The sequence below is a fragment of the Streptomyces sp. NPDC050617 genome, from assembly GCF_040654795.1.
GTDB lineage: Bacteria > Actinomycetota > Actinomycetes > Streptomycetales > Streptomycetaceae > Streptomyces.
Genome location: NZ_JBFAIS010000008.1, coordinates 115,343 through 170,594, shown reverse-complemented (window position 1 = coordinate 170,594; position 55,252 = coordinate 115,343). Strand labels below are relative to the sequence as shown.

Here is a 55,252-nt window from a genome sequence, read left to right as displayed (position 1 = left end):
AACCGCTCCGCGTGCAGCCGTTCGGCGGGGAACGCGTCCTCGGCGGCGGCGAGCATGGAGGCGGGGCCGCAGCAGTAGACCAGGGCGTCGGGGCCCAGGCCGGCCGCGAGGGCGGCGAGGTCCGGCCTGCCCTGCTGCTTCGTGGCGACGATCCGCACCCGGTCGCCGTAGCCGGAGAGGAGTTCGTCGGCGAAGGGCATGGTCTCGGCCGTCGCCCCCGCGTACACCAGAGTGGTCTGACGCCCCGCGTCGGTCGCCGCCCGCAGCATGGGCAGGAGGGGGGTGATGCCGATCCCGCCGGCGAGGAACAGGTACTCCGGCGCGGGCGCGAGCGGGAAGTTGTTGCGGGGCGCCGAGACGTCGAGGGTCCGGCCCCGGCGCAGGAACCGGTGGATGTACTCCGAACCGCCCCTGCTGAGCGGGTCGTACCGCACGGCGACGCGGTAGGCGTCCCGGTCGGCCGGGTCGCCGCACAGCGAGTACTGCCGGATCAGCCAGTTCGGCAGGGCCAGATCGATATGGGCGCCGGGCTCCCAGGGCTCCAGCGGGCCGGCGGCGCCGCGCAGGGTGAGGGCGACGACGCCCTCGGCGACCTGGTCTATGTGCTCGATGGTGGTCTGTTGCATCGGAGAATTCCCTTGTGGCCGCGGCCTGGTCAGTAGAGCTTGCGGTAGGCGTCTTCGAGGCCGCGTTCGAGCAGCGACGGGTCCAGGTCGATGTCGGACTGCGCGACGGCCATCTCGGCGAACGTCGGCAGCTCGTCGGCCAGGGCCTGGCTGTCGGGGTCCCACAGGCGGGACCGGAGGATGGCCCGTCCGCAGTGGAAGTACGCCTCCTCCACCTCCACGACGATCGCCAGCTCCGGCTGCTTCGCCTCGGTCCGCATCCGCGCGAGGACATCGGGTTCGTCGGTGACGTAGGCGCTGCCGTTGACGCGCACCGACTCCCGCAGGCCCGGGATCAGGAAGAGCAGCCCGATGCCGTCGTTCTCGGCGATGTTGCGGAAGGAGTCGGCGAGCTTGTTGCCGGGCCGGTCGGGCACCGCGAGCGTGTGGTCGTCGAGGACCTTCGCGAAGCCCGGATAGTCGCCGCGGGGCGAGCAGTCGACGCGCCCCGCCGCGTTCGCCGTGGCCATCGTCATGAAGGGGGAGTGGGCTATGAAGAGACGGAACTGATCGTCGATACGGGTCTGGATCTTGGCCTTGATCATGGCTTCGGGTTCCCCGAGCCGGGCGCGGACCTCGGCCGGGGACACCCGCCGGGGGCGCGTGCTCACATGCGTCATGGGTTCCTCCGGGATGTGCGGGAGACGGCGTCGGACGACGCCCGTGGCGGGTGTGGATCACTGCTCCGCCACAGTATGCGGCACTATTGTGAGCAATTGCTCAGGTCGCGCGCTACTCGCTTTCGAGGGGTCGCTCCGCCCGCCGTACGCCATCTGACCAGTGCGGACTTCAGCCACGTGAGCAGCCTTACGGGCACGGGCCGTGCTCGCCCGGTACCGCGTCCGCATCGCTGCTGCTCACTTTTTCGCCGGGCCCGGTCGGCTGTGCGGAGGAGGCCGGTGAGTGCGCAGGCGTCCGGGGCGGGGTCAGCCGGCCGGGGCGGAGTCCAGGTGGCGGGTGTCGCCGAGCCGGGCGACTTGGCGGTTGTGGAAGAAGTCGTCCTCGTGCAGCGTGGTGGTGCTGCCGGAGGGGGCCCGGAAACTGGCGTAGCCCGCCGACTCGACCGGCATCTTGATCCAGGACGCCACGACGAACGTCAGAGAGCCGCCGTGCGTCACGACGATCTGATGGCGGACCGGGCTCCGCAGGATCTCGTCCATGGCCGCGTAGACGCGCCGCGCCCACGCAGCCTTGGTCTCCGCGCCCCGCACGCCCTCGTCGTGCTCCATCCGCTCCCCGACGGCCGGCGGCCGCACGAACCGCTGGTCCAGCCAGGACTGCGGCTTTCCGCCCGCCTCGCCGTAGGACTTCTCCCGCAGCCTGTCGTCCAGGGACGGCACGACGCCGAAGACCCGGCCCACCTCCTCGGCCGTACGCACCGTGCGCCGCAGATCCGAGGAGTGCAGCTCCACCTCCGCGCCGTCCGGGATCTGGGAGCGCAGGGCCTCGGCGATGGAGACCGCCGCCCGGACGCCGGCGGGCGTCAGCCGCGAGTCGTGCCATCCGCCGACGACGCCCTCGACGTGGTGCGTCGCCTCGGGGTGGGTGACGACGTACAGCGTGCGCATGGGTACGTGCCCTTCCTTCTCTTCACGTCCTGCTCACGTCCGCGCGCTCAGTCGGCGTCCGCGCCGCCCCCGCCGGCCGTGCGCCGTGACTCCTCGACGATCCGTTGCAGGGCCGCCGCGTGCGCCTCCAGCGCCGCCCGTCCGGCGTCGCCGAGGTTCACTCAGGTGCGGGGGCGCTTGCCGACGTACCCCTTGCGCACCTCGACGTACCCGTGCGACTCCAGCGTACTGATCTGCTTGGACAGGGCCGACGGCGAGCAACCCGAAAGCCGCCCGAGTCCAGCCGGTCGCCGCCTGGCCGAGGAAGTCGGGCGGTCCGTGGCGTACGGGCTCTGTGGCGCACGGGTCCTGCTCGCGGTGGGCGCCGTGCCCGGCCGCCCGGCGCGCCTGGCAGGCTACGGACATGACCACGGAAGCTGTCGCGGAGTTCGAAGCGCACCGGCCCCGGCTCTTCGCGCTCGCGTACCGGATGCTCGGTTCGGCGAGCGAGGCCGAGGACATCGTGCAGGACACGTATCTGCGGTGGAGTACGGCCGACCGCTCCGCCGTCCGCACCCCGGCCGCCTGGCTGACCAAGGTCATGACGAACCTCTGCATCAATCAGCTCACCTCCGCCCGCGCCCGGCGGGAGGTGTACGCCGGACCCTGGCTCCCCGAGCCGGTCCTCACGCGCACCGCGACCGATCCGCTCGGCCCGCTCGGGCCGCTGGAGAGCGCCGAGCAGCGCGAATCCGTGTCGCTCGCGCTGCTCACTCTGATGGAACGGCTCACTCCGGCCGAACGCGCCGTGTTCGTCCTGCGCGAGGCGTTCGGGCACAGCCACCGCGAAGTCGCCGAAGCCGTCGGCATCGAGGAGGCCCACTCGCGCCAGCTGCACCGCCGGGCCCGCGAGCGGCTCGGCCATCCGCGACGCCGCTTCGACGTCGACGACGGACAGCGCAGGAAGATCGTCGAGCGCTTCTTCGCCGCCACCGTCGAGGGCGATGTGGCCGGTCTCGAACGGATGCTCGCCGATGACGTGACCGCCTGGGCCGACGGCGGCGGCCAGGTCTCCGCGGCCCGCCGGCCGATCACCGGACGCGAGAAGGTGCTCCGCTATCTGCTGGGCCTGGGGCACCGGCCCGAGGCGGCGCAGGTCAGAGCCGAGTTCGCCGAGGTGAACGGCGCTCCGGCGGCCGTCGTCCTCGCGGGCCGTGAGCTGCTCGCCATCGTGGTGCCGGAGATCAGCGAGGGCCGGGTCAGCGCGGTCCGCACCGTCATCAACCCCGGCAAACTCGCCTTCGCCGCCCGCCAGCTCACGAGCCTCCGCGGGTAGTTCCGCACCGCTTCATCGCACGGGCTGTCACGAATCGGCCCGCCCGCCGGTTCACGGCGCATGACACATCACATCGTGGTCCTGGGAGCCGGGTACGCCGGACTGTCCGCCGCCAAGGGCGTGGCCCGCAGGCTGCGCGGCCGGGGCGGCGTGCGCATCACGCTGGTCAACGCCGTCGGCCATTTCGTCGAGCGGGTACGGCTGCACCAGCTCGCCGCCGGCCGGCCGCTCAGGGACCTGCCGCTCGGCCGGCTCCTCGCCGGTACGGGCATCGAACTGGTCGTCGCCCGCGCGACCTCCGTCGACGCCGTCGCCCGCACGGTCCGGCTCGACTCCGCCCCGTACGCCCTCGGGTACGACACCCTCGTCTACGCGCTGGGCAGCGCGGCCGACACCGCCGCCGTTCCCGGGGCAGCCGCCCACGCGTCGGCGGTCGCCACCTACCGGGACGCGGTCCGCCTGCGCGAGCGCACGGCCTGCGCGCACGGCTCGCTGGCCGTGGTGGGGGCGGGCCTCACCGGCATCGAGGCCGCCGCCGAGCTGGCCGAGACGCACCCGGGGCTCACGGTGCGCCTGGTCACCGCGGGCGAACTCGGCGCCGGACTCTCGGAGCGCGGTCGCGGCTACCTCCGCCGCGCCCTGGACCGGCACGGCGTCGCGCTCCGGGAGCACGCCCGCGTCTGTGAAGTCGCCGCGCACGGCCTGGTCCTCGCCGACGGCGACGAGATCCCGGCCGACACCGTCCTGTGGGCGGCGGGATTCCGGGTGCCCGGCCTGGCGCGCGACGCCGGGTTCGCGGTCGACGACCGCGGTCTGCTCTCGGTCGATTCGACGCTGCGCTCGACCTCCCACCCGGAGGTCTTCGCGGCGGGCGACGCGGCCGCGGCGTACGGGCCCGACGGCGCCGCGTCGCGCATGTCGTGCCAGACGGGGCTGCCGATGGGCGCGTACGTCGCGCGCAGCGTCGCCGCCTCGCTCACCGGCCGCACCCCCGAACCGCTGCGCCTCCGCTACGTCTGGCAGAACATCAGCCTCGGCCGCCGCGACGGCCTCACCCAGTTCACCCGCCGCGACGACACCCCTGTCACCGCCATCCTCACCGGCCGCTCCTCGGCCCGCTTCAAGGAAGCCGTCACGCGGGGCACGGTACTGGCCCTGCGCCGCTGAGCCGGGGCCGAGCGCGGTCGGCCCGTGGACGGTCGGCGTCAGATGACGGCACCGCCCTTGACGACGTGTCGGAGATTGTCCTGCGGGCGCGTGAGGACGCCGATGTCGTCCAGCGGGTTGCCGGCGACGACGAGGAGATCCGCGTCGGCTCCGACGGCCAGGGTGCCGATCCGGGATTCCAGGTCGAGCAGGCGGGCGGCGATGCTGGTCGCCGCCCGTACGATGTCGGCGGCCGGCTGGACCTCCGCGCGCAGGGTGAACTCTTCGAGCTGGGCGGTCTGCATGGGGCCGAGCAGGTCGCTTCCGTAGACGAGGTTGACGCCGGCGGTGTGGGCGCGTTCGAGGGCCGCGAGGCCGCCTTCGTGGACGTCCGCGATCTTCCGGTACGACGCCTCGGCCAGGCCCAGCGCCTTGCCGTGCTTGGCCATCTGGTCGTAGGTGACCAGGGTGGGGACGAGGTAGGCGTCGTTCTCCAGCAGGAGGCTGATGGTCTCGTCGTCGATCAGGTTGCCGTGCTCGACGCAGCGCACGCCGGCCCGCAGGGCGCGGTTGACGCCGCGGGGATGGTAGGCGTGCACGGTCACGTACCGGTTGTGGTTCTCGGCCTCGGCGACGGCCGCGCTCATCTCCTCGTCGGTGTACTGGACTTCGGAGACCTCGTCGTGGGGCGAGGCGACACCGCCGCTGAGGAGCATCTTCAGGTGTGCCGCGCCTTTGCGGAACTCGTCGCGGGCGGCGGCCTTGACGGCGTCGACGCCGTCGGCGATGCGGGCGAAGGCGGGGCGGGCCTGGCAGCAGGGCAGCGTGTCGTCGCCGAGCGGGCGGATGTCCCCATGGCCTCCGGTCTGCGACAGCGCCTTGCCGCCGTAGATCAGACGGGGGCCCGGGGCCAGCCCTTCCTCGATGGCCCGGGCCATTCCGTGATCGGCGCCGCCGACGTCGCGGACGGTGGTGAAGCCGCGGCGCAGCATGCGGCCGGCTTCGGCGAGGGCTCGGACGGTGGCGTATCCGGGCGTCCAGGAGGCGGAATCCTGGCTGTCGAGGGTGTTCAGCAGCAGATGGACGTGCGCGTCGACGAGTCCGGGCATGACGGTGGCGCCCGCGGCGTCGATGTGCCGGACGCCGTCCGCCGGCGCGGGGGCGCGGCCGGCGCCGGTGGCGGCGATCCGGCCGTCCGCGACTTCGAGCCATGAGGCGTCGGTGATCTCGGCGGTCTCCGGGTGCAGCAGATGGGCGTCGGTGATGAGCAGGCGGTTCATGCGGCCCTACTTTCGATGTGTTCCAGGCTGTGTCCGGCCGCGGTCGGTGCCGGCGGGTTGTCCGGTGCCGATGGGGCCCGGAAGAAGGAGGTCAGCCGAGGATCTCGGTGATGCCCTCCGGTGACCAGCCGGATGTCGCGGGTCAAGCCGCGGAACTCGCGGGTGAGTTCTTCGGCGATCTGCCCGTTGGCGCCCAGGACCGTCTGCATGGGGTTCAGCCCTCTCTCGTGTCTGCTCGACGCCCGGAAGTCTCTTGAGGGTCTTCAGACCCGCGGAGACGAGGCGGGCGCAGCGTGCGGGACCTATACCGTCGGGTGCTCCGACCGGGACCACGCGCTCGACACGCCTACGCGATGCGCTGGAAGCCTTATGCCCGGCCCGGCCGCCCCCCTTCAGGGCCCCCCTTGAGGGCCCCCCTTCAGGGCCGACGACCCGCGGGGCGGCGCGGGACGACGTCCACGACGTCTTCCCCGACATCCGTGTCAGTGCGGTACGCCGAGGCCGTCGAGGACGATGCCCACGGCCCGGTCGAGCGCTTCTCCCTCGCTGAGGTCCGTGGCGTAGGCGAGGGCGCGGAGGAGGAGGGAGACGTCGGCGCCGGTGATGTCGGGACGGGCGGCGCCGGCGGCCTGGGCGCGGCGGAGCGCGCCGTCGAGGGCCGCGCGGAAGGCGTCGGCCGCCTCGGTGACCGGCTGGGACAGGCCCTTTCCGTCGTCGTCATGGGGCGGCAGCAGGTCCAGCAGGGTCATCTTCACCGGCCCGGCCGCCGCGAGGGTCTGCATGAGGGAGGCGAAGGCCGCGCCCGCGTCCTGGCTGTCGGCGAGCTGCAACGCCTCGGCGGTCAGCTTCTCCAGATAGCGGACCGCGGTGGCCTCGATCAGGTCCTGCTTGGTGGCGAAGTTCCGGAAGACGGTGGCGATGCTGACCCCGGCCCGCTGGGCGACCTCGTCGGTGGAGGCGGCCGAGCCCTTCTCGGCGAACACGTGCTCGGCGGCCAGCAGGACCTTCTCCCTGTTGGCGGCTCCATCGCGGCGCATACCGGACCCCTTTGAAAACGTAGTGAGCACTACGTATGATGCGTAGTGACGACTTCGCTTAAGGGTATGTCGCCGCGTCCTGGCGCGCCAAACGCGCGGAGCGACCGCGAGCGCGCCGAGCGACTCGCCCTGCGACCAGAGCACTGACCACAGCACTGACCACGGAACTGACCACAGCACTGAGGAGCACCACCCATGTCCGTGAAGGACGAAAACACCACTGTCGTGATCGTGGGCTCGGGCGTCGCCGGCCTCGCTCTCGGCGCCTTCCTCCTGCGCAGCGGGATCGACTGCGTCGTCCTGGAGCGGCGCAGCCGCGAATACGTCGAGCAGCGCCAGCGGGCAGGGGTCGTCGACCCCCGGGCGGCGCGCATGTTCCGCGAGCGGGGCCTGGCGGACCGGGTCCTCGACGGAGCCCCTTTCGAGCCGGTCCTGAACTTCCGGATCGACGGCGGGACACGGCCCTTCCGATACGTGACCGACGACCACGTCGACGGGCGCTTCTGCCCCCAGCAGGTGCTCGTACGCAACCTCATCGACGTGTTCGTCAGCGACGGCGGCGACCTCCGCTTCGAGGCCGAGGACGTGGTGCTGGAAGACGTCACCGGCCCCCGGCCGCGCGTGCGCTACCGCGACAGCACGGGCACGCCCCGCATCATCGCCTGCGACTTCATCGCCGGCTGCGACGGGGACCACGGCGTCAGCCGGGCGAGCATCCCCGCGCAGGAGCTGACCCGCCACGCCCACGAGTACGGGTACGCCTGGCTGACCGTACTGGCCGAGGCCCCCGCCAATCACCAGTCCATGATGGCCGTCCACGACCGTGGGTTCGCCGGCCAGTTCGCCCGCGGCCCGCGGGCGAGCCGCTTCTACCTCCAGTGCCCCCTGGACACCGCCGTCGAGGAGTGGACGGACGACCGTATCTGGGAGGAGGTCGAAGCGCGCTTCGGCGAACCGGTCGCCGTGAGGGGGCCGATCTCCAGCAAGACGCTGGTGCCGCTGCGCAGCGTCGTCCACGACCCGATGAGCTATGGCCGCCTGTACCTGCTCGGCGACGCCGCGCATATCGTGCCGCCCATGAGCGCCAAGGGCATGAACCTGGCCCTGCACGACGCCGATGTGTTCGCCGCGGCCGTCCTGAGGCAGGTCGAGGAGCAGGACGCGAGCCTGCTGGAGACCTACTCCGCCACCTGCCTGAAGCACGTGTGGAACTACCAGGCGTTCGCCGCCTGGTTCACCGACCTCATGCACGACGCGGGAGACGTCTCCTACCACGGTGAGTTTCGGCGCCGCCTGGCGCGCGCCGAGTTCGAGCGCCTCTACGACTCGGAGACCGCCAACCGGCTCTTCGGCGAGTTCCTCACCGGCCTGAACTGACGCCGCCCTGCCCGAAATGCGGCGGGCGCTCGGGGGCCGTGGCTCCGGGCAAGGGTCAGCGCGCGGTCCGAGCGGCCGTGGACGGCGCGTTCCCGGGCGTGGTCCACCCGGCCACCTCCGCCGCGAAGGCGTCCGCGAGTGCGCCTGAAGCTGGGGAGGGAGATCCCGTGGCGACTGCGGCGACTGCGGCGACGTAGCCGTCCGGCCGAATCAGGGCCGCCTCCAGCGTGGACCAGACCCCGGAGCCGGGCCGGGCGGCCCGTACGTCGACGCGGCGGGAGGCGAGGTGCGCGAAGCGGCCGGAGGGCGTGAAGTCGGCCAGCAGGAAAGCGTCCTGGCGCAGGGCGTGCAGCAGGGACGATCCGGCGAGAGCGAGGTCGGGCGCCCTGGTCCCGGCCAAGGGGTGGGCGCCGCCCGGCGCGGAGTAGGACAGGTCCAGCCCGGACAGCCACCCCGTCAACTCGCGTGCCAGGTCGCCGCCTTGCCCGATCAGGTCGCTGAACATCGCTCGCAGGGCCTCGCCTCCGGGCGTGAAGGTGTGCATGAGGGCGCCCTGGGCGAGGGTGTCGGCGGCGAGCCGCGCCGAGATCGGCCGGCGCTCGCTGTCGTAGTCGCACGGACCGCCGGTCAGCCGGTCGGGTGCCCAGCCGTGGTGTTCGGCCGCCAGCTTCCAGGCGAGGTTGGCGGCGTCCTGGAGGCCGACGTTGAGGCCCTGGCCGCCCGCGGGAAGGTGGATGTGCGCGGCGTCGCCGACGATCAATAACCGCCCGGCGCGGTAGCGGTCGGCGTTCCGGGTGCTGTCCGTGGCGTTCGTGATCCAGGACGCGTCGCGCACGCCGCAGTCGGAGCCGGTGATCCGCCGCAGGGTGGCCCGCAGCCACTCCAGAGACTGCGGCTGTGCCCGTCGTGCCCGTACCTCCTCGGCCGTGAGCCCTGTATCGGCGGGTTCGGTCCCGAACATCCGGTACTGGCCGTCGGGCAGCGGCACGATGCTCAGGCTGCCGGTGTCCCGGAACCAGCGGTGCGACGGCCCGGCGGGCGGATCGGCGAGCTCCACATCGGCGGCGAAGCCGACGAGGGAGGGGTCGGTGCCGGGAAACCCGATCCCCGCAAGGCGGCGGACCAGGCTGCGCGCGCCGTCCGCGCCCACCAGATAGCGGGCCTCGTGCACGTCGCCCCCGGTGTGCACCCGCACCCCCGAGGCGTCCTGCTCGGCCCCGGTCACCGGCCGGCGGTAGTGCACGGGGACGCCGCGTTCGCGCAGGCAGTCGGTGAGGGCCCGCTCGGTCCGCGCCTGAGGGAGCATCAGGACGTACGGGAAGGGGGTCTCCAGGGCCGAGTAGTCCAGCATCGCGGGCAGCGCCGCGAAATGCGCGCGGGGGATGGTGCGCCCCTGGTCGACGAGGGCGTCGGACAGCCGCCGCCCGCCGGTCTCCAACGCGGTGAGGACCTCCAGGGTGCGCGGGTGCACCGTGGTGGCCTTCGAGTGAACGCTGGGCCCGGCCTCGCGTTCGAAGACCTGTACGCGCACCCCCGCCGCGTCCAGCAGCGCGGCGGTCAACAGCCCGACCGGGCCGGCCCCGGCGATGACGACGTCCGTGGTCACCGGCCTTCCCCCTTCGGGCGCAGCAGCAGGACGCCGGCGGTCAGCCCGGTGGTGGAAGCGACGTGGATGGCGAGCGCCGCGCGGTTCGGCGCCCAGACGCCGGTGGTCGGGCCGCCGGACCACATGGCGGCCGTGAACCCGGCCGCCGCGGCGGCCATCCCCCGCCACGTCGCGCGCCCGCGGCGCGGTCCGGCCAGCACGCCGATGACGATGGCGCCCACGGCCCCGGCGGTGATCAGCGCCTCGCGCGCCATGTGGTACTGGACGTGGCCCTCGCCGTGCCGCACCTGCGGGGTGCGGTAGGTCTCGTCCGTAATGTGGGTGACGGTCTGCCAGACGGACGGAGCGGCGGCAGCGATGCCCGCCGCCGTGATCAGGGCGCCGGCGTTCTCGCGTGCGGTTCTCATGGTTCCCTCCAATGGGAGAACGTTAAGATAATGAACCTTACGGTAACTCGTCCGACCCCACCGCGAAAGGCCGCCAGTGCCCCAGGAACCCGCAACCGACTACGTCGACGGCATGGTCGACGTCCTCGCGCAGCAGTACGACCACGAAGCGCTGGAGGCCAAGGCCCTCGCGTACCGCCTGCGCCGCATCACCCACCGCCTGGAGACCGATCTCAAACGGGAACTCGCCCCGCACGGAATCGAGTTGTGGGCACTGGAACTGCTGGCCTGCCTCCTCCGCGCGCCCGAACACCGGCTGACGGCCAGTCAACTGGCCGCGGCCATGCAGCTGACCTCCGGAGCCGTCACCAACCGCGTGGCGAAACTGGAGGCCAAGGGGTGGGCCGTACGCGACTTCGCGCCCCACGACCGGCGCTCGGTCATGGTCAGCCTCACCCGGGAGGGCTCCGAACGCGCCCGCGAGGTCTTCGCCACCAAGACCGAAACCGAACTGCGCCTGCTCTCCGTGCTGTCCCCGGAGGACCACCGCCGGCTCAACGACAATCTGCGCACGGTGCTGCTCGCCTTGGGGGACCGCGAGAGGTGAGCGGGGGGCGAGCGCGGCGGGGGCGCCGGCCCGGCCGACCCCGCCGCGCCGTGTCAGTCCGGGGCCGCGTCAGTCCACGGCTGACGCGCTGTCGTTGCCGGCCGGAAGCCCGTCGGTCGGAAGCCCGTCGGCCGAAAGCCCGTCGGCCGAAAGCCCGTCTGCCGGAAGTCCGCCGGGCGGCGGCGCGTACCCGCGGGCGCGTACGAGATCGCGGGTGAGCCGGGTGAACGCGCGGGCGGCGGCGGTGCGGTAGGCGCCCTGCCGGTGCAGCAGGGCGACGGTGCGCGTGGGCAGGGGCGGTTCGAGGGGGACGGGGGAGAGGTGGGCGTGGTCGTGGGTGATGGCGTCGGGCAGGACGGTGGCCAGATCGGTGCGCCGCACGATTTCGGTCAGGGCCTGGATGGAGTTGGCCTCGACCGCGATGCGCGGGGCGGCCCGGTGGCGGGCGAAGTAGGCGTCGATGTGCCCACGCGTGGCGAAGTCGGCGCTGAGCAGCGCCAACTGACGGTCCTTCAAGGCGTGTACGGGCAGAGGGTCCGACGCCGCGCGAGGGCGCTGCGCGGCGGCGGTGACGAGGCTCAGGGTCTCGGTGAACAGCGGAGTGGGGGCGACGCCGGGCAGATGGTCCCCGGCGAAGGCGATGCCGAGATCGAGGTCGTCGGCGAGCAGCGCGGCTTCGACGCGGTCCTGGGTCGTCTCGACGACGGTCAGTCCGATGCCGGGGTGGCGGGCGTGGAGCTCGGCGGTGAGCGGGCCGGTGAGATAGGCGGTGAAGGTGGGGGTGACGCCCAGGCGCAGGTGGCCGCGGGAGAGGTCCTGGACGTCGTGGACGGCGCGCTCGGCGGCGGCCAGATCGCGCAGGGCGCGCCGGGCGTGGTCGGTGTAGACGGTTCCCGCGTCGGTGAGCCGCACCGTCCGCCCCGTACGGTCCAGCAGCCGCACGCCCAGGGTGCGCTCCAATTGCCTGATCTGCTGGGAGAGCGTGGGCTGGGAGATGTGCAGGTCCTCGGCGGCGCGGGTGAAGCTGCCGTGTTCGGCCACGGCGAGCAGATACCGCAGGTGACGCAGTTCCAGAACGGCCATGGCACAACTATAGATGTGACCACTGACTTCTATCGATAACAGCTCTTGGACGCTATAGGTGCAGCTCATGCATGGTGGGTCCCAGGCCGGTCGACAGCAGACCGATCCGGCCGGCCCAAGGCCCCGAGGGGCCGATCACCACCGGAGGGAGTGATCCATGCAGGACCTCGCCGAGGGCGTCGCCCGCTTCCGGCGCGACGTCTTCCCGGCCAAGGCGGAGCTCTTCGCCCGCCTGGCCGCCCACCACGGCCCGCACACCCTGTTCATCGGCTGCTCCGACGCCCGCGTCGTGCCCGAGCTGATCACCGGCGCCGAGCCGGGCGACCTGTTCGTCATCCGTACCGCCGGGAACCTCGTGCCCGCCCACACCCCCGGCGCCGACGGGGTGGCGGCGAGCGTCGAGTACGCCGTCGCCGCGCTGGGCGTGCGGTCCATCGTCGTCTGCGGGCACTCCGCGTGCGGCGCGATGACCGCCCTGGCCGAGGGCCACGACCTCGGCGGCGCCCCGGCCGTCGCCGCCTGGCTGCGGCACGCGGACGCTGCGCGGGCCCGTACCGCCGCCGCGGGCGACGTCGCGGCCCTGGTGCGCGGGAACGTCCGCGCGCAACTGGCGAACCTGGCCACGCACCCGTCGGTCGCACGCGCCCTGGCGGAGCGGAAGGTCACGCTGTACGGCTGGGTGTTCGACATCGCGACCGGCCGCGTCGAGGACGTGCCCGCCGCGGGCCCTGCCGCACTCGCGGCCTGACCCTGCCCGCCCCCACCGAGAACCCGCCCGCCCCACCGAAATCCGCTATGGAGAAGGAAGGAAGTGCCCATCATGGCGCACGCCCAGTTCAACCCCACCGCCCGCGAGGCCCTCGCCGACGCCGCCGTCGAGGCGAAGGTCCGTAAGAACCTGACGTGGCAGGAGATCGCCGACGCCGCCGGACTGTCGCCGGCCTTCACCACCGCCGCGGTACTCGGCCAGCACCCGCTGCCGCCGCAGTCCGCGAAGGCGGTCGCCGAGCTGCTGGACCTGGACGACGACGCGGCGGCGCTGCTCCAGACCATCCCGACCCGCGGCTCGATCCCCGGCGGCGTCCCCACCGACCCGACCATCTACCGCTTCTACGAGATGATCCAGGTCTATGGAACGACCCTGAAGGCGCTGATCCACGAGCAGTTCGGGGACGGCATCATCTCCGCCATCAACTTCAAGCTGGACGTGCGGAAGGTCGCCGACCCCGAGGGCGGCGAGCGCGCCGTCATCACCCTGGACGGCAAGTACCTGCCGACGAAGCCGTTCTGATCCGGTGCCGGGGACCGTTCTCCGCCCGGTCCCCGGCACCGCTTCACGACATGGCCCCGCACCCCATCCCTTTCGTCATCCCTTTCGTCGTCTTCGGAGGACCTCCATGGACTTCGCCCAGCGCACCATCGACATCGCCCGCCGGAACGTGGCCGAGGGCGGCCGCCCGTTCGCGACCGTCATCGTCAAGGACGGCGAGATCCTCGCCGAGAGCCCGAACCTGGTCGCCCAGACCGCCGACCCCACCGCCCACGCGGAGATCCTCGCCATCCGCGAGGCGTGCACGAAGCTGGGCGCCGAGCACCTGACCGGCGCCACCATCTACGTGCTGGCCCACCCGTGCCCCATGTGCCTGGGCTCCCTGTACTACTGCTCCCCGGACGAGGTCGTCTTCCTCACCACCCGTGACGCCTACGAACCGCACTATGTCGACGACCGCAAGTACTTCGAGCTGAACACGTTCTACGACGAGTTCGCCAAGCCCTGGCAGGACCGCCGGCTGCCCATGCGCCACGAGCCGCGCGAGGACGCCGTCGACGTCTACCGCTTCTGGCAGGAGAACAACGGCGGCGAACGCCGCGTCGCCGGCGCCCCCGCCGCCTGAGGCCCGCGGCCGGCGCGACGGCCGGGCGCCCGCCCGCTACGAGACCGCGAGGTGCTCACAGCGCCCCGCGGCCGGGCTGCCCGCGGCCGGGGCCCGGCCGTCCGTCGTGCCCCCGCCGGAAGGCCGTCGGCGGCAGGCGGTAGTACGCGACCGGGCCGAGCTGCCCGGCCAGGGCCGGCCGCAGGACGAGCAGGGCGACGGCCTCCCTGGCGATCTCGCGGGACAGCGCGGCCTCCCGCTGCCACTCGACGACCCGCTTGGCCCGCGCCGCGTCGATCGTGGTGGTCACGGAGACGAGCAGCAGCACGGCGAGCAGCGCCACGAGCCGGTGCAGCCACGTGGCCCGGCGGCGGTCCCGGTCATTCCGCGCGGCCTCGGCGTCCTCGGCGGCCGCACCGGCGTCCAGGAAGGCCCGCTCGCGCACGGTCAGCCACACGCCGCCCGCCCGGTCGAGGCCCTGGGCCGTCGCGAGACGGATGCCCCGGTACAGGGCGCCGTCGTCCTCGCCCAGCTCCTCCCACTCGTGGGCGGCTTCGGCGAGCCGGCCGTGCAGGCGCAGCCCGTCGCGGTCCTCGTCGAGCCAGGCGCGCAGCCGGGGCCAGCAGTGCGGGAGCGCCGTATGGGCGAGGGCCACGCGGTCGTGGTCGAGGGTGAGCAGGCGCGCGGCGGCGGCGCGTTCGAGCACGGCCGCCGTATCCTCGGGGCAGCCGTCGGGGAAGTCCAGTTCGGCGCGCCGAAGGCGGTGTTCCGCGCCCTCGCCGAGAGCGGCGAGGCGCAGGAAGACCTGCCGGGCGGTCGCGCGCCGTACGTCGTCGAAGGAGGCGTACAAGCGCTCCGCGGCCTGCGCGAGCGCCCCCTCGATGCCTCCGGCCGTCTGTAACGCGGCCAGAGTCAGCGCATGGCCCCGTCTTCGGCGCCAGGTCTCCAGCAGCGCGTACGAGAGGAGGGGCAGCGCGCCCGCCTCGCCCCGCGCGTGCGTCATCAGCGTGGCGAGCAGGGCCCCTTCGACGCTGAGCCCGGCGCGCCGGGCCGGCTGCGTGACGGCGCCGAGCAGGTCGTCGGGGCTCATCGGACCGACGACGACCTGGGCGCCGGGCAGCGCGTCGCCCAGCTCGCCGTGGAGGGCGCAGTGCGCGGAGAAGTCCGCCCGTACGCCCAGCACCACGCGGCAGCGGCTGTCCGGCGCCCGGACGGCGGCGAGCAGTCCGGCGATGAAGGCGGCCCGCCGCGCGTGCGACGCGCACCGGGTGAAGACCTCCTCGAACTGGTCGACCACCAGGACGATCTCCGTGCCGCCGCCCTGAGCGGCGGTGACGCGGCGTACGACCCGGTGCAGCCCGTACCGGCCGTCCGCCAGCTCGCTCCGCAGCGGTCCGGGGGCGGTACGGGCGGCCGTGGCGAGCTGCGCCGCGCACTCCTCCCAGGGGCTCGGCCCCGGCGTGAGGACGACGGCGGTGCGCTCCTCCGGCGCGGCCCGTAGGCGCGGCAGCAGGCCGGCGCGCAGGATCGAGGACTTGCCGGAGCCGGAGGGGCCGAAGAGGACGACGAGCCGCTGCCGTTCGAGCCGCGCGACCAGGTCCTCGACGAGGCGCTCCCGTCCGAAGAACCAGTCGGCGTCCTCGGGCTGGAACGCGGACAGCCCGGCGTAGGGCGGCCGGTCCCCGCCCTCCCCGCCCTCCGAGATCCCGCTGTCCCGTTCGTCGCCCCGCGCGCCGGCCTCGGCGTCGGCGGCCGCGATCTGCGCGGCCACCTCGTGCCATCTGCGCTCCCACTCGTTCACGTCGCCCTCGCAGGCGCGGACGTAGGCGAGAGCCACCGTCCGCGAGGGCAGCGACCGGCCCGCGGCGGCGCTCGACAGTGTCGCTATCGAATAGTGGGCGCGCTCCGAGAGCTGACGGTACGTCGGGTTCCCGGCCTTCTGGCGCAGCCGGCGGAGGTCCGCGGCGAACCGGAGGGCCGGGGTGTCTCCCGCGTCCAACGGGCGCTCCCTACGGGGCACTGGCGACACCTCCCTCGTTGCCCCGAATTGTTCATCAGAGGGGCACGCGGGCACCAGTGTTCTCGATGTTTCAGAAATTCATGTACGCGATCGTCAGGCGAGCTTGCCGCCCCACAGGACGGTCTCGACCTTCTGCGTTCCCGGGTCCCAGAACCAATGGGAGAGCTCGCCGTCGGCGGCCTTGGAGAAGATGTGCTGCTGGTCGTAGGGCGTGAAGGCGTAGGAAGCCGGATCGGCGTGGCATTCGCCGCCCCAGTCCGCGTAGGCGACGCCGCCCTGCGGGGTCCACCACCAGTGCGCGAGGGTGTTCTGCGGAGTCCGCGCGAATACGTGCTGCTGGTCGTGCCAGACGAATCCGTGCGGGTTGCCCACGAACTTCTGCGGCCCCCAGCTCACCGTCTCCACCCGCTGCGTGCCCGGGTCCCAGAACCAGTGGAAGAGGGTGTCATCGGCGGCACGCCCGAAAATGTGCTGCTGGTTGTAGGGCGGGAACACATAGCTCACCGGGTCGCTGAAGCACTGGCCGCCCCAGTCCGCGTAGGCGACGCCGCCCTGCGGGGTCCACCACCAGTGCGCGAGGGTGTTCTGCGGGGACCGCGCGAATACGTGCTGCTGATCGACCCAGGCGAACCCCGACGGGTTCCCGGAGAATCCCTGACGCCCCCACTCGACCCGCTCCACCTTCTGCGTCGCCGGGTCCCAGTACCAATGGAACAGCGAATTGTTGGCGCCCTTCGCGAAGATGTGCTGCTGGTCGTACATCCCCCAGACATACGTCGCCGGGTCGCTGTAGCACTCGCCGGCCCAGTCCGCGTACGCCACACCGCCCTGGGGCGTCCACCACCAGTGCGCCAGCGTATTGTCCGGGCTCCGGCCGAACGCGTGCTGCTGGTCGTGCCAGACGAACCCGTTCGGCTTCCCCACCAGCTTCTGCGCGCCCCACGTCACCAAATTGACCCCGGAATCCGGCGTCCAGTACCAGTGCGACAGCGTATTGTCCGGCGCCCGGCCGAACGCGTGCTGCTGATTTCCCCATTCATACGCCGACGCCCCCGGCACCGTCGTCACCGGCGGCTGCGGGTGATTGAGCCGGGCGGCCTCCTCGATCATCGCGCGGGCCTTCGACTCGGACTGGTCGTAACGGCCGGGGAACGCGGACCGCTGTACGCCCTGGGCGACTTGGCCGGCGCTCCAGCCGGGGTTGGCGCGGTCGACGCCTATCGCGCGGGTGAAGAAGGAGTTCGAGGCGTACGCCACGTTCATGCACTGTTCGCGGGTGCCCCAGCCCTGGCTCGGGCGCTGCTGGAAGACGCCGACGGAGTCGCGGTCGCCGCAGCCGAGATTGTTCATGTGCGACTCGACCCAGCCCGCCTCGAACCCGGCGAGCATCACCTTGTCGTTCACCCCGAGATCGCTGCCCACCTTGTAGACGGTCTTGGTGACCTCCACATCGTGGTTGGGCGGCACCGCACAGGCGATCCGCGGGCTGAGCTCCGTAGCCGGCACGTGATCGCCCGGCGGCGGCTTGCGCGTCCCGGCGTGCGCGACCGGCGCCCCGAGCGCCCACGCGCCGACGGCGAGCCCGCCGAGCTGGATGACGTTGCGTCTGGTGACCAAGGGGGGTCCCTGCCTCTCGTGATAACGGCAACGGCGGGCAGCGCCGGCGGCAGTCCTTCGCCTGTGCCCGCGGCGGCGCCTGCCATGGATGCGGCAGTGCCTGTCGCCGACCGGCGCGATGACCGCGACCGCCCGGTCGGCTGCCCCTTGCTTAGCAAAAGCACGTTGTTCGCACTCGGGCCACAGCACCGAACAATCAAGATCCGAACAACACCCCCGGCCGTCCCCCGGATCAAGAGCTCCGCGCCGTGACCCCGCGGTCGGGCCCGGACCCCGGGCGGAGACATCCCCCGCCCCTCGGTCTAGCGTGTGCTGACAGGCGGGGCGGGGCCGGGGGCGGCCGGCGGGAATCGACGGGGCTGGAGGGGCTGTGGCTGTGGGCGGAGACAGTGGGAGAGACGCCGCCGAGGGGCTGCCGCGGCTGCGGCTGGACGAGCTGCTGGAGGAGTTGCAGGTACGGGTCAACGCGGTGCGCGGCACGCGGGACCGGGTGCACAGCCTCCTGGAGGCGGTGCTGTCCGTCGGCAGGGAGCTGGATCTCCCGCAGGTGCTGCGGAGGATCGTGGAGGCGGCGGTCGTCCTGGTGGACGCCGAGTACGGCGCGCTCGGCGTCGTCGGCGCCGAACAGCGGCTCTCGGAGTTCCTGCCGGTGGGCGTCGACGACGAGCAGCGGGCGAAGATAGGGGCGTTACCGAGCGGCCACGGCCTGCTGGGCGAGCTGATCCGCCACCCGGAGCCGCTGCGGCTGGCGGAGCTGTCGGAGCACCCGTCGTCGTACGGGTTCCCGCCGGACCACCCGCCGATGCACTCGTTCCTCGGGGTGCCCATCCGCGTGCGGGGGGAGGCGTTCGGCAATCTCTACCTCACCGAGAAGCGCGGCGCGGGGGAGTTCGACGCCGAGGACGAGGCGGTGCTGACGACGCTGGCGGTCGCGGCGGGGGTGGCCATCGAGAACGCCCGGCTGTACGAGGAGGCGCGCGGCAGGGAGCTGTGGCTGGGGGCCGGCGCGGAGGTGACCAGCAGCCTGCTGTCGGGGGCCCCGCGGCGGCAGGTGCTGGAGCTGATCGTCGAACGGGCCCGGAGCATAGTGGCCGCGGACCTGGGCGTGCTCGCGATCCCGGTTGAGGGAGCGGAGGGGCTGCGTATCGCGCTGGCGACGGGCGAGGGCGCCGAGGCGCTCAGCGGGCTGCCGCTGCCCCGGCGGGACGGGTTCATCGGCAGGGCGTTCACCACCGGTGAGCCGGTCGTCAGCCGCGCCATGGAGGACGATCCGCGGCTGGGGGAGGACGCGTCCCGGTGGGCCGGGCTGGGGCCGGCGGTGGCGGTGCCGATGGGCACCGGGAAGAGCGCGCGGGGTGTGCTTCTGGTGGCCCGGAGCACGGGTCGGCCGCCCTTCACCCCCGCGGAGTCCGCGCCGCTGCTCGGCTTCGCCGGCCAGGCGGCGCTGGCGATGGAACTGGCCGAGCGGCGCCGGGACGCCGAGCAGATCGCGCTGCTGGAGGACCGCGACCGGATCGCCCGTGACCTCCATGACCTGGCCATCCAGCGGCTGTTCGCCACGGGCATGACGCTGCAGAGCGCGCGGCGGTTCGTGCACCACCCGGAGGCGGTCGAACGCCTGGAGCGGTCGGTGGACGACCTGGACGCCACCATAAAGATCATCCGCTCGACGATCTTCGGGCTGCGTACGCACGAGGGGAGCGCGGGCGCAGGGGGACTGCGGAGCCGGGTGGCCGGGGCGGTGGCCGTCGCGGCCGGCACGCTGGGCTTCGCCCCCGCCGTCCGGATGGAGGGCCCCGTCGACACCGTGGTGCCCGCCCCGGTGACCGAGCACGCGATGGCGGTGCTGGGGGAGGCGCTGAGCAATGTCGCCCGGCACGCCGGGGCCACCGCGGTCGAGGTGCGTCTCGTCGCCGGGGAGGGGGCGCTCACGCTGACCGTGACGGACAACGGCACGGGCGTCGCGGACGACGCGTCCCGCGCCTCCCGCGGCGGATTGAAGAACATTGAGGAACGGGCGGCGGCCCTCGGAGGCACATCGACCCTGGACGAGCCCCGCGGGGGAGGCACCCGGCTGCGGTGGCGGGTTCCGCTGCCGGGGGACATGCCGTCCGAGTAGCCGGCGGTCGGCCGCCGCCCGGCTCCATCAGGTCGCGGGCTCCGGCACGTCGGGCAGCGTCGGCGTCAGGTGTCAGGACGGGGGCCACTCCAGCTGGGTGGCGAGGACGGCGGCCTGTACGCGCCGCTGGACGCCCAGTTTGGCGAGCAGCCGGGAGATGTGGTTCTTGACGGTCTTCTCCGACAGGTACAGCCGCAGGCCGATCTGCCGGTTGGTGAGCCCTTCGCCGACGAGGACGAGGATGTCGCGTTCCCGCTGGGAGAGGCCGGCCAGAACGGGCGAGCCGGCCGGGGGATCGGCGGAGTCGGCACGGAGGTTCCGCATCAGCCGCGCGGTGGTGGCGGGGTCCAGCAGGGACTGCCCCGAGGCCACCGTGCGGACCGCCGAGACGAGGTCCGACCCCTTGATCTGCTTGAGTACATAGCCGGCCGCCCCCGCCATGATCGCGTCCAGCAGGGCATCGTCGTCGTCGAACGAGGTGAGCATCAGGCAGGCCATGGCGGGCAGTCGGGACCGCAGGTCGCGGCAGACCATGATGCCGTCGCCGTCGGGCAGCCGGATGTCAAGGACCGCGACGTCCGGGCGCAGCGCCGGCCCCCGGGCGAGGGCCTGGTCCACCGTCCCGGCGTCGCCGACCACGGCGATGTCCGGCTCGGAGCCGAGCAGATCGGTGAGGCCGCGCCGGACCACTTCGTGGTCGTCGAGGAGGAACACCCGGATCGGATCGTCCGGTGAGAACGCCCGCGCTTCGGTCATGACGGCCCTCCGTACCCGCTGCCGGAACTTCCCGCAACGTTCGATGGTCGCTCACCCGCGGGCCGTCCGACAGGGCTGAACGGCCCTTTCACGGGATCAAGTCGAGGACGTGATGATTTGTTCTCCGCACCGTGCGACACCTCGCGACAGGGACGCCTTCCGCTGTCACCCTGCCAGCAGGGAGCGCGAGGGGGGCGGACCGATGCGCAGTGCCCGGTACCCGAAGACGCGGCTTTGGCGGTGGCGGCGCAACGCGCTCCGGCGGCGCGCCGACGCCGCCGAGGCGTGGATCGTGCTGGCCGTGTGGGCGCTCGCCGCTCTCGGCGGGGCCGCCGTCGGCTGGACGTCCGCACAGGCGATGGAGGCGACGCTCGCCCGGCAGCGGGAGCAGACTCACGCGGTGCCGGCGGTCCTCGCCGAGGACGCCCCGGCCGCGCTGCCCGCGACAGCCGGCCAGGGGCGCGACGGCCGGGTACGGGCGCGGGTGACGTGGACGTCCCCGGACGGCTCCGCACGCGCGGGACAGGGGTGGGTGAAGCCCGGCGGCAGGGCCGGAACGAAGGTCACCACCTGGCAGGACCGGCGCGGCAGGATGGTCCCACCGCCCGCCACGGACGTCGCGGCGGCCTTCGAGGCGGCCGGCGCCGGGGGCTTGGCGGCCGGGGCCTGGATCGGCGCGGTGCTGGCGGCCGGCTGGTGCGTACGGGCGCGGCTGGACCGGCGGCGGATGGCGGCGTGGGAACGGGAGTGGGGCGAGGTCGGCCCGCGATGGCGGCGGACGGCGGGCTGACAGGGCCGTCTGTCTCCCCTGCCTCCCCTGCCGCCGCGCCGCCACGCCGTACGGCGCGGGAGCGCCGGTCACCTCGGGAGTCCGCTGCCGTACGGCGCGTACAGGTCCAGCAGCCTGGTGCGCGCGGCGTGCAGCCGGTGCGCGAGGACGCGGGCCACCCACTGTGCGACGGCCGCGCCCAGCTCGGGGTCGGCCGCGCACATGCGCCGGACCTCGACCGCGTCGAACTCGTACGCCCGCACCGGGCTCAGCGACGCCGCCCCGAGCTGCCATACGTACGGGTTGAACATCCAGGACCAGCCGACGAGTTCGCCGGGTCCCAGGGTCCCGATGACGGGGGAACGGCGGCCCGGCACATGCATGTCGAGGGTGACGGCCCCGGTCCGTACGATCCAGAACCGGTCCGCGTGCCCGCCCTCCTCGAAGATCCGTACGCCTTGCGGGAAAGCGGCCTCGCGAGCGACCAGCATCAGCTGCTCGCGGTGCTCGGCGGGCAGACCGCCTGTCGTGCACGTCGTGATGGTCATCGCTGCGTCTCCTCCTGGAACGGGGGCCGATGCGGTGGGATGACCAGCGTCCGGCGGGCGGAGCGGCCCGCTCCAGGGGCCGACCGGGCAGGAGCGGGGGCCGACCGGCCCCGCGCGCGTCGTCCATGTCCGCGCCGCCTGTCCCCGGCCCCGGGGGGCCGACAGAGCCGGGTGACCTCCGAACCCGGCCGCTACTTCCAGGGACAGCGGGGGAGGCCGGGCATGGGGTCCTGAGCGGTCCACAGGTGGTCGGCGGGGATGCTGCCCCAGCCCTTCAGGGCGGGGAACTGGACGATTTCGTCGCCCTGGGTGTAGTACCAGACGTTGTTGCCGCCCGGATGCGGATCGCCCAGCGTCCAGCAGACGAACCAGCTGGTGGAGGTCTTCAGCCGGCCGGTCACCGGAGCCGTGAAGTACGCCCGGCCGTAGAGGTCGCCGGGCTTGTTCTCGCAGTAGAGGTCCTTGGAGAAGGAGTTGCCGAGGGTGTCCGCGTGGTGCATGCCCTCCCGCAGATGACAGGTGCGCGCCGACCCGGCCGGGGAAGCGGCGGACGCCGGGACCGTGGACAGGACGCCGGCGCCGGTGAGCGCGGCGGCGGCCAGGCCCGTACGGAGCCGGGCGGCCCGGCGGGGAACGGAGGGACTCATCGCCCGCCGCCCGCCGCCTGGTTCAGGCCGGGCGAGGTCACGCCCGGTACGCAGGCCGGCAGCCCGGGGAACGGGTCCACCGTCGTCGTCAGCCGGTAGGCCGGAACGTAGCCCCAGCCCTTGCGCTGCGGCCAGTTGAGGATCCTGTCGCCCTGGGTGTAGTACCAGATGCGGTTCTTGCCGGCGTGCAGCTCACCGGTCTCCCAGCACACGAACCAGCTCAGGGTGGTGACGAGCTTGCCGACCACCGTGGCGTAGTTCTCCGCCTTGGCGTAGACGTCGGCGACGACGTTCTCGCAGTACAGGTCCGAGGTGAAGGTCTTGCCGGTGAAGTCGGTGTGGGAGACGTTCTTGCGGAGCTGGCAGATTCCGGCGGCGCGGTGGGCGGCGGACGCCGGGGCGCCGTGGGAGGAGGCCGCCGTCCCGGCTTCGCGCCCGGCGGTCCCGGGCGCGCCGGCCGCGGCCGGCGACTGTGTCACGAGAACCGCCGTGACGGCGACGGCCGACGCCAGCAGACCGCGCGGCACGCCCCTGCGGCCCCGCCCCCCTCGTGCTCCTCCCGGCGCCGCTCCCGAAATCCTCATCGCGCTCATCACCGTCCGCCTCCCGTCGTCGCCGCCTCGTCGCGCAGCGCCCACGGGCACTTGGGCACGCCCGGAGCCGGATGGGACCCCGAATGGACCAGGTTGGCCGGCAGATAGCCCCAGCCCTTCGCGGAGGGACGGGAGACGATCTCGTCGCCCTGGGTGTAGTACCAGAAGCTGTTCCCGGCCGGGGTCGGGTCGCCCGTCTTCCAGCACACGAACCAGCTCCGGGTCGTGAGCATCCTGGCCACGACCGGGCTGTCCGAGAACGACTGGAGCCGTATGTCCCCGCGCGAGTTGTCGCAGACCACGTCGTGGTCGAACCACGCGCCCGTCCAGTCGGTGTGCTGGCTCCCCTCACGCGTCACACACGCGGCGGCGGTCTGTGCCGCCGCGCCCGCCCGCTCCGCCGGGCGGGCCTGGGCCGTCCCCGGCACGAGGGCCGCGGCGCCCAGGGCCAGCACGGAGGCCAGGCACGCCCCGGCCCTCCCCGCCCCGGTTCTGCGCGCGGCCCGTACGGCCGCGGCCGACGGTGGATTCACCATGATGTGACGCTCCTTCCGGATCGGCGCTCCCGCCGGATCGGCGCGGAGACGGTGTGCAGGTACGAGGCCACGTCCCGGTACGAGCGCAGGAAGCCGACCTCGTGGTACCGCAGTCCGCGCCGGGCGCAGTACGCGCGCGTCAGCTGCCGGGCCCGCGGCAGGTTCTTCTGCGGCATGGCGGGGAAGAGATGGTGCTCCACCTGGAAATTCAGACCGCCGTAGAGGAAATTCATCAGCGGCGACGGACGGATGTTGCGCGAGGTGAGGACCTGTCGCTCCAGCCAGTCCAGCGACTCCTCCGCGCCGTCCCGTATGTCCATTCCTTTGTGGTTCGGGGCGAAGAGCAGCCCGAAATACACGCCCTGCACGGCCTGCTGGACGACGATGAACACCACGGCCTGGGCGGGGGTGAGGACCCAGAACGCCAAGGAGAGATAGACGGCGGCCCGGACGGCGATGAGCGCCGCTTCCACGGCGGGCCGTTCGACATCGCCGCGCCGGATGAGCCGTACGGCGTTGCGCTGCATCTTGAAGAGCTCCAGGACGAGCAGGACGAAGAACAGCACGCTCTGATAACGCACGATGAACCGCTGGTGCCCCCGGCGGGACGGATACTGCTTCAGGTCGAAGATCGCCGTGCGGCGGCCGATGTCCGGGTCCAGCTCCAGGTGGTTGGGGTGGGAGTGGTGACGGTTGTGGTGGCTCACCCACCAGCCGTAACTCACCCCGTTGACCAGATTGGCGTGGACCAGCCCGACGGCCGTCGACAGCCGTTTGCCGCGGAACATCGCCTTGTGCCCGGCGTCGTGCCACATGAACGCCGACTGTGCTCCGCAGAAACCCATCCACACCGCGACCGCCGGCTGCCACCACGAGGCGCCCAGGGCGAGGAACGCCGTGAATCCCAGCGCCAGGAGAGCGGTATTGAAGGCCAGTTTTCCCACGTAATACAGCGGCCGGAGTTCCAGCAGCCCTTCGGCCTTCACCTGTCGCAGCAATTCCGCGAATGACGCCGACGGCGCCGGCGGCGCGACACTTCCCTCTGGAGCCGGCATCTGCGATCCCCTCTGTTCCCGCCGGTCGTGTTCCGGCGGGCGTATGCGGCAGGCGTGTTCGGCAGGCGTGTTCCGGCGGGTACGCGCCCTCAGTGTGGCCGCTGCCGCTGACAGCCCGCTGAGGAGCCGCTGACGGCGGGGCCCGCTTCCGCCCGGCGGTCAGCACGCTGTCAGCCGGGTGTCAGACGGGCGTGTCAGGATCCGGCTCGTGGGGCACATTCGTCTTCGGCCGGGGGAGGTCCGTACGCGATGGATTCCGTCGAACAACTCCGCCCGGCACAACAGTCCCGCCCCGCGACCGCCCCGGCCGCCGCGCCGCCGCGCAGCTACGCCTCGTACATCGCGGGCCGGGACGCCGGAAGTGGCGACTGGGTCTACACCGTCAGCTCCCGCTCCCTCCTGGAGGACGTGTTCGCCAGCGTCGCCCTCAAACGCCGACTGGAACGCGACCCTCACTCCGCCGCGGCCGGCCACCCCTACGTCGTCGGCCGGGTCGCGGTCACCTCGCCCGAGGACAACGAACGGGCGCTGCGCGCCGCCCGCGAGGCCGCCCCCGTCTGGGCCGCGGTCCCCCTGGAGGACCGCATGCGGCTCGGCGCCGCCTTCCGGGCCCGTCTGCTGCGCCACGAGGAGGAGTTCCTGGGCCTGCTGACGGCCGAGGCGCACCCGCGCGCCCTCGCCCGCTGGGAGCTGAGCTGTCTGCTGGAGACCTACAGCGACGAGACCCTCGCCTGGTGCCGGCGGCAGATGCACACCGAGATCCGGCACGGCGGACGCCGCCTGATCGTCCGCCGGCAGCCCGACGGCGTGGTCTGCCTGAACCCGCCGCAGAACGCCCCGGCCCCCAGCGCCGCACTCGCCGTGCTCGCCCTGATGGCGGGCAACGCCGTCGTCGTACGGGCCCCGCGCAGCATCGCCCTGAGCACCCTGTACGTCCTGCGCGACCTGGCCGTACCGCTCCTGGAGGACATGGGCGCCCCGCCCGGCACGCTGAGCGTGGTGTGCGGCAACCCCCGCTCCACCATGGACCGCTGGCTGGAGAGCCCGTACGTCGACGACGTCTTCTACATCGGCGGCTGCGAGGAAGGGATGCGCGTCCAGCAGAGGTGCGTGGCAGGCGGCAAGAAACCCGTCCTGGAACTGGCCGGCAACGACACCGTCGTGGTGTGGGCCGACGCCGACCTCGACTGGGCCGCCGAAGCGGCCTGCGAGGCGTTCTACGGCTCCGGGCAGATCTGCATGGTCCCCAACCGCGTCCTGGCCCACCCCGCCGTCGCCGACGAACTGACCGCCCGCATCGCCGAGAAGGCCCGCGCGGTGCGGCCCGGCTACCCGGAGGACACGGGCGTGCTGCTCACGCCCGTACGCCGCAGCGAACGGTTCTTCGCGCTGCTCGACCAGGCCCTCGCCGGCGGCGCCCGGCTCGTGTGCGGCGGCGCGCGCACCGAACTGGACGGCGCCCGCTCGGCCACCGGCGTCTTCCTGGAACCGACCGTGGTCCGGGCCGACGGCCTGGACCGGGCCGCGCGCCTGGACGTGGTCCGCGAGGAGACGTTCTTCCCGCTGCTGCCCGTCGTCGCCCCCGCCCCCGCCGCCGACGACCGCCTCCTCGACGACATGATCCGGTTCGTGAACGGCAACGCCTACGGGCTGCGCAACTCGCTGTGGACCCGCTCGCAGTCCGTCGCCGACGCCTTCGTACGCCGCGTCACCAACGGCGGCCTGCTCAAGGTCAACGACTCGCACATCGGATTCCTGCCCTACCTGCCCGGCCACGGCGGCACCGGACTGACCGGCGGCGTCCACGGCGAGGCCAACTACCCCATGCTCAAGACCTCGCATCTGCAGGGCGTCAGCGTCTCCGCCGGCGTCAGTCCGCTGCGCGCCGTCTTCGGCGACCGGCCCCACTGACCCGGCCGCCCCCCCCCGCGGCACACACCTCGGAGGTGTCCCCGTGCGCTCACTCGACCAGGCTCGCGCCGTCTGCGAGCGTTACCACCCCGGCCTCGGCCAGGCCCTCGAAGCCGTCCCGCCCACCGCCCGGGAGGCCCCCGGCAGCCCCGTCATCGACCTCTTCCGCAAACACGGCGGCGTCTCCCTGCTGGTGCCCCGGCGGTTCGGCGGCCAGGGGGCGGACCCGGTCGACGGGGTCCGCGTCATGCGCGCCATCGGCTCCTACTCGCCCTCCCTGGCCGCCGCCGTCGCCATGCACCACTTCACCGTCGCGATGCTCTACGCGCTCGCCGCGGAGACCGGCCGGCTCACCCCCGCCCAGTCGGCGGTCCTCGGCCGGGTCGTCCCCGAACAACTGCTGCTGGCCTCCGGCTGGGCCGAGGGACGCACACGGCAGAACATCCTGCTGCCGTCGGTGACCGCCCGCCCCGACGGCGACGGCTACCGCCTCAACGGCGGCAAGAAGCCCTGCAGCCTCTCCCGTTCCATGGACCTGCTCACCGCGAGCATCGCCGTCGAAGGCCCCGGCGGCGCCTCCGAACTGGCCCTCGCCCTGATCCCGGCCGGCTCCGAGGGCATCAGCGTCCAGCCGTTCTGGGGCAACGACGTGCTGGCCGGCGCGGAGAGCGACGAAGTCCGGCTGCGGGAGGTGTACGTACCGCGGGACCTGGTCATCCACACCACCGCCGAGGACCCGCACCGCCTCGACGACCTCCAGCAGGCCGGTTTCGTCTGGTTCGAACTGCTGGTCGCCGCCGGCTACGCGGGCGCCGCCTCGGCCCTGGCCGGACGCGTCCTGGACCGCGAACGCGGCAGCGTCCCGGACCGCTCCGCCCTCGCCGTACGCGTCGAGTCCTCCTACGCGCTGCTGGAGGGCACGGCCCGCGCCGTACGCGACGGACTCGCCGGCGATGACGCGGTCGCCGCCGTCCTCGTGGCGCGTTTCGCCGCCCAGGAAATGCTCGGCCACGCCGCCGACCTGGCCCTGGAACTCCTCGGCGGCATCGACTTCATCCGCTCCGGCGACAGCGCCCTGCTCGCCCACTCCGTACGGCCGCTGGCCTTCCACCCGCCCTCGCGAACCAGCACCGCCGACGCGCTGGTGGCCTACTTCTGCGGCGCGCCCCTGATCCTGTCCTGACGCCACCGCCCCGCGCGCCGTCCTCCCGCCCCGCCCCGTACCGGAACCGGAGGCATATCCGTGACACCCACGCCCCTCCCCGCACCCGCCGGGACGGCTGCCCCCGCCACCGGGGCGGAGACCCTGCGCCTGTACCGCGCCCACCTCGGCAAGGGCCGCGCCACCCTCGCCGAACTCTTCGGCAGCCACCTGGAGGTCTCCTCCCGCGGCGCCTGGCTCACGACCGCCGACGGCGAGCGGTTTCTGAACTGCGGCGGCTACGGCGTCTTCCTCACCGGCGCCCGCCACCCCACCGTCATGGACGCGGTGCTGCGTCAGCTCCACACCCACCCCACCGCCACTCGCATCCTCCTGGAACCCACCGTCGCCCGCGCCGCCCAGGCCCTGACCGCCGTCACCCCGGAGGGACTGGACCGGGTGCACTTCGCCCTCTCGGGAGCCGAAGCCGTCGAGACCGGCCTGAAACTGGCACGGGCGAACGGCCGCCGCCGCACCGTGGCGATGCGCGGCGGCTACCACGGCAAGACCCTCGGCGCCCTGTCCGCCACCGCCAAGGACGTCTACCAGGCGCCCTTCCGGCCGCTGCTCCCCGACGTCACGCATGTGCCCTTCGGCGACGCCGCCGCCCTGGAACGCGAACTCGCCGCCCATCCCGGAGAGGTGTGCGTCCTGATCGAACCCGTCCAGGGGGAGGGCGGCGTGATCCTGCCGCCGCCCGGCTATCTGCGCCGGGCCGAGGAGCTCGTACGGCGCCACGACGGCTTCCTCGTCCTGGACGAGGTACAGACCGGCCTGGGCCGGCTCGGCCGGTGGTGGGGCGCCGACCTGGAAGGCGTCACCCCCGACGTCCTCCTGGCCGGCAAGGCGCTCGGCGGCGGCATCGTGCCGGTCTCCGCGGCCGTCGCCACGCGCGAGGCGTTCCGGCCCTTCGACAAGGACCCCTACGTCCACACCGCCACCTTCTCCGGCCAGCCCCTCCTCATGGCCGCCGTCCAGGGCACCCTGCGCGCCATCGAGGAGGAGGACCTGATCACCCGCGCGCGGGAGCTCGGCGAGCGGCTGCTGCCGCAGATCCGCGCGGCGGTCTCCCGGACCCTGGGCGCCCTGGCCGTGGACGTCCGCGGCCAGGGCCTGCTCATCGGCGTCGAACTGGCGGAGCCGGGCCTGGCCGGGGAACTGCTGATCGAGCTCCTCAACCACCGCGTCATCGGCAACCACTCGATGATCGGCAGCTCCGTCGTCCGGTTCACCCCGCCCGCCACCCTCACCGACGAGGAGACCGGGTTCTTCCTCGCCGCCCTGGAACAGGCGTGCCGCGCGCTCATCACGGGCGGCGTGCGCATGCCGGACGACGGAGAGCGCGTATGAGAAGCGTCGAACTGGCGGCGACCGTGCGGAACGAGAAGGCGCCGCGCGTCCTGGACACCGTGATCGGCTGGGAGCACTATCCGCGCCTGGCCCCGCACGTACGGACCACCACCGTGCACGAACGCGGCCCCGCCGACGGCCGCTCCAGCTGGGAACTGCGGTTCCGCAGCGGGCTGCTGAGCTGGACCGAGCGGGAGGAGTACGACCGCGACGCGCTGCGCGTCACCTTCCGGCAGACCGACGGCGACTTCGAGGAATTCACCGGCCACTGGGAATTCGCCCAGGCGGGCGACGACGTCCGCGTCCGCTTCGAGGCCCGTTTCGACTTCGGCATCCCGAGCCTGGAGGGCATCCTCGACCCGATCGCCGAACGGGTCATCGGGGAGACCGTCGCCTGGGCCGTGCACGGCTTCTTCCCCGACGTCGACCTCTCCGTGCCGCTGGAACCGTCCGCCGAAACGCCCCACGAAACGCCCCACGAAACGCCCCACGAGACGGACCGCGAAACGGACCGCGACGTCCGCTGAAACGGCTGCCGGAAAGGCCGTCAGACCTTCCGACGCCCTCCCCGCCACCCCTCCGAGGACACTCCCCAGGACTCAGGACTCAGGACTCAGGACTCAGGACTCAGGACCCGCCATGGACCAGGCCAACCCCTTCGACACCCCCACCACCGCCGCACTGCACCGCAGCGAATACCTCGTCGCCTTCGCGGTCACCACCGGCCTGATCATCGCCCACGCGGGCGAGATCCGCTGGTTCCAGGCCATCGCGCTGTTCCTTTACATCGACCTCGTCGGCTATCTCCCCGGCGCCGTCGCCTACCGCCGCAGCCGCACCAAAGAGATCTCGAAGGTCTACTACGTCCTCTACAACACGATGCACAGCGTCGTCACCCAGGGCGCCGTGGCCGCCCTGTGGTGGTGGCTCATCGGCCCCGAATGGGCCCTGCTGCTGCTCCCGTGGCACCTCTTCGGCGACCGCGGCCTGTTCGGCAACTTCTACAAACCCTTCGGCCTGCACTTCGAACCGGCCCCCGAACCCGGCTACCGCGCCTTCCTCGGCGGACTGCACGGCCCCCTGCTGGAGCGGGCGCCCGCACACCACGGCAAGAAGCAGCCCCGCCCGGTCGGCGCGGGCCGGTGACCGTACGGCCCCGGCCCGGTACGCAACCCGGCCGGCGCCCGCGAAGGAGGAGACCAGCCCGATGACCACCACCCCCCGGCCGGACCCGGCGACACCCGGGCCGGCGGCCCCCGAAACGGACTTCGACACCGCGCCGGGTCTGCTCGAAGGCGCCATGGACCTCACCCTCACCGCCGACCGCTGCGACCTCGCGTACTGGTTCCGCCACGTCGCCCAGGGCACCCTCCGCGACCGGGCCGTCTCCGGACACCGCGACACCACCCCGACGCCCGGCCACATGCGCCGCCCCGGACCGCTGCGCGAGGCCATCGTCCTCGAACTGGGCCAGCGCGCCCTCGCCGAGGAATACGCCACCCGGCTCCTGGCCCACTACGTCGCCCTCGCCCCCGGCGTCCCCGAAATGGAGTTCTACGCCACCCAGCTGGTCGACGAGGCCCGGCACAGCCGCATCTTCCGCCACCACCTGACCGAAGTCGGCCTGCCCGCCCCGACGCTCCTCGCCGACCTCGCGGAACGGAACGCCGACTACTGCCGCCGGGTCCTGGATCCGGTCGCCGACTTCACCTTGGACATCGTCCGCGACCGGGCCGACTTCGCCGGCGGCGTCGCCGTCTTCACCATCGTCATCGAGGGGGTCCTCGCCCCCGCCGCCGAGCTGAGCGAACGCAAATGGAGCCGCCTGGACCCGGCCGCCGCCGAACTCTCCCGCACCGCCGCCATCGACGAGATACGCCACCTGACCGTCGGCAGCTCCATCCTCCGCGACCACCTCGCCCGCCACCCCGGATACCGGTCCCGGATCGTCGAGATCCTCCACGCCGGGCGCGAGCTGTGGGACAAGGTCCCCGACCGGGAATTCGTCCTGGCCCGCGAGGAACTCTTCCAGCAGGGCCTCGGCGAACACGCCGACGTGGTGGGCGACCAGGAACTGTGGCCCGGCCGCCGGCTGGCCGACACCACACCGGGGGAGCGCTACGCCGCCGCCGAACGCTGGACCGACGAGATGGCGGAGGTCCGCATGCGGTACATGGGCCTGGAGGACGCCATCGGCGTCCTCGGGGGTGCGCGATGACAGCCGCCCCGCCGCCCACGGCCGTACGGCCCGTGCTCACCGGCATCGGATCCTGGCTGCCGCCGGACGTCGTGACCAACCACGACCTCGAACGGCGCCTGGGCACCGACGACGCCTGGATCCGCAGCCGTACGGGCATCCGCCGCCGGCACCACGCCGCCCCCGGCACCACCACCGGCGACCTGGCCGTCGAGGCCGGCCGCCGGGCCCTGAAGTCCGCCGAGGAGCCCACCGCGGACGCCGTCGTGCTGGCCACCGCCACCCCCGACCGGCGCTGTCCGGCCACCGCGCCCCACGTCGCCGCCCGCCTGGGCCTGAGCGGCGTCCCCGCCTTCGACATCGCCGCGGTGTGCAGCGGCTTCCTCTACGGCCTGGCCGCCGCCGGCGGCCTGCTGGCCACCGGCGCCGCCCGCCGCGTCCTGCTCATCGCGGCCGAGACCTTCAGCACCCTGATCGACCCGCGGGACCGGAACACCGCCGTCATCTTCGCCGACGGCGCCGGGGCCGTCGTCCTCCGGGCCGGGGCCGACGGCGAACCCGGCGCGTTCGGCCCGGTAGCCCTGGGCAGCGACGGCGACCTGGGCGACCTCATCGAGATCCCGGCCGGCGAACGGTACCTGCGCATGCAGGGCCGGGCCACCTTCCGCCAGGCCGTCGAACGGATGGCCATGGCGTCCCGTACGGCCGTGACCGACGCCGGCTGGCGGCTGGCGGACGTCGACCGGCTCGCCGCCCACCAGGCCAACACCCGCATCCTGAACGCCCTCGCCGACGAACTCGGCCTGCCGTCCGGACATCTTCTCTCCAACGTGGAACACGTCGGCAACACCGCCGCCGCCTCCATCCCGCTGCTCCTGGACCACACGTCGGCCGACGGCCGGCTGCGCCCCGGCCACCGCGTCCTCCTGACCGCCTTCGGCGCCGGCCTCACCTGGGGCGCCACCACCCTGCGCTGGCCCGACCTGCCCGTACGCCGCGACACCGTCTGAAACAGAAACAGAAGGAGCGAACCCATGACCTCCGCGAGCCCCACGGGCCCCACGCCCCCCGTGAACGCCGAGATCTTCGAGCACCTCAGGGACATTCTCGCGGGCAAGCTCCACATCGCCCCGGAACACATCACCGTCGACGCCACCCACGAGGACATCGAACTGGACTCGCTCGCCCTGGTGGAACTCTCCCTGGTCCTGGAGAAGGAACTCGGCGTCCGCGTCAGCGACGACGAACTGGCCCGCACGCCCACCGTCGCCGGCATCGTGCACCTGATCGAGGAGCGGAGCGCCTCCGCGCATGCCGGCAAATAGGAACGCACCGCGCCCCCGCCCGGACGTAGCCGTCACCGGCATGGGACTGGTGACCCCGGCCGGCACCGGCGTCGCCGCCAACTGGTCCGCCCTCCTCGCCGGCCGGGCCACAGCCTCCCTCGACCCGGACCTCCACCCCCTCCCCGCCCCTCTCACCTGCCGCGTCCCCGACTTCGACCCGGCCCGGCTGCTCGGCGGCCGCAAGGCGTACCGCCTCGACCGGTTCGTCCAGTTCGCGCTCGTCGCCGCCCAGGAGGCCGTACGGGACAGCGGGCTGGACCCGCGCACCTGGGACGGCGCCCGCACCGGCGTCGTCCTCGGCTGCGCCGATGGCGGCCCCGGCACCGTAGAGGCCCAGCACCGCGTCCTGCTGACGGACGGCCCCGGCCAGGTCTCCCCGCTCCTGCTGCCGATGCAGCTCCCCAATATGCTCGCCGGGCAACTCGCCCTGGAATTCGGCGCGTCGGGGCCCAACCTGGTCGTCGCCACCGCCTGCGCCTCCGGCGCCACCGCCATCGGCACCGCCCGCGACCTGCTGCTCCTGGACCGCTGCGACGTGGTCCTGGCCGGCGGCAGCGAAGCGATGCTCACCCCCCTGGTGATGGCCGGCTTCGCCCAGATGGGCGCCCTGTCCCGCCGTACGGCCGACCCGGCCACCGCCTCCCGCCCCTTCGACGCCGGACGCGACGGCTTCGTGGCGGGGGAGGGGGCCGGCATCGTGGTCCTGGAACGGGCGGCGGACGCCCGCGCCCGCGGCGCGCACGTACACGGCCTCGTCCTGGGATACGGCGCCTCGGCGGACGCCCACCACATCACCGCGCCCCACCCCCACGGCCGGGGCATCGAGACGGCCGTGCGCGCCGCCCTCGCCGACGCCGGCGCCGCGGCGGCCGACGTGACCCACGTCAACGCGCACGGCACGTCCACCCCGCACAACGACCGCGTCGAAGGGCTGGCCCTCGGCCGGATCTTCGGCGCCGAACCCGTGGTGACCTCCACCAAGGGCACCACCGGCCACCTGCTCGGCGCCGCGGGCGCCGTGGAGGCCGTCTACACCCTCCTGGCCGTACGGCACGCCACCGCACCGCCCACCACCGGACTCGGCGACCTCGACCCCGAACTCGACATCGACGTGGCCACCGCCCCCCGGCCGCTGCGCGCCGGAGTGGCCCTGTCCAACTCCTTCGGCTTCGGCGGGCAGAACGCGGTGCTGGCGATGGGCACGGGATGAAAGCCCCGTCGGGGACCGCGCCCCACCGGCCGACGCCTTCCGGCCCTTTTGCGAACACGAGGTGACAGCCATGCGACCCCACACCCCGGAGACCGGTACGAAGACCCCCGCGAGCGGTACGGCTCCGGGCCCGGCCGACGAGGCCGCCGCCCTCCCCCTCCTCACCGCCGACAGGATCCTCACCGCGATCCGCACCCACACCGACGCGGACAACCCCAGCGCCTTCCTGGCCCTCAACGAGGAAGCCGAGCACTTCACCAGCGCGCGCGCCGACGGCGTGGTCGTCTTCCGCAGATGCGGCGGCTACGCCGTGCAGTTCGGCGGCCCGTTCGCCCCTCGCCGCGACTACCGGACGCTGCTGCACGAGTTCGTCCGGTTCGCGGACCGGTCCGGCCTCGCGCCCGTCGCCGTACAACTCCAGCGCCACGACGCGGAGATCTACGCCGACAGCGGCTTCACCGTCAACCAGATCGGCGCCTCCTACGCGGTCGGGCTGGCCGCCTTCACCCTGCGCGGCACCCGCTTCATGCAGCTGCGCAACAAGATCGCGCGGGCCCGGCGGGCGGGCCTCGCGGTCGCCGAGACCGACGCCGCCGCCTGCCGCGCGGCCCTCCGCGAGATCGACGCGGCCTGGCTGGCGAGCAAGGGCGCGCACGCCCGGCCGCTGGAATTCCTGGTCGGCCGCACCGGCGGCAGGGGACAGCCGTACCGCCGGCTCTTCCTCGGCGCCATCGACGGCCGGCCCATCGGCTACATCTCCTACTCCCCGGTCGCCGGCTCCCGGCCCGGCTGGATGCACGACCTCAGCCGACGCGTGCCCGACGGCCCGCCCGGCGTCATGGAGGCCGTCAACAGCGCCGCCATCGACACGTTCCGCGCGGAAGGGGTCCGCTGGCTGCACTTCGGGTTCACGCCGTTCACCGGGCTCCGCGAAGAGCACGAGGTGCCCGGTCACAGTCAGGGGCTCCGCTGGTTCCTGCGCCATCTGGAAGAGCACGGCGAAGCCGTCTACCCCGCCCGTACCCAGCTCGCGTACAAACGCAAATGGGCGCCGGACGTGCTCCTGCCCGAGTACGCGGCGTTCCGGGGCGGCGCGAGCCTGGCCGCCTTCGCCCACATCTTCCGCGCCGCGAACGCCTTTTGAGGAGAGGGAGCACCAGCCCATGACGGCACGTCAGGAACAGCAGGGGCAGCGGGAAGACCGGGCCCCCCGGCTCACGGCGTACGAGCAGGCGGTCGTCGACGCCTTCCACGCCGTCGTCGGGGTGCCCGACGACATGCCCGCCCGCGCCCGCGCGGACGCGGCACTGCGCGACCTGGACGCCGCTCTGGCGGGACGGGGCACGCCGGAAGCGGAGACGTGAGCCGTCCGGACCGGCTCACGGATGGAGGGCGGCCCAGCTCCTGGGCCCGACGAAGCCGTCGGGGGTGAGGCCGACCGACTGCTGGAAGTCCTTGACCGCAGCGAGCGTGGCCGGGCCGAAGATCTTGTCCACGGTCACGCTGCGGTAGCCGTACACCTTGTTCAGCACGCACTGGAGATGACCGACGGCCTCATTGGCGTGCCCGTTGCCGAGCTCGGGATGGTCGCCCGTGTACGGGCAGTACCGCCATTCGCCGTTGACGCCGTTGTCGATGCCCGCGCCCTCGGTGGAGCGGACCGGCGCCTTCGCCTCGGCGGCCCCGCCGCCCAGGGCCACGGCCGGACCGGCGAGCAGCGCGCATCCCAGCAGCGCGGCGGCCAGTGCACGGCCCCGGACACCTGTGGTTCTCCGTGCGGACATCGGGCGACCTCCGGTACTTGAGAAGACGGAACGGTGCGGCAGGGGGCAGGGGGCGGCGGTTTCCCGTACGGGGCCGGCCCTCAGTACCAGGAGCAGCGGGGGAGCCCCGGGAACGGGTGCTTCTGCGACTCCACCACCCGGGCGGGCACCAGCCCCCAGCCCTTCAGCGTCGGCCGGCTCGCCACCTCGTCGCCCTGGGTGTAGTACCAGATCTTGCTCTCGCCGGGAGGGGCGTCCCCCTGCGTCCAGCACGCGAACCAGCTCGGCGACAGCTTGAGGCGGCCGGTGACGGGCGCGTCGTACGCGGCCCGGCCGTACATGTCGGAGGCCAGGTTGTCGCAGTACAGGTCGAAGGTGAAGACGTTGCCGAGCGTGTCCTTGTGCGGCTGCTGCTGGCGCAGCGCACAGCCGGCCGCCGGCGCGCCCTCGCGCGCGGCGCCCCCGCCGGTCCCGGCCTCCGGGCGACCGGCCGCCGTCACCCCCGCCACCAGCCCGAGCACGGCCGCCGCGAGTGCGATCCGGCGCGGCGCCGGAGCCCGCCGGACCTTCCCGTCCTTCATGTGCGTCCACCTTCCCGGCCGGCGACCGGCCCGACCCCGGCACACACGCGCCGGCTCACGACCACGTGCACTTCTTCAGCCCGGCGACCGGATGCCCGGACACCTGCGTCTCCGCGGCGGGCAGATAGCCCCACCCCTTGGACCCCTTGCTCCCGGAGACCGAGTCGGCCTGCGTGTAGTACCAGATGTCCTGGCCCTGGTAGGAGCCGCCCTTCTTCCAGCACACGAACCAGCTCGGAGCGAAGGCGATCTGCCCGTTCACGGTGCTCTGGGAGGTGGACTGCACCCGGATCGAGCCGAGATTGTGCGGACAGACCACGTCTCCGAGGAAGTTCATTCCCGTCCAGTCCGTGTGCCGCGCGTCGGCCCGTACCTGGCATCCGGCGGCGCCCGTACGGGACGCGCCGCCCGCGGCACTGCTTCCGTCGGCCGCCGCCTGCGACATCGATGAAGCGGTCGGCGCGACCGCGAGCAGCGCCGTCACCGCGAGCGTCCCAGGACGCCGCGCCGTCCACGCCAGCGTTCTTCGCAACACCCCCCGGACGCCTGGGGAGTGAGGACCGCTCCGGGCGCGTGCGCCGGCGCCTCTGACGACTCTGACGGCCATGTCTGCTTCTCCTGCGGTCGGCCGACCGCCGCGCCGTCCCCACGCTTCCGCCGGACGAGGGCCCTGGGCGGCGCCGTACGGCACCGGGCCGCCCGTCCTCCGGGCGCGGGACGGCAACGGATGTCACGGCGGGATCGGCATGGCGACGGGAACCGGAGTGGTGCGCTGCCGCGCCGATCCTCCCACTGCCCCCTGACACCTCACTGACGACCGCCTGACCGCCCCGGCCCCGGCGACACGGAGCCCGCCACCGCCCCGTCCGCGCCCCGCCCCTTCCGCAGGCCCGCGCCGATCGCTCCCGCCGGCGCCGTCCGCCATACCGCCAGCGGCGCCAGTACGCACGGCACGGCGACGCATACGGCCAGGGCGGGCGCGGTCATCCCCGGCCAGAGCCCGGCCGCGGACCCGTACACCGTGCTCGCCAGCTGCTGTAGGCAGAAGAAGAGCCCCGAGGCGTTGCCGGGGCCGCGGGCGGCCGAGGACAACATGCCCGCCTGGGACGCCGGGAGGACCGCGCCGACCCCGGCCATCACCACGATCATGGGCGCCACCAGCGGCCACGGCGAGCGCCGGACGCCGAGCCCGGCGGCGGCCGGGGCGATCACGGCCAGCAGCGCGCCGCCGAGCGCGCACGCCACCGCGGCACGCCGCAGCAGAGCGGTCAGCTCCCACCTGGCCGAGAGCCCCCGGACCGTGAACGCACCGGCCACCGCGCCCAGCGCGGTCACCGCCACCAGCCCCCCGTACGCCGTCGGGGGCAGCCGGACCCCCACGCCCAGCGCGTGCGCCGAGTACGTCACGAACACGACGTGCGCCATCGACGCCAGGCTGATGGCGTACGAGCAGGCACGGTAGGCGGGGTCCCGCAGATGGCGGGCGTAGTCCGCCAGCACCGCCCGTACCCGCACCGCTCGGCGCCCTTCCGGCTCGGCGCCGGCCGGCACGACGGCGAGGAAGAGCACGGCGGCCACCGTGCCGAGCGCCGCCATGAGCACGAAGACGCCCCGCCAGCCCGTCGATTCGGTCAGCCGGCCGCCGAGCACGGGCGTCAGGCACGGGGTGACCGCGATGGCGGCCATCAGCGTGGACAGCGTGCGTACGCGCAGCGCCTCGGGGTAGATATGACGCACCGTCAGCCGCGCCAGCACCGTCGCCGCGCACCCGCCGAGCGCCTGCACGAACCGCCCCGCCACCAGCACCGGCAGCGTCGGCGCCAGCGCGCACACCGCCGAAGCCACGACGAACAGCCCCAGGGCCCACACCTGGGTCCGCCGCACGCCCCACCGCTCCACCAGCGCCCCGGCCAGCAGCACCGACACCGCGAACCCGGCCAGATAGACCGTGACGACCAACTGCACCGCCCCCGGGCCGCCGGACGGCAACGCCGCCATCCGCGGCAGCGCCGGCGCCACGACGCTCACCCCGAACTGCGGAATGACCGACACCAACGCCAGCACACACGTGACCGGGCCCAGCCCGCCCCGCCTCCCGGCCGCCCGGAACGCCGCAGCCTCCTCACCCACTGAACGCCTTGGCCGCGTGCTCACGCAGCCGCAGGTACCGCAGATTCTGCAGCGCCGGATCGTGCCCCAGAATCGCGCGCTCCACCGTGCGCAGCGGCGGCGACGGCTCCAGACCCAGCTCGTCCGCGAGCCTGCGCCGCATCTGCTGGTACACGTTCAACGCCTCGGCCTGCCGCCCCGACCGGTACAGCGCCACCATCAACTGCTGGCAGAACTTCTCCCGCAGCGGGTTGCTCGTACACACCTCGTGGAGCTCACCGAGGATCTGCGCATGCTCCCCGGTGTCCATCTGCACATCGAAGAGCAGCTCCAGGGCTTGCAGCCGGTACTCCTCATAGCGCGCCGCGGCGGCCTGGCACAGCGGGCCGCCGTGGCTTCCGCCGAAGACCGGGCCGTGCCACAGACCGAGCACGGCCCGCAGCAGGCCCGCCGCCTGGGCCGGCTGCTCCCCTTTCAGTGTCGCGGCCTTGCGCACGGCCGCCACGAAGTCGGCCGCGTCCAGCCCGACTCCGTCCATGACCAGCTGATATCCGTTGGGGTACCCCACCAGCCGCGATCCGTCGCTGCCCGGCTCCAGCGCCTGCAGCCATCTCCGCAGCCGGCTCACATGGGCCTGGAGCGCGTTGGCCACGCCCTCGGGGGCGCGGTCGTTCCATATCTCCCGCACCAGCGAGTCGACGGGGACGACCCGCCCTTCGCTGACGAGGAGAGCCTGGATGAGAACACGCTGAAAACCGCCTCTGATCCTGAATGTGGTGTGCGACGTCCGTGCCTGCAGAACTCCCAAGATCTCGAACCTCACCATGACACCCTCCAAAGGCGCACGGACATATGAAATTTCCCGGGCGTGAACACCTCGGAAAGAGCTGGACCACGACGCGCCACGGCACTTGGAGCCATCACAGCGAACCCACCGCGCCCGCCCGTCGATCCGGACGCACGCGAAACTTCCCCGGCACACCGCCCCCGGGGAACGACCGGAACGGACATGCAGCGTCGATACTGAAGCCACCCGCCACCCCAGGCAAGCATTCCGCCGCCCGGCCTTCGCCCGTCTCCGTCGGCCGCCGAGCCGGCCGGCCTCAGGCCCTACTCCGGCGCGGTCCCGGAATCCGCGTCTCCCCGGCCGGTGAGGGGCCGGAGCGGCGCTCCCCGTACGGACTCGGAGTGGAAGCCGTCCGGTCCGACCGGGCGGTCGCCGTGGACCAGCACCCGGAACATCCTGCGCTCGTAGTCGGTGTGATGGAGGTCGGCGGGCTGGAGGTGGGCCACCGCGCGGTTGTCCCAGACGGCGATGTCGCCGGGCTCCCAGCGGTGCCGCACGGTGTACTCGGGGCGGCAAAGGTGGGAGAAGAAGACGTCGAGAATGCCGCGGCTTTCCCACGGGAGCAGTCCGGCGAGATGGGACACGGACGCGGGAGGAAGGAAAAGCGCCTTCTGGCCGGTCTCCGGATGAACCCGCACCACGGGGTGGAGGGATATCAGGGTGTCCTCGGCCCGCTTGCGGATCACCGCCAGGTCCTCGTCGTCGGAGAACAGCAGCCGCACCCCCGCGTGCAGGGCGTGCTCGGCCCGCAGGCCGTCGGCCAACCGTTGCAGAGGCCGGGAGAGGCCCTCATAGGCGGCGACGAGATTCGTCCACTGGGTATCGCCCCCGTACTCCGGGGCCACTTCGCACCGGAGGATCGAAATGGCCGGTGGATTCACCGAGGAAGCGATGTCCACATGCCAGCCCGAATCATGCCGGTCGGATGTGCGGTACAGCCGCTCCTCGAACCCCGGACCGCGTCGGCCGCCGGCCGCCTGCCGGTCGACGATGAGGATCTCCGGAAACCCTTCCGGGTGCGTGCCGTGCCGCGGTCCCGGCAGCCGGGTCACCTCGCCGAAAAGGCGCGCGAAAGCCACATGGCCGACGTGGTCCAGACGCTGTTCGCGGAAGAAGAGCACTTTATGGCGGAGCAGAGCGGCGCGTATCTCGCCGACGGCGCCGGAGGAGCCGGGATCGCCCAGCTCTCCCAGCTCCCTCAGGTTCACCCCGCGGATGCTCGCCCCGATCTTTCCCGCGACGCGGCGAACGCCGATCCTGGAATCCCTCTCGACCACGACGCGCCTCCTTTGACCTGCCACGTACGGGACCGCCGTGCGCCGGACGCGGCGCCGCGCACACCCAAGGGCCGCCGGCCGCGACGCTGGAGCGCGGCCGGGCGCCGTCTCATCCACCCATCGTTCGCTCTCGCACGGCGGGGAACGGCCGGGCAGGCGTCGAAGCGCCCAGGAACGGGGCGAGCCGCTCCCAGCCCTCGCCGCCGACGATGTCCAGCACGAGAAGGTCGCCGGGCCGGCCGGCGAAGTGCGTGCGAACGGCGGCGACATGCTCGTCGTAGACGCGCGAGAGGCGCCCGGCGTCGAACGCGCGACAGCCGTAGACGGCCTCGCGCACGAAGCGCCGCGTCTCCCGGGCGGCGCCGCGGGCGTCGTCGGCGCGGCCGCAGGGCGAGCCCGGCGCCGCGTCCCGCGGCCAGTTCCGCTCCAGGGACGCGAGCCAGCCCGCCTTGTCCCGGACGGTCAGGACGAACTTCGCCCCCCGGTGCAGCGCGTCGAGTTCCCGGTAGCACGGGACGGCCGTCACGTCGGCGAAGCCGTCGTAGTGCTCCAGCAGTGGAAACCGCCCGTCCCCCCGGACCAGCGCGTCGAGCGAGGCGCGGTCGACGGGGTAGTGGGCGACGTGGTACCCGAGCAGGTGCAGGGCGGCCCGCAGACTGCGGGTGCCGGTGCGCGGCAGCCCCAGGCCGAAGACCTTGGTCCGGTCCGCCCCGCGGCCGGTCGCCGCGCGGGCGCGTTCCCCCGTCCGGAGGACTTCGCGGAGGGTGAGCGCCGGGAGGTCCGGCAGTCCCATCGCTTCGACCTCGTGGAGGGCCGTCCGCGGAAGACGCTCGATGTAGCGCCGCACCTCGGCGGCCGGGGCGCCCTCGGCCACGTGCGCCCGGGCGTGGTCCACGGCGGCGCGGGCGACGTCGAAGTCCGGCCCCCGGCCCCATCCCGCGACGGCGGCGGCGAAGACGGGCCTGCTGGCTTCCGTACGGCTCCGGAGCTCCCGGAGGGCGATCTTGGCGAAGACGTGGTCGTAGTGCTGGAAGTGATCGTGGAGGATGTGCGCGCCCCGGTGCTGCACGGAGTCCTGGACGCCTCGCAGCGCCGACTCCAGACGGGTGCCCTCCGGGCGCAGCACCCACGCGACGTCGTCCCTGCCGACGTCGGCCCGCCGCATCCGCTCCACCACATCGGCCCGGACGATGTGCACCCCGCACGGCACCCGGCCCCGGAAGGGATCGTGGACGTAGCACTCCACGAAGGCGAGCTCGTTGGCGTCGAGAAACGGACGAAGGTCCTCCAGGATGAGGCAGTCGGCGTCGAGGAACACCACGCAGGAGGCGTCCTCGTAGTCGATGTCCAGCATCAGGTCGACGGCGCGCCAGAACGGTCTGACGTCGTCGACGATGTGTGCCCGGTGCGGACGTATGTGCCGCACGGCCAGGTCGAGAGCCAGGTCGGTCGTGCGCTCGCCGACCGTTCGCAGCACGAGATGCACGCGCCGCCCTCCGGCGGGCGGGCTCATGTCCTCCAGTTCCTGGACGGCGCCCGTCCCCCCGGCTCTCGCCAGGCCCTGCCCGTGTGATCGCACCGGCGGAACTCCCAGGCTCTCGACTTGCCCACGGCGTCGCCGACTTCGACCACGGCCCGGCGATCGTCATCTCCGGGAGTGCATGCCCCGGCCCCCTGCCGCCAAGCGGCGACTTCCGGACGATCGGTTCCCCGGCGGCTCTCCTCCGCGGGCCGCTCGCACAGAGGACGGCTCTCACAACAGGGCCAGGATCTCCCGCAGTTCCTCGGCGGTCGGCGTCCACGCGCCCGCCGCCGCGTTGGCCTTCACCTGTTCCGGCCTCGTGGCCCCCGCGATCACCGAGGAGCAGCCCGGGAGCGCGGCGAGACCGCCGACGGCGATCTCCAGGAGGGAGCGGCCGTTCCTCGCCCCCCAGGCGGCCAGCGCCTCGACGACGTCGAGCCGCTCCTTCGTCACCCGATGCGCGCTGTCCGCGATACGGGTGCCCTCCGGGATCGGTCTGCCACGCCGCACCTTGCCCGTCAGCAGGCCGTTCGCCAGCGGGAAGTACGGCAGCACGCCCAGGCCGAAATGGCGGGCGGCCGGCACGACTTCCGCCTCGATATCGCGCTCCAGGAGCGACCAGTGATTCTGCGCGGACACGAAAGGCTCGAACCCGCCGGAACGGGCGGCGCACGCGGCCTCCGCGATCTGCCATCCCGCGAAATTGGAGTTTCCGATGTAGCGGACCTTGCCTTCGCGGACCAATTCGGTCAGCGCGGCCAGGGTCTCCTCGACAGGGGTGTGCGGATCGGGCGTATGAATTTGGTAGAGGTCGATATGGTCGGTACGAAGACGCCGGAGGGATCCCTCGACGGCGCGGCGGATGTAGGCACGTCCGCCCCTGGCGCCGGCCGCGGGACCGTACCCCATCGTCATTCTCTGATGCCCGAACTTCGTGGCCAGCACGGCGTGCTCGCGCCGGCCCCGAAGGCATTCGCCGAGCACGGACTCGGAGTCGCCGTAGACGTCCGCGGTGTCGAACAGCGTGATCCCGGCGTCCAGCGCGGCGTCCACCACCCCCCGCGCCTGCTCCAGTCCGACGGAACGGCCCAGCTCATTGCAGCCCAAACCGACCGCGGAGACCCGCAATCCCGATGTGCCCAGCGAGATATAGCGCATGATTTCTCAGCGTATCGATATGCGGCACGCATTCAAGAGGGGCGCCCGCCGTCCACCGCCGCCGAGGCCCGTTCCCTCGGCGGGCGGGGCGGCCCGGAGATCGCGGCGCAAAGATCGTGACACGGAGATCGCAATACGGAGACCGTGATGCGGAGATCGCTCCGCGCTGGCCGGAAGTCGGCGCTCACGCGGGGCCCCCGCCTATGGAGGCTATGCAGGGGGTAGGCAAGCCCGGACAGTGATTCGTCATGAACGTACTTCGGCAGTACGGGGTGGGGCGGTTGGGGGAGCGACTCGGGGCGCCGGAGAAACCACCGGATCTGTCGGCGGGGGTGGCATCGCGGCTTCTCGACAAGGGACTGGCGGTCCGCCGGGTGCCGCGGGTGACCGCGTCCGGTGCCGATGTGCTGCGCGGCGTCGTCGCCCGGCGCTCCGGGCCGCTGCTCTGCTCCGGCCTCCTGGACACCTGGCCGGCCCGTACCGCCTGGAATCCGGCCGCCCTGGCGGAGCGCCACGGCGAGCGGCGGGTGACCGCCTTGATGGACCTGCCGGGCGACGGCGTCCTCTTCCCGCGGGACCAGCGGTGCTACGAACAGGAGCTGGCGTTCGGGGAGTTCGTCGAGCGGATGCGGTCCGCCGGGCCCTCCGCGCCCTGTTACCTGGCCTATCAGCGGGCCCACGAGATCTTCGACCCGGCTGACTGCGACTTCGCCTCCCTCCTGCCGCCCGACGGGCGCCCCACCGATACCCGGGTGTGGATCGGGTCCGCGGGGACGCGTTCGATGCTGCACTCGGACCTCAAGGACAATTTCTTCTGCCAGCTCTGGGGGGAGAAGAGCGTGACGCTGCTGGCCTGGCGGGACAGCCGGGCCGCGTACCCCTTTCCGGACAACCTGGTGAACAGCCAGGTGGATCTGGCCGACCCGGATGTGCGGCGCTTCCCGCGGCTGAGGCACGCGGTGCTGCACGTCGTACGGATGGGCCCCGGCGACCTGCTCTACATCCCGCGCGGCTGGTGGCACGACATCCGGGCGCAGACCGCGTCCGTATCGGTCAACCACTGGTTCGGGAAGCCGCTGGGAGCGGCTCAGTACCTGGCCCTGCTCGGCATCCTCGGCCCGCGGTACTGGAAGGCCACGACCCGCGACTTCATCGGCCACGGACTGCTGCGCCGGACGGAGCCGACCCGTTTCTTCTTCAGCCCCCCGTCCACCGGAAAACGGCTCTACGACGCCCTCCGGTTCGGCGACTTCTCCCGCGGAAACGACCCCAGCGCGCGCTAGCCCGGCACCGGGTTCCTGGACGCCGCGCACCCTCATCGACCCGTGAGACATCGACCCAGGAGACCAGGCTTGGCAGAACGAGCTGGGCGTCCTTCGCCGCGTGTGCTGGTCACCGGCGGGGCGTCAGGAATCGGCGCGGCCATCGTGCGCCGCTTCGTACGGGACGGGGCGCGGGTGGCCGTTCTCGACCGCGACCGGGACGCCCTCGCGCGGATCGCGGACGACCTCCCCGACGCCGTGCTGCCGCTGCACGCGGACGTGGCGGAGGAGGACCGGGTGCGGGAGGCGTTCGCCGAGGCCGGCACCGTCCTGGGCGGGCTCGACGTGGTCTGCAACAACGCCGGGATCAGCATCCGGCGGCCGTTCCTGGAGACCTCCCTGGAGGAGTGGGAGCGCACGATGCGGGTGAACCTCACCGGCGCCTTCCTGGTGGCCCGCGAGGCGGGACGCCGGATGGCGATCGGCGGCGGCGTCATCGTCAACACCGCCTCGGTCAGCGGCATGGTGGGCATGCCCGACTACGCGGCGTACAACGTGAGCAAGGCCGGGGTCATCGAACTGACCCGGACCCTGGCCCTGGAACTCGCACCGGCCGTACGCGTCAACGCGATCGCTCCGGGCTACGTGGTCACCTCCATGCAACGGGCCGAGTACACCGAGGAGCAACTCGCCGAGCAGGCAGGGTCGTTGCCGCTGCGGAGGCTCGGCGCCCCGGAGGAGATCGCCGGCCTGGCGGCCTATCTGGCCTCCCCGGACGCCGCGTTCATCACCGGGCAGACATTCGTGATCGACGGAGGCGAGACCGCCGGCGGGCTGGCCAGCGCCGCCCGGCGGCATGACGCACGCGAGGTGCACGTGGACCCGACAGCAACACCGCGCCGAAGTGGGGGAGCATGACGAACGACGCGCAGCCGGACGAGTACGGGCGGAAACCGCTGCCGGCGGTCAACTCGTACACCGAATGGGAACCGTTGCGGGAAGTGGTGGTGGGGAGCCTGCTGGGCGGGGTCTTCCCCGACTGGCAGGAGTCGATGGCGCGCGTCGTGCCCGACGCCGCCCAGCCCGTCTTCCAGGAGCTGGGCGGGGCCCCGCTGCCCGCCGGCCTCCTCAAAGCGGCCGAGGAGGAGTTGGAGGGCCTGGTCGAGGTGCTCGAAGCGCACGGGATCGCGGTGGTCCGGCCGGACGCCGCCGAGCACCAGGCGCCGTTCCGCACCCCGCACTGGAGCTCCGCGGGCGGCCTGTACGCGGGGATGCCCAGGGACCTGCTGATGGTCGTCGGCGACGCCATCATCGAGGCCCCGATGTCCTGGCGCTGCCGCCACCACGAGGTGGACGCCTTCCGCTCGCTGATCAAGTCGTACTTCCGGCGCGGCGCCCGTTGGCTCCCGGCCCCGCGCCCGCAGCTGACGGACGCGCTGTACCGCACGGACGGCGAGGCCGGCGGCTGGGCGGTGACCGAGTTCGAGCCGGTCTTCGACGCCGCCGACTTCCTGCGCTTCGGCCGCGACGTCATCGTCCAGCGCAGCCATGTCACCAACGCGTTCGGCATCGACTGGGTGCGGCGCGCCATCGGCCCGGAATTCGATGTGACCGTCGTCGACACCGACGACCCGCACGCGATGCACATCGACGCGACCATCGCGCCGCTGGCGCCGGGCAAGCTCCTCGTGCACCCCGAGCGCTACGTCCACCACGAGGTCTTCGACGGCTGGGACATCCTCCCGGCCCCCGCGCCGACGCTGCCGCGGGACTGGCCGATGTACTTCTGCAGCCCGTGGGTGAGCATGAACGTGCTGTCCCTGGACCCGGAGACGGTGGTGGTCGAGCGCCGGGAGGAGCCGCTCATCGACGCGTTGACCGGCTGGGGGTTCCGGTGCGTGCCGGTCGACTTCCGGCACGTCTACACCTTCGGCGGCTCCTTCCACTGCGTGACACTGGACACCGTGCGGGAGGGCGGGCCCGCACGGCACCTCTCACGGCCCGCACGCCGGTGACGCCGGCCCCGCGGTCCGCGGACCGGTGACGCCGGCGCTCAGGCGCCGAACAGGAGCCGCGAGTAGTCCGGCCGCAGCAGGACGTTGTTGTCGTACAGGCAGTACTCCACCGCCAGCAGGGGAATCGCCGGATCCCCGCCGGGACCCGCCGCCGCGCGCGCCGCGGAGCGTACGTCCTCGACGCAGGTGAAGCGGGCGGCGAGCCCGGCACAGACGTCGAACGCGGTACGCGCGCCGCGGTCGTGCCAGTAGCCGGGCAGACCGATCGCCGCGAAGGCGTCGCGGACGCGGTCCGGCTCGGCGCCGACGACCAGCTCGACGAGGGCGCGGGCGGCCCGGCCCGCGCCCTCGTCCGCCGCGTCGCCTTCCCGCAGCCGCTCCAGCAGCGCCGCACCGCCGTCCGCCGCGATGGAGGCGCGTACGCCGCGCGCCGCCTCGTCCTCCCCGGCGTCGCCCGGCGCGTACCGGAGGCGCTCGCACCACCGGGCCAGGCGCTCCCCGTCCGTGTGGCGGGCGAGGAACGCGGGCCAGTCGAGGCGGGCCCGGTGGGCGCGGGAGAGGAACGTCTTCTCCACGTAGGCGAAGAACTCGTCCACGGCGCGGGCGCTGCCGAGGGCCTTCACCAGCGCGACCGGGTAGCTGAAGGTGGGGTGCACCAGGTCGACCTCGTCGAGGAGCCCGTCCGGGCCGACGGAGTACGCCGCCGCCGAGACGTCGCCGAGCAGGCCGTCGCCCAGGTCGAAGACGCGGGTGGCGCGGGTGATGAGCGAGTCGTCGAAGCGCTCGCCCAGGCGCAGCTCGTTCACGGTGCGCAGGGTGGCGGCGACGGTCTCGGGGGTGGCGTAGGTGTTGCCCAGGAACATGTCCAGCCGTCGGCGCGGCTCGGGCAGGCCATGCGCGCGGCGGTACGCCTGGTCCTCCTCCAGCCAGGACACCTGGGCCTCCACCGCGTGCCGGGCCCGGTAGGGGACGCGGGTCCGTTTGAGGTTCTCGTCGTGGTAGGAGGCGAACTGGTTCCAGCTGGGTTCGAAGCGCGCCTCCAGCAGCGCCCGGATGTCGCTCCGGTCCAGCGGGGGATTGGGCAGCAGGTAGCAGGTCCAGCTCACCGGGCCGGCGCGGCCGCGGTTGAGCTCGCGCATGCGCGCCGCCATCTCCAGCAGGAGCGCGTTGCTGCCCACGTTGATCTCCGAGCAGACCAGCCACACGCGGGAGACGCCCCGGTCGGCGAGGAAGGCGATGTCGGCCATCACGACGTCGAGGTCGCGGACGTGGTGACGGCGGCCCTTGACCATCGGTTCGGTGCAGAAATAGCAGCGGTACGGGCAGCCGCGCTGCACCTCCACCGGGACGTGCGCGTCCGCGTCCGGTCCGATGACGCGCCGCGGGCCGTAGAAGTCCAGCAGGTCGCCCAGGACGGCGTCGGTGTACTCGGTGTGGTCCGCGGGCGGCAGGAAGACCCTGGGGTTGATGGTGTAGCCGTCGTCGGAGCGATGGGCGAGGTTGGCGATGCGGTCAACGTCGCGATGGGCCAGCACGTCGTCCAGGCGCTCCAGCACCGCGTCCGGCTCGCCGGTCACGCCGAAGTCGGGCCGGAGCCGGTCCAGCAGGTCCTGGGTGCGCGTGGTGAAGCCGAAGCCGCCCACCATTATCGGACACTCGGTCAACTCCCTTAAGAGAGAGATGAGTTGCTCGGTGTCGTGGAACGGCCAATAGCTGTTCCTGCGCACCGGAGGGGCGCCCGGAAGGTCGTAGTCCGCGTAGTTCCAGATGAAGATGGAGTCCAGTTGCCGCAGGTGGACGCCGATGAGCCGGGGGCCGGTGCGCTCCAGGACCTCCCGCAGCGCCGCCCGCCATGACGCCTTGGGCGTGTGCAGCAGGTCGAAGCGGGCCGCGGTGAGGCCATGGCGGGCGGCCACCGCCGAGACCTGCACGAAGGCATAGGGATAGATGGGCAGCGCCGGGTAGTTGGAGGCGCTGAGGAGGAGGATGTCCGCGCCCTGTCGCGCCGGGGCGGTCGGGTCGTCGACCGGCATGGCGGGAATGGTGACACACCGTCGGTCATCCCACCAGAAGACCGCCGCGCCCGGTGTCCGAATCGGCGCGTCGGGCCGTACGCCCCCTTGAACCGGACTCGCGCGGGCCGAAGAATGGGACTTCGCGCCGCTGCCGTCTGCCCGCATCCCTCGGACGGTTTCCCCCGTCCGCGTCGTACCGCCTTCCGCCATCGCCGCAGCTCTCGGGAGCCGGCGTGTCGCCGCGATGGCCCCTACCCATGGGGAGAGTGGCCCATGACAGCCCCCGTGCTCTCGGCAGACTCCCACGTCGTGGAACCGGTGCGCCTGTGGACCGAGGGGCTGGAACGCCGCTACCGCGACCGCGCCCCCCGCGTCTCCTGGCACGCCGAACGGCAGGGCTGGTACTTCACCTGCGACGACCTGAGACCCGCCCTGGTCAACACGCTCTACGCCACCGCCACCGCACCCGAGGACTTCGTGGACGCGGAAGCCGTCGTCGAGGCGGCCCGAGCCGGGGGCAGCGACCCGGCCGCCCGGCTGAAGGACATGGCGCTGGACGGAGTGTCAGGAGAGGTGCTGTACCCCAGCCTGGGCCTCCACCTCTTCTGGCTCGCGGACGCCGCCTTCCAACGCGCCTGCTTCCGCGCCTACAACGACTGGCTCGCCGACTACGTGCGGTACGCGCCGCGGCGGCTGGCCGGCCTCGCGCTGATCTCGCTGTGGGACACCGAGGAAGCCGTACGGGAACTGCGCCGCTGCCACGGCCTCGGACTCAAGGGCGCCGCCGTCTGGGCCTCCGCCCCCGACGAGCGCGACCTGGCCGGCACCACCTGCGACCCCTTCTGGCGCGCGGCACAGGAGATGGGCATGCCCGTATCCATGCACTGCCTCACCGGCTACCGCGACAGCCCCCGGCTCTTCGACTACACCACCCCGATGGGCCGCATCCAGCGCAACATGGCCTACCCCGAGGAGCTCCAGCACACCCTGACGGACCTGCTCTTCTCCGGCGTCCTCCAGCGCTTCCCCGGCCTCGACATCGTCCTGGCCGAGAACGACATCGGCTGGATCGCCTATCACCTGCTGCACGCCGACCGGATCCACGACAAGCTCGGCCCGGTGCTGGGCGCCGACCCCGCCATGTCCCCGAGCGACTACTTCCGCCGCCAGGTCCACGCCACCTTCACCGATGACGAGGTGGGCGTGCTGACCATGCGCCTGCTCGGGCCGGACAACTTCCTCTGGGGCAGCGACTATCCGCACTACGAAGGCAGCTGGCCGAACTCCGGCGACGTGCTGGAGCGCTGCCTGGCGGAAGTCGGCGACGAGGCCCGCGAGCGGGTGACCTCCGGCAACTGCGCGCGCCTCTACGGGTTCGATCTCACGACGCTGACGGGCGACTGACGGAGAGGGACGGACGGAGGACGGACGGAGGACGGACGGAGGACGGACGGAGGAGGGGCGACCGACGAGCGAAGGACGAGCGGCTGACCAGCGACTGGCAGGCGAGCGAAGGAGACCCGCATGGCGGAGCCGACCGCACACCCCTGGTACCGCTTCATCGACGACGACATCGAGAACAGAACCCGGGCCGGCGTCGGCTTCACGAACCTGATCTCCCAGCGGCCCTACGCCCTGGCCCCCGAAACCCTCCAGGGCTTCATCGACCGCAATGCCCTGATCCGCGACTTCCAGCGGATCACCCGCGACGTCTTCCTGGCCAGCCTCCGCGGCGACGCCGACCCCGCCATCGCCGACACCGTCCTCGCCCAGCAGCCGCCGGAGCGTGGCCGGGACTACCACCTGAAACTGACCGAGCGGCACCTCGCCCTGCCGCACTACTTCCGTACCGACGAACCCGCCCCCGGGAAGATCGCGGAAGTGCAGTGCCCCGCCTCCGGCTGGGAGATCGCGGACCAGGCGCACGCCCTCTACCGGGCCTTCCCGAACGACTTCGGCACGGAGGAACGGCGCTTCGCCCCGCTCATCGACGACCTCGCCGCGTCCCTGCGCTCCCGGTTCGGCGACGGCCTCGTCATCCACCACCTGACCGGCAACGCCTCACGGCCGCACGGCGTCCACTACACCGTACAGCGGCTGCGCGAAGCGGGAATCCGGCACTTCGGCTGGGACGCCGTGCACTGGAAGGACTGCGCGTTCATCCGCGCCCACGAGTTCTACGACCTCCGGTACAACGGGTTCTTCGACCAGTGGATGGAGGCGTGCGAACAGGGCGACCTCTTCTTCGACCACCCGCCGCTACCGCTCTACGACGCCAAGGTGACGATGGCCTGGCCGTTCTGGTCGAAGGCCGCGCGGTACTACCCCGACGAGGTCCGCGGGATCTTCCCGCACACCGAGATCATCACTCCCGAAGGCTTCCACCTGCCCGACGGCACGTGGATCACCCTGGACGAGTACTGCCGGCTCGGCCAGGGACGGCGCCGCTACTACGTGAAGTTCGGCAGCCACCACCCGACCTTGAACTGGGGCAGCCGCGCGGTCTACCACACGGGAAGCTTCTCCGGCTCCGCGCTGCGCGCCCTCTTCGACCGCGTCCGCGCCGACACCGCGGAGGGCCACCTCTGGGTCGCCCAGGACGCGTGCCTGCTGGCGGAACCCGCCGCCGCCGTGTCCCGGAGCGGGGAGGACGTCAAGTTCGACGGCTACACCAAACTCAGCGCCTTCTACACCCCGGAGGGCCTGGCAGGCGTGATGGCCATGCAGGAACGCGCGCACAAGGTGCACGGCTCGCTGAACACCGTCGTGAGCGCCGTCTACTGAGGAACCCCGCATGAAGGAGGTGGCGGATGAGGACCAGCGACTCCCATCCGTTCCGGCTCACCGGGCAGGCCCACTCCGCCGACTACTTCCGCTTCGTCGAACGGGACGAGACGGACTGGCAGGCGTGGACCGCCGTGCTCCGCGGCGAGGTCGCCGGCGCGATCTTCCGCGGAGTGCTGACACCGGACGTCCGCGACCGCGTCCGGCGGAACTTCTGGAGCAGCCCGCTGCTCCGGAGCAGAGCCCAGAGTTCTCGGGACGCGGACCACTGGTTCGGCGACCACCTCTTCACCGCCCCCAGCCTCGACTGGTACCTCGACAAGGCCGACCGTGTGCGTACGGCCCTGGAGGCGCTCTGCGCGGGCCCGGGCCGTACACCGCTGTCGCTGCTGGACGAGTACCGCGACCACCTGGCGGACCGCGGCGTCCTGCTCCGCCTCGCGGAACACGGAGGCCGGCGGGCGGCCCCCTTCCGGCTGCGCTCCCGAGCGGATGACGACGCGCTCGTGCTTTCTCCGCACGACGACGCCGAGGCCATCCGCCACGCCCGCCACCTCGACGGATGCGAGGTCCAGCGGGTGGCCCGCCTGTGCAACGCCCTGATGTGCGTGGAGAACGGCTCCGGGGGCGAGCTGCTGTACTGGAACATCGCCCCGGACCGCGAGAGCCGCGCCGCGCTCGGCATGTCCACCGACAGCTACGGATATCCGATCGAGTCGCTCACCGGCATCGAACAGCTCACCGTGCCCGTCCGAGCCGGGGACGTGTACATCTTCGACACCGCGAACGTGCACGCCGTGGCTCCCTGCGACGGCGGGACGCCACGGACCACCGTCAACCTCCTGATGGGCCGGCTCGACGAGGACACGACGGTGTACTGGTCCTGACTGCCTGACTGCCTGACCGACCGGCCGGTTGGCCGACCGACCGAGACCGCGAACGCGACCGAAGGGGGTGCAGACGGATGGCGGCAGCCACGACAGCCGCACAGAACGTCGCCGGAATCGACGTACGGCAGCTCGCGGGGCACATCGGCGCCGAGATCACCGGTGTGGACCTCGCCGCACCGGTGTCCGACGCCCTCATGGCCGCGATCCGCGCCGCGCTGCTCCGGCACAAGGTGATCTTCTTCCGCGGCCAGCGGCTCGGCCACGCCGACCACGTCGCGTTCGGGCGGCGGTTCGGTGCGCTCACCCGGCGACCGGGCCGCAAACACGGCGTCCATCCGGAGGGGTACCCGGAGATCCTCGTCGTCGACCCGGACGCGGAGGACACCCGTTACGGGCGGCGGTTCGAGGAACGGCTCCGGCCCAAGGCGCTGCGCCACGACTCGGGCTGGCACGTGGACCTGGCCGCGGCCGTCAACCCCCCGGCCGTCTCCGTGCTCCGCTCCGAGGTGGTCACCGAATACGGCGGGGACACCCAGTGGACCAACCTGGTCGCGGCCTACCGAGGGCTCTCCGGCCCGCTGCGCGCGCTGGCCGACGGACTGCGCGCGGAACACACCCTCTACGCCGCCTGCGAGCTGCTGCTCTCCGACGAGGAGGACGTGGAAGTCATCCGGCGGCTCACCGAGGACACCCTGCTCTCCGTGCACCCGCTGGTCCGCGTCCACCCCGAGACGGGCGAGAAGGCGCTGTTCGCGCCGCCGGCGTCGGTGACCCGTCTCCTCGGGCTGCTGCCGTGGGAGAGCCGCCATCTGCTGGAACTCCTCTACGAGCACATCGGGCGCGCCGAGTACACCGTCCGCTGGCGCTGGGCGGTCGGCGACGTCGCGGTCTGGGACAACCGCGCGGTCGCCCACCTCCAGCCGGCCGACCTGGACCACATCGACTACCGGCGCACGCTCTACCGCGTGACCGTCCTGGGCGAGCCGCCGGTCGGCCCGGACGGCTTCACGTCCGAGGCCGTCCGCGGCGAACCGCTCACCGTTCACGGCCGGCCCTGATCCAGCACCTCCGCAGCCCTGATCCAGCACTTCCGCAGCCGAGATCCAGCACTTCCGCAGACGAAAGGGGCGAGACGCCATGCCGGGCAGACGCGGCGTGTACTTCGTGGCCAATGACCGGGTAGTGGAACTGGTCACCGCATTCCTCAACAGCTTCCGCCGCACCAACCCCGACATCCCACTGCGGCTGATCCCCTTCGACGGCGCGTACCAGCGGATCGCCGAACTGGGGGACCGCTATGGGTTCACCGTATGGGAGGACGCGCGGCTGCTCGCCCGGTGCGACGAGATCAGCCTATCGTTCCACGAGCACCCGAAGGGGCACTTCAGGAAACTCGCCGCATGGGAGGGAGAGTTCGACGAATTCCTCTACATCGACAGCGACACCGCCGTTCTGCGGAACATCGATTTCGCCTTCGACTACCTCGCGGATTACGGGTTCGTGACCGCCACCTCCAACCTGCCGGGGCGCGCCTGGAAGGAGACCATCAAACAAGCCGGAAAGCTGACCCGGCAGCAGTACGAATACGCCGCCAACACCGGATTCGTCACCTCCCGGAAAGGGGCGCTCACGCTCGACGGAATCACCGCCGCGCTGCCCGGCGCCCGAGAGGTCACGCCGCACATGAAACTCGGCTACGAACAGCCGTTCCTCAACTACCTCATCGTCACCTCGGGCCTGCCCTACACCAGCCTGCACCGCCTGCGCACCGCCACCGGCGACCAGACCATCCCGGCCGAGGTCTTCGCCTGGACCCCGGGCGTCCGGGCGAGGAACGGCGAAGTCGTGCACCCGGCCTCGCCGCCGCCGCTGATGGTCCACTGGACCGAGCCGGTCAAACCGACCCAGGCGGACCCGGCGGAAACCCCGCTCTACGACCTGTGGCTCCACTACCGCGACTTGCACACCCTCACATAGAGCGACTGCTCGTCGTCGTGCCGCGGCGGGAACTCGGGGTGCGCGGCCAGCAGATCGGCCTCCTCGACCCGCTCGGCGACGAGGAAGCCGGCCTGGCCGAGGGCCCAGGCCAGCAGCTCCAGGTCGAAGAGGTTGCGGTGCCTGCCACGGGCCTGGAAGAGATCGTTGATGAACTGCTGGACCGGGGCGCCGCCGAGGGAATAGTCGGGCCAGCGGCGGCAGCGGTCCTCCTTCAGCGCCTGCCCGCGGTCGGCGGCGTAGGCGGCGCAGACCTTGGCCAGATCGGGGCAGGAGATCCACAGCACGGCGTCATCCGCGCAGACCCGACGCAGCTCCCGGAGAAACGGGATGAGCTGCCCGTGCAGTTCCAGGTGTTCCACGACGTGCTGCATCACGACGGCCGTGACCGAGCCGTCGGCGAACGGCATGCGGCCGGCCGCCAGATCGATGTCGCACTCCGAACCGGACACATCGCAATTGAGCCAGCCGGGAACACGCCGGTCACCGCAGCCCAAATGGATTCTGGCCGGTCCGGTGACGAATCCCGGGCCCCGGGCCCGGCGTTGTCGCCTGAGGCGCGCGAGCAGTCGGGAGAAGTCATGTTCGACGAATGAGATGGTGCGGGGATCGAAATCCAGTCGGCGCAGCACCCAAGGAATCATGCGTTTCACCGTGCCCGAAGAGCCAGGTCCGGTCAACCATGCCGCCGCGGCCCGGAATTCGGCGTCCTTTTCCGTGGCCGAATGCCTTCCCGCCGGAACTGCGGCGCGCATGGCGGCGCCCTGTGATGATCGAAATCGCCGAATTCCACGTGGAGGTGTGCATGCGACAGGTAGTCCTGCCCGGCCCGGGCCGGTGCGACGTCGTCGAGCGGCACGAGCCGACGGCCGCGCCTGGACATGTCGTGGTCGACGTCAGCCTGAGCGTGCTCTCACCGGGCACCGAGCGCGCGATCCTGCTGGACCGCCCCACCGCCGGCTCCCGGTTCCCGGAATCACCCGGCTACATGGCGGCCGGTACGCTGCGCGGCGATCCGGGGCTCCCCGCCGACGCGCGCGCCCCGGTCCTCCCCGCGGGCACGCGGGTGGCGGTGCGCCGGGCACGCCACGCCGACGTCGCCGTGGTGCCCGTACGCTGCGTACGCGCCGTACCGGATCGCGTCCCGCCGGCCGACGCCGCGGTCTGGCAACTCGCGCTCACCGCCCTGCACGGCCTCGAAACCGGAGGCCAGCG

57 protein-coding genes (2 of these 57 cut by a window edge) are annotated in these 55,252 nt (G+C 72.6%); 29 read left to right on the top strand and 28 right to left on the bottom strand.

Features of this window, described 5'->3' with window-relative positions; all coding sequences use genetic code 11:
• The 4 genes from AB0I49_RS13815 to AB0I49_RS13800 all read right to left on the bottom strand — a co-directional run.
• Positions 1-626 carry the 5' portion of a PDR/VanB family oxidoreductase gene (locus AB0I49_RS13815; protein ID WP_363227142.1) on the bottom strand. 283 nt of this gene lie to the left of the window's left edge, so 626 of the gene's 909 nt are visible here — the first part of the coding sequence; the start codon lies at positions 624-626; its stop codon lies off the left edge, out of view.
• A gap of 29 nt (positions 627-655) precedes the next feature.
• On the bottom strand, positions 656-1,285 hold the full coding sequence (locus AB0I49_RS13810) for an MSMEG_1061 family FMN-dependent PPOX-type flavoprotein (RefSeq protein ID WP_363227141.1): 630 nt from the start codon (positions 1,283-1,285) through the stop codon (positions 656-658).
• 306 nt (positions 1,286-1,591) lie between these two features.
• Entirely contained in the window at positions 1,592-2,233 is a 642-nt protein-coding gene (locus AB0I49_RS13805) for a histidine phosphatase family protein (protein ID WP_363227140.1), read from the bottom strand.
• Between the two features lie 161 nt (positions 2,234-2,394).
• Positions 2,395-2,457: a hypothetical protein gene (locus tag AB0I49_RS13800; protein WP_363227231.1), complete on the bottom strand. Its 63-nt coding sequence runs from the start codon at positions 2,455-2,457 to the stop codon at positions 2,395-2,397.
• 179 nt (positions 2,458-2,636) lie between these two features.
• On the opposite strand from AB0I49_RS13800, the gene AB0I49_RS13795 reads away from it, so the two are divergent.
• Both AB0I49_RS13795 and AB0I49_RS13790 read left to right on the top strand, forming a co-directional pair.
• On the top strand, positions 2,637-3,548 hold the full coding sequence (locus AB0I49_RS13795; RefSeq protein WP_363227138.1) for an RNA polymerase sigma-70 factor: 912 nt from the start codon (positions 2,637-2,639) through the stop codon (positions 3,546-3,548).
• 60 nt (positions 3,549-3,608) lie between these two features.
• On the top strand, positions 3,609-4,715 hold the full coding sequence (locus AB0I49_RS13790; protein WP_363227137.1) for an FAD-dependent oxidoreductase: 1,107 nt from the start codon (positions 3,609-3,611) through the stop codon (positions 4,713-4,715).
• Between the two features lie 38 nt (positions 4,716-4,753).
• Here AB0I49_RS13790 and AB0I49_RS13785 read toward each other — a convergent pair whose 3' ends face one another.
• The 3 genes from AB0I49_RS13785 to AB0I49_RS13775 form a co-directional block, all read right to left on the bottom strand.
• Positions 4,754-5,974, bottom strand: coding sequence for an amidohydrolase family protein (locus tag AB0I49_RS13785; RefSeq protein ID WP_363227136.1), 1,221 nt, complete (start codon positions 5,972-5,974; stop codon positions 4,754-4,756).
• Entirely contained in the window at positions 5,971-6,183 is a 213-nt protein-coding gene (locus tag AB0I49_RS13780) for a hypothetical protein (RefSeq protein WP_363227236.1), read from the bottom strand. The genes AB0I49_RS13785 and AB0I49_RS13780 overlap by 4 nt, the downstream gene beginning before the upstream one ends.
• A gap of 273 nt (positions 6,184-6,456) precedes the next feature.
• A complete protein-coding gene (locus AB0I49_RS13775; protein WP_363227135.1) occupies positions 6,457-7,011 on the bottom strand; it encodes a helix-turn-helix domain-containing protein in 555 nt (184 codons plus the stop codon).
• A gap of 195 nt (positions 7,012-7,206) precedes the next feature.
• On the opposite strand from AB0I49_RS13775, the gene AB0I49_RS13770 reads away from it, so the two are divergent.
• Positions 7,207-8,388, top strand: coding sequence for a 4-hydroxybenzoate 3-monooxygenase (locus tag AB0I49_RS13770; protein WP_363227134.1), 1,182 nt, complete (start codon positions 7,207-7,209; stop codon positions 8,386-8,388).
• Positions 8,389-8,443: 55 nt separating this feature from the next.
• On the opposite strand, the gene AB0I49_RS13765 is transcribed toward AB0I49_RS13770, so the two are convergent.
• The gene (locus tag AB0I49_RS13765) at positions 8,444-9,994 is read right to left on the bottom strand and encodes an FAD-dependent monooxygenase (RefSeq protein WP_363227133.1); all 1,551 of its coding nucleotides are present in this window, start codon (positions 9,992-9,994) and stop codon (positions 8,444-8,446) included.
• Positions 9,991-10,401: a hypothetical protein gene (locus tag AB0I49_RS13760; protein ID WP_363227132.1), complete on the bottom strand. Its 411-nt coding sequence runs from the start codon at positions 10,399-10,401 to the stop codon at positions 9,991-9,993. The genes AB0I49_RS13765 and AB0I49_RS13760 overlap by 4 nt, the downstream gene beginning before the upstream one ends.
• Positions 10,402-10,477: 76 nt before the next feature.
• On the opposite strand from AB0I49_RS13760, the gene AB0I49_RS13755 reads away from it, so the two are divergent.
• Positions 10,478-10,987, top strand: coding sequence for a MarR family transcriptional regulator (locus AB0I49_RS13755; RefSeq protein WP_363227131.1), 510 nt, complete (start codon positions 10,478-10,480; stop codon positions 10,985-10,987).
• A 69-nt stretch (positions 10,988-11,056) separates the two neighbouring features.
• Here the strand turns inward: AB0I49_RS13755 and cynR are convergent, their stop codons facing one another.
• Positions 11,057-12,070, bottom strand: coding sequence for a transcriptional regulator CynR (gene cynR / locus AB0I49_RS13750; protein WP_363227130.1), 1,014 nt, complete (start codon positions 12,068-12,070; stop codon positions 11,057-11,059).
• Positions 12,071-12,227: 157 nt separating this feature from the next.
• Here cynR and AB0I49_RS13745 point away from each other — a divergent pair, with 157 nt between their 5' ends.
• The 3 genes from AB0I49_RS13745 to AB0I49_RS13735 all read left to right on the top strand — a co-directional run bounded on the left by AB0I49_RS13745 (position 12,228) and on the right by AB0I49_RS13735 (position 13,965).
• Positions 12,228-12,818 (top strand): carbonic anhydrase, encoded by a 591-nt coding sequence (locus tag AB0I49_RS13745; protein WP_363227129.1) that lies wholly within the window; start codon positions 12,228-12,230, stop codon positions 12,816-12,818.
• Between the two features lie 72 nt (positions 12,819-12,890).
• Positions 12,891-13,361: a cyanase gene (gene cynS, locus AB0I49_RS13740; RefSeq protein WP_363227128.1), complete on the top strand. Its 471-nt coding sequence runs from the start codon at positions 12,891-12,893 to the stop codon at positions 13,359-13,361.
• A 106-nt stretch (positions 13,362-13,467) separates the two neighbouring features.
• Positions 13,468-13,965 carry a nucleoside deaminase gene (locus tag AB0I49_RS13735; RefSeq protein ID WP_363227127.1) on the top strand — a complete coding sequence of 166 codons (498 nt, stop codon included), beginning with the start codon at positions 13,468-13,470 and terminating at the stop codon, positions 13,963-13,965.
• Positions 13,966-14,020: 55 nt separating this feature from the next.
• On the opposite strand, the gene AB0I49_RS13730 is transcribed toward AB0I49_RS13735, so the two are convergent.
• Both AB0I49_RS13730 and AB0I49_RS13725 read right to left on the bottom strand, forming a co-directional pair.
• Entirely contained in the window at positions 14,021-15,943 is a 1,923-nt protein-coding gene (locus tag AB0I49_RS13730; RefSeq protein ID WP_363227126.1) for a hypothetical protein, read from the bottom strand.
• A gap of 114 nt (positions 15,944-16,057) precedes the next feature.
• On the bottom strand, positions 16,058-17,581 hold the full coding sequence (locus AB0I49_RS13725) for a hypothetical protein (protein WP_363227125.1): 1,524 nt from the start codon (positions 17,579-17,581) through the stop codon (positions 16,058-16,060).
• A 376-nt stretch (positions 17,582-17,957) separates the two neighbouring features.
• On the opposite strand from AB0I49_RS13725, the gene AB0I49_RS13720 reads away from it, so the two are divergent.
• The gene (locus AB0I49_RS13720; protein ID WP_363227230.1) at positions 17,958-19,700 is read left to right on the top strand and encodes a GAF domain-containing protein; all 1,743 of its coding nucleotides are present in this window, start codon (positions 17,958-17,960) and stop codon (positions 19,698-19,700) included.
• A 72-nt stretch (positions 19,701-19,772) separates the two neighbouring features.
• Here AB0I49_RS13720 and AB0I49_RS13715 read toward each other — a convergent pair whose 3' ends face one another.
• Entirely contained in the window at positions 19,773-20,456 is a 684-nt protein-coding gene (locus tag AB0I49_RS13715; protein ID WP_363227124.1) for a response regulator transcription factor, read from the bottom strand.
• 202 nt (positions 20,457-20,658) lie between these two features.
• On the opposite strand from AB0I49_RS13715, the gene AB0I49_RS13710 reads away from it, so the two are divergent.
• Positions 20,659-21,246 (top strand): hypothetical protein, encoded by a 588-nt coding sequence (locus tag AB0I49_RS13710; protein ID WP_363227123.1) that lies wholly within the window; start codon positions 20,659-20,661, stop codon positions 21,244-21,246.
• Positions 21,247-21,314: 68 nt separating this feature from the next.
• On the opposite strand, the gene AB0I49_RS13705 is transcribed toward AB0I49_RS13710, so the two are convergent.
• The 5 genes from AB0I49_RS13705 to AB0I49_RS13685 all read right to left on the bottom strand — a co-directional run bounded on the left by AB0I49_RS13705 (position 21,315) and on the right by AB0I49_RS13685 (position 24,547).
• Positions 21,315-21,773 carry a cyclic nucleotide-binding domain-containing protein gene (locus AB0I49_RS13705; protein ID WP_363227122.1) on the bottom strand — a complete coding sequence of 153 codons (459 nt, stop codon included), beginning with the start codon at positions 21,771-21,773 and terminating at the stop codon, positions 21,315-21,317.
• A 191-nt stretch (positions 21,774-21,964) separates the two neighbouring features.
• Positions 21,965-22,420: a hypothetical protein gene (locus tag AB0I49_RS13700; protein ID WP_363227121.1), complete on the bottom strand. Its 456-nt coding sequence runs from the start codon at positions 22,418-22,420 to the stop codon at positions 21,965-21,967.
• Positions 22,417-22,899, bottom strand: a complete 483-nt coding sequence (locus tag AB0I49_RS13695; protein ID WP_363227120.1) for a hypothetical protein — start codon at positions 22,897-22,899, stop codon at positions 22,417-22,419. Before AB0I49_RS13695 ends, AB0I49_RS13700 begins: the two co-directional genes overlap by 4 nt.
• 113 nt (positions 22,900-23,012) lie before the next feature.
• Positions 23,013-23,549: a hypothetical protein gene (locus AB0I49_RS13690; RefSeq protein ID WP_363227119.1), complete on the bottom strand. Its 537-nt coding sequence runs from the start codon at positions 23,547-23,549 to the stop codon at positions 23,013-23,015.
• On the bottom strand, positions 23,543-24,547 hold the full coding sequence (locus AB0I49_RS13685) for an acyl-CoA desaturase (protein WP_363227118.1): 1,005 nt from the start codon (positions 24,545-24,547) through the stop codon (positions 23,543-23,545). Before AB0I49_RS13685 ends, AB0I49_RS13690 begins: the two co-directional genes overlap by 7 nt.
• 306 nt (positions 24,548-24,853) lie before the next feature.
• Here AB0I49_RS13685 and AB0I49_RS13680 point away from each other — a divergent pair, with 306 nt between their 5' ends.
• The 11 genes from AB0I49_RS13680 to AB0I49_RS13630 all read left to right on the top strand — a co-directional run bounded on the left by AB0I49_RS13680 (position 24,854) and on the right by AB0I49_RS13630 (position 35,183).
• Positions 24,854-26,515: an aldehyde dehydrogenase gene (locus tag AB0I49_RS13680; protein WP_363227117.1), complete on the top strand. Its 1,662-nt coding sequence runs from the start codon at positions 24,854-24,856 to the stop codon at positions 26,513-26,515.
• A gap of 43 nt (positions 26,516-26,558) precedes the next feature.
• On the top strand, positions 26,559-27,698 hold the full coding sequence (locus AB0I49_RS13675) for an acyl-CoA dehydrogenase family protein (RefSeq protein ID WP_363227116.1): 1,140 nt from the start codon (positions 26,559-26,561) through the stop codon (positions 27,696-27,698).
• A gap of 54 nt (positions 27,699-27,752) precedes the next feature.
• On the top strand, positions 27,753-29,066 hold the full coding sequence (locus AB0I49_RS13670; RefSeq protein ID WP_363227229.1) for an aminotransferase class III-fold pyridoxal phosphate-dependent enzyme: 1,314 nt from the start codon (positions 27,753-27,755) through the stop codon (positions 29,064-29,066).
• A complete protein-coding gene (locus AB0I49_RS13665) occupies positions 29,063-29,593 on the top strand; it encodes an SRPBCC family protein (RefSeq protein WP_363227115.1) in 531 nt (176 codons plus the stop codon). Before AB0I49_RS13670 ends, AB0I49_RS13665 begins: the two co-directional genes overlap by 4 nt.
• Positions 29,594-29,705: 112 nt before the next feature.
• Positions 29,706-30,212, top strand: coding sequence for a hypothetical protein (locus AB0I49_RS13660; RefSeq protein WP_363227114.1), 507 nt, complete (start codon positions 29,706-29,708; stop codon positions 30,210-30,212).
• 61 nt (positions 30,213-30,273) lie between these two features.
• Positions 30,274-31,284: a VlmB-like protein gene (locus tag AB0I49_RS13655; RefSeq protein ID WP_363227113.1), complete on the top strand. Its 1,011-nt coding sequence runs from the start codon at positions 30,274-30,276 to the stop codon at positions 31,282-31,284.
• Complete coding sequence (locus AB0I49_RS13650) at positions 31,281-32,273, top strand: beta-ketoacyl-ACP synthase III (RefSeq protein WP_363227112.1); 993 nt, start codon at positions 31,281-31,283, stop codon at positions 32,271-32,273. Before AB0I49_RS13655 ends, AB0I49_RS13650 begins: the two co-directional genes overlap by 4 nt.
• Positions 32,274-32,297: 24 nt before the next feature.
• Entirely contained in the window at positions 32,298-32,588 is a 291-nt protein-coding gene (locus tag AB0I49_RS13645) for an acyl carrier protein (RefSeq protein WP_363227111.1), read from the top strand.
• Complete coding sequence (locus AB0I49_RS13640) at positions 32,575-33,819, top strand: beta-ketoacyl-[acyl-carrier-protein] synthase family protein (RefSeq protein ID WP_363227110.1); 1,245 nt, start codon at positions 32,575-32,577, stop codon at positions 33,817-33,819. The genes AB0I49_RS13645 and AB0I49_RS13640 overlap by 14 nt, the downstream gene beginning before the upstream one ends.
• A 70-nt stretch (positions 33,820-33,889) precedes the next feature.
• Positions 33,890-34,963, top strand: a complete 1,074-nt coding sequence (locus tag AB0I49_RS13635) for a DUF2156 domain-containing protein (RefSeq protein ID WP_363227109.1) — start codon at positions 33,890-33,892, stop codon at positions 34,961-34,963.
• A 19-nt stretch (positions 34,964-34,982) separates the two neighbouring features.
• Positions 34,983-35,183: a hypothetical protein gene (locus AB0I49_RS13630; protein ID WP_363227108.1), complete on the top strand. Its 201-nt coding sequence runs from the start codon at positions 34,983-34,985 to the stop codon at positions 35,181-35,183.
• 15 nt (positions 35,184-35,198) lie between these two features.
• Here the strand turns inward: AB0I49_RS13630 and AB0I49_RS13625 are convergent, their stop codons facing one another.
• The 8 genes from AB0I49_RS13625 to AB0I49_RS13590 all read right to left on the bottom strand — a co-directional run bounded on the left by AB0I49_RS13625 (position 35,199) and on the right by AB0I49_RS13590 (position 43,076).
• On the bottom strand, positions 35,199-35,603 hold the full coding sequence (locus AB0I49_RS13625) for a peptidoglycan-binding domain-containing protein (protein WP_363227107.1): 405 nt from the start codon (positions 35,601-35,603) through the stop codon (positions 35,199-35,201).
• An 80-nt stretch (positions 35,604-35,683) separates the two neighbouring features.
• Positions 35,684-36,163, bottom strand: coding sequence for a hypothetical protein (locus AB0I49_RS13620; RefSeq protein ID WP_363227106.1), 480 nt, complete (start codon positions 36,161-36,163; stop codon positions 35,684-35,686).
• Positions 36,164-36,218: 55 nt separating this feature from the next.
• Complete coding sequence (locus AB0I49_RS13615) at positions 36,219-36,698, bottom strand: hypothetical protein (protein ID WP_363227105.1); 480 nt, start codon at positions 36,696-36,698, stop codon at positions 36,219-36,221.
• Positions 36,699-36,970: 272 nt separating this feature from the next.
• A complete protein-coding gene (locus AB0I49_RS13610; protein ID WP_363227104.1) occupies positions 36,971-38,215 on the bottom strand; it encodes an MFS transporter in 1,245 nt (414 codons plus the stop codon).
• Between the two features lie 70 nt (positions 38,216-38,285).
• Positions 38,286-39,080: an AfsR/SARP family transcriptional regulator gene (locus AB0I49_RS13605; RefSeq protein ID WP_363227103.1), complete on the bottom strand. Its 795-nt coding sequence runs from the start codon at positions 39,078-39,080 to the stop codon at positions 38,286-38,288.
• A gap of 302 nt (positions 39,081-39,382) precedes the next feature.
• Positions 39,383-40,396: a TauD/TfdA family dioxygenase gene (locus tag AB0I49_RS13600; RefSeq protein WP_363227102.1), complete on the bottom strand. Its 1,014-nt coding sequence runs from the start codon at positions 40,394-40,396 to the stop codon at positions 39,383-39,385.
• Between the two features lie 109 nt (positions 40,397-40,505).
• Entirely contained in the window at positions 40,506-41,909 is a 1,404-nt protein-coding gene (locus AB0I49_RS13595; RefSeq protein ID WP_363227101.1) for a sulfotransferase family protein, read from the bottom strand.
• A gap of 240 nt (positions 41,910-42,149) precedes the next feature.
• Positions 42,150-43,076, bottom strand: a complete 927-nt coding sequence (locus tag AB0I49_RS13590; RefSeq protein ID WP_363227100.1) for an aldo/keto reductase — start codon at positions 43,074-43,076, stop codon at positions 42,150-42,152.
• Positions 43,077-43,324: 248 nt separating this feature from the next.
• Here AB0I49_RS13590 and AB0I49_RS13585 point away from each other — a divergent pair, with 248 nt between their 5' ends.
• From AB0I49_RS13585 to AB0I49_RS13575, 3 genes are all read left to right on the top strand, one after another.
• Positions 43,325-44,359, top strand: coding sequence for a cupin-like domain-containing protein (locus tag AB0I49_RS13585; RefSeq protein WP_363227099.1), 1,035 nt, complete (start codon positions 43,325-43,327; stop codon positions 44,357-44,359).
• A 69-nt stretch (positions 44,360-44,428) separates the two neighbouring features.
• Positions 44,429-45,256: an SDR family NAD(P)-dependent oxidoreductase gene (locus tag AB0I49_RS13580; RefSeq protein ID WP_363227098.1), complete on the top strand. Its 828-nt coding sequence runs from the start codon at positions 44,429-44,431 to the stop codon at positions 45,254-45,256.
• Complete coding sequence (locus tag AB0I49_RS13575) at positions 45,253-46,353, top strand: amidinotransferase (protein ID WP_363227097.1); 1,101 nt, start codon at positions 45,253-45,255, stop codon at positions 46,351-46,353. Before AB0I49_RS13580 ends, AB0I49_RS13575 begins: the two co-directional genes overlap by 4 nt.
• Positions 46,354-46,391: 38 nt before the next feature.
• Here the strand turns inward: AB0I49_RS13575 and AB0I49_RS13570 are convergent, their stop codons facing one another.
• A complete protein-coding gene (locus AB0I49_RS13570; protein ID WP_363227096.1) occupies positions 46,392-48,386 on the bottom strand; it encodes a radical SAM protein in 1,995 nt (664 codons plus the stop codon).
• Between the two features lie 255 nt (positions 48,387-48,641).
• On the opposite strand from AB0I49_RS13570, the gene AB0I49_RS13565 reads away from it, so the two are divergent.
• The 5 genes from AB0I49_RS13565 to AB0I49_RS13545 all read left to right on the top strand — a co-directional run bounded on the left by AB0I49_RS13565 (position 48,642) and on the right by AB0I49_RS13545 (position 54,019).
• Positions 48,642-49,772 carry an amidohydrolase family protein gene (locus AB0I49_RS13565; protein WP_363227095.1) on the top strand — a complete coding sequence of 377 codons (1,131 nt, stop codon included), beginning with the start codon at positions 48,642-48,644 and terminating at the stop codon, positions 49,770-49,772.
• Positions 49,773-49,892: 120 nt separating this feature from the next.
• Positions 49,893-51,152 (top strand): hypothetical protein, encoded by a 1,260-nt coding sequence (locus AB0I49_RS13560; protein WP_363227094.1) that lies wholly within the window; start codon positions 49,893-49,895, stop codon positions 51,150-51,152.
• 26 nt (positions 51,153-51,178) lie between these two features.
• Complete coding sequence (locus AB0I49_RS13555) at positions 51,179-52,039, top strand: hypothetical protein (protein ID WP_363227093.1); 861 nt, start codon at positions 51,179-51,181, stop codon at positions 52,037-52,039.
• A gap of 77 nt (positions 52,040-52,116) precedes the next feature.
• Positions 52,117-53,100: a TauD/TfdA family dioxygenase gene (locus tag AB0I49_RS13550; protein ID WP_363227092.1), complete on the top strand. Its 984-nt coding sequence runs from the start codon at positions 52,117-52,119 to the stop codon at positions 53,098-53,100.
• 79 nt (positions 53,101-53,179) lie between these two features.
• The gene (locus AB0I49_RS13545) at positions 53,180-54,019 is read left to right on the top strand and encodes a hypothetical protein (protein ID WP_363227091.1); all 840 of its coding nucleotides are present in this window, start codon (positions 53,180-53,182) and stop codon (positions 54,017-54,019) included.
• On the opposite strand, the gene AB0I49_RS13540 is transcribed toward AB0I49_RS13545, so the two are convergent.
• Positions 53,992-54,489 carry a methyltransferase domain-containing protein gene (locus AB0I49_RS13540; protein ID WP_363227090.1) on the bottom strand — a complete coding sequence of 166 codons (498 nt, stop codon included), beginning with the start codon at positions 54,487-54,489 and terminating at the stop codon, positions 53,992-53,994. The two genes, AB0I49_RS13545 and AB0I49_RS13540, sit on opposite strands and share 28 nt — an antisense overlap.
• Positions 54,490-54,842: 353 nt before the next feature.
• Between AB0I49_RS13540 and AB0I49_RS13535 the strand changes: the two genes are divergently transcribed.
• Positions 54,843-55,252, top strand: partial view of a Gfo/Idh/MocA family oxidoreductase gene (locus AB0I49_RS13535; RefSeq protein WP_363227089.1) — the 5' portion only. Its footprint extends 1,612 nt past the window's final position; only the first 410 of its 2,022 coding nucleotides appear in the window; it begins with the start codon at positions 54,843-54,845; its stop codon lies beyond the right edge, outside the window.

Coding starts and splice junctions, on each gene's coding strand:
- AB0I49_RS13810 (WP_363227141.1), bottom strand. CDS start 1,285: ATGACGCATGTGAGCACGCGCCCCCGGCGGGTGTCCCCGGCCGAGGTC.
- AB0I49_RS13805 (WP_363227140.1), bottom strand. CDS start 2,233: ATGCGCACGCTGTACGTCGTCACCCACCCCGAGGCGACGCACCACGTC.
- AB0I49_RS13795 (WP_363227138.1), top strand. CDS start 2,637: ATGACCACGGAAGCTGTCGCGGAGTTCGAAGCGCACCGGCCCCGGCTC.
- AB0I49_RS13790 (WP_363227137.1), top strand. CDS start 3,609: ATGACACATCACATCGTGGTCCTGGGAGCCGGGTACGCCGGACTGTCC.
- AB0I49_RS13785 (WP_363227136.1), bottom strand. CDS start 5,974: ATGAACCGCCTGCTCATCACCGACGCCCATCTGCTGCACCCGGAGACC.
- AB0I49_RS13780 (WP_363227236.1), bottom strand. CDS start 6,183: ATGCAGACGGTCCTGGGCGCCAACGGGCAGATCGCCGAAGAACTCACC.
- AB0I49_RS13775 (WP_363227135.1), bottom strand. CDS start 7,011: ATGCGCCGCGATGGAGCCGCCAACAGGGAGAAGGTCCTGCTGGCCGCC.
- AB0I49_RS13770 (WP_363227134.1), top strand. CDS start 7,207: ATGTCCGTGAAGGACGAAAACACCACTGTCGTGATCGTGGGCTCGGGC.
- AB0I49_RS13760 (WP_363227132.1), bottom strand. CDS start 10,401: ATGAGAACCGCACGCGAGAACGCCGGCGCCCTGATCACGGCGGCGGGC.
- cynR (WP_363227130.1), bottom strand. CDS start 12,070: ATGGCCGTTCTGGAACTGCGTCACCTGCGGTATCTGCTCGCCGTGGCC.
- AB0I49_RS13745 (WP_363227129.1), top strand. CDS start 12,228: ATGCAGGACCTCGCCGAGGGCGTCGCCCGCTTCCGGCGCGACGTCTTC.
- cynS (WP_363227128.1), top strand. CDS start 12,891: ATGGCGCACGCCCAGTTCAACCCCACCGCCCGCGAGGCCCTCGCCGAC.
- AB0I49_RS13735 (WP_363227127.1), top strand. CDS start 13,468: ATGGACTTCGCCCAGCGCACCATCGACATCGCCCGCCGGAACGTGGCC.
- AB0I49_RS13715 (WP_363227124.1), bottom strand. CDS start 20,456: ATGACCGAAGCGCGGGCGTTCTCACCGGACGATCCGATCCGGGTGTTC.
- AB0I49_RS13710 (WP_363227123.1), top strand. CDS start 20,659: ATGCGCAGTGCCCGGTACCCGAAGACGCGGCTTTGGCGGTGGCGGCGC.
- AB0I49_RS13705 (WP_363227122.1), bottom strand. CDS start 21,773: ATGACCATCACGACGTGCACGACAGGCGGTCTGCCCGCCGAGCACCGC.
- AB0I49_RS13700 (WP_363227121.1), bottom strand. CDS start 22,420: ATGAGTCCCTCCGTTCCCCGCCGGGCCGCCCGGCTCCGTACGGGCCTG.
- AB0I49_RS13690 (WP_363227119.1), bottom strand. CDS start 23,549: ATGGTGAATCCACCGTCGGCCGCGGCCGTACGGGCCGCGCGCAGAACC.
- AB0I49_RS13680 (WP_363227117.1), top strand. CDS start 24,854: ATGGATTCCGTCGAACAACTCCGCCCGGCACAACAGTCCCGCCCCGCG.
- AB0I49_RS13665 (WP_363227115.1), top strand. CDS start 29,063: ATGAGAAGCGTCGAACTGGCGGCGACCGTGCGGAACGAGAAGGCGCCG.
- AB0I49_RS13660 (WP_363227114.1), top strand. CDS start 29,706: ATGGACCAGGCCAACCCCTTCGACACCCCCACCACCGCCGCACTGCAC.
- AB0I49_RS13655 (WP_363227113.1), top strand. CDS start 30,274: ATGACCACCACCCCCCGGCCGGACCCGGCGACACCCGGGCCGGCGGCC.
- AB0I49_RS13650 (WP_363227112.1), top strand. CDS start 31,281: ATGACAGCCGCCCCGCCGCCCACGGCCGTACGGCCCGTGCTCACCGGC.
- AB0I49_RS13645 (WP_363227111.1), top strand. CDS start 32,298: ATGACCTCCGCGAGCCCCACGGGCCCCACGCCCCCCGTGAACGCCGAG.
- AB0I49_RS13640 (WP_363227110.1), top strand. CDS start 32,575: ATGCCGGCAAATAGGAACGCACCGCGCCCCCGCCCGGACGTAGCCGTC.
- AB0I49_RS13635 (WP_363227109.1), top strand. CDS start 33,890: ATGCGACCCCACACCCCGGAGACCGGTACGAAGACCCCCGCGAGCGGT.
- AB0I49_RS13630 (WP_363227108.1), top strand. CDS start 34,983: ATGACGGCACGTCAGGAACAGCAGGGGCAGCGGGAAGACCGGGCCCCC.
- AB0I49_RS13625 (WP_363227107.1), bottom strand. CDS start 35,603: ATGTCCGCACGGAGAACCACAGGTGTCCGGGGCCGTGCACTGGCCGCC.
- AB0I49_RS13620 (WP_363227106.1), bottom strand. CDS start 36,163: ATGAAGGACGGGAAGGTCCGGCGGGCTCCGGCGCCGCGCCGGATCGCA.
- AB0I49_RS13595 (WP_363227101.1), bottom strand. CDS start 41,909: ATGAGCCCGCCCGCCGGAGGGCGGCGCGTGCATCTCGTGCTGCGAACG.
- AB0I49_RS13590 (WP_363227100.1), bottom strand. CDS start 43,076: ATGCGCTATATCTCGCTGGGCACATCGGGATTGCGGGTCTCCGCGGTC.
- AB0I49_RS13585 (WP_363227099.1), top strand. CDS start 43,325: ATGAACGTACTTCGGCAGTACGGGGTGGGGCGGTTGGGGGAGCGACTC.
- AB0I49_RS13575 (WP_363227097.1), top strand. CDS start 45,253: ATGACGAACGACGCGCAGCCGGACGAGTACGGGCGGAAACCGCTGCCG.
- AB0I49_RS13570 (WP_363227096.1), bottom strand. CDS start 48,386: ATGCCGGTCGACGACCCGACCGCCCCGGCGCGACAGGGCGCGGACATC.
- AB0I49_RS13565 (WP_363227095.1), top strand. CDS start 48,642: ATGACAGCCCCCGTGCTCTCGGCAGACTCCCACGTCGTGGAACCGGTG.
- AB0I49_RS13560 (WP_363227094.1), top strand. CDS start 49,893: ATGGCGGAGCCGACCGCACACCCCTGGTACCGCTTCATCGACGACGAC.
- AB0I49_RS13555 (WP_363227093.1), top strand. CDS start 51,179: ATGAGGACCAGCGACTCCCATCCGTTCCGGCTCACCGGGCAGGCCCAC.
- AB0I49_RS13550 (WP_363227092.1), top strand. CDS start 52,117: ATGGCGGCAGCCACGACAGCCGCACAGAACGTCGCCGGAATCGACGTA.
- AB0I49_RS13545 (WP_363227091.1), top strand. CDS start 53,180: ATGCCGGGCAGACGCGGCGTGTACTTCGTGGCCAATGACCGGGTAGTG.